The sequence below is a fragment of the Streptomyces sp. A1277 genome, assembly GCF_004795015.1.
Taxonomy (GTDB): domain Bacteria; phylum Actinomycetota; class Actinomycetes; order Streptomycetales; family Streptomycetaceae; genus Streptomyces.
Genome location: NZ_SSBI01000025.1, coordinates 56,278 through 108,272, shown reverse-complemented (window position 1 = coordinate 108,272; position 51,995 = coordinate 56,278). Strand labels below are relative to the sequence as shown.

Genomic DNA, 51,995 nt, shown 5'->3' with positions numbered 1-51,995 from the left:
TCGACTTCGTGACCGCGTCGTTCACGTTGATCGCCGGGAACAGCAGAGTGCCGTCGCGGTGCATCTCGTAGAGCCGGTGCACACCCGTCGTGGTCTCCTCCGTGACACCACGGATCTCGGAGGCCAGCTGGGTCCACTTCTGCGGGGACTCACCCAGCGTGCGGTTGAGCAGCGTGAGGATCTGCGCGTACTCCTCGCTGTCCGCCGTCGCCGGGTCCGGGGCCGCGCCGGCCTTTTCGAACTCGACGCCCTTGTGGACGAGGAGGGTGGCGTCACCGCCGTCGTCCAAGATCATGTTGGGGCCGCCGGTGGGCGTGTTCGGCCAGGTCAGGGCCTGCTCCGTGCACCACCAGTACTCCTCCAGCGTCTCGCCCTTCCAGGCGAAGACAGGGATGCCGGCAGGGGCCTCCGGGGTGCCGTCCGGGCCGACCGCGATGGCCGCGGCCGCGTGGTCCTGGGTGGAGAAGATGTTGCAGGAGGCCCAGCGGACCTCGGCGCCGAGGGCGACCAGGGTCTCGATCAGCACGGCGGTCTGCACGGTCATGTGCAGCGAGCCGGTGATGCGGGCGCCGGCCAGCGGCTGGGTGGCGGCGTACTCCTTGCGGATCGACATCAGGCCGGGCATCTCGTGCTCGGCGAGAGTGATCTCCTTACGGCCGAAAGCCGCGAGGGAGAGGTCGGCGACCTTGAAGTCCTGTCGATTGGCGACCGTCGTCATAACGGGCTGCTCCTCGTTGTGGAGTCGAGGGTGGGTAGGGCGGCTCTGCGGCGGCGGGCACAGGAATGCCCGGGCGCTCGCAGCGCAGTCCGTCGGAGGCCCTCTCTCCCTCGGCCGGTCCGGTGTACGGACCGATCGACCGCCATCAGCAGCGACGTCTGACACTGCCGTCGAATCTACACCGAACGGCGCAGCCGCTCCCAGTCCACCGGAGCGGTGCCGGGGCGGGAGCGGCTGTACGGGGTAGGCGATGGCGAGTCCTATGCGGTCAGCGGCCGGATTCCGTCGGGCTCGACGGGTCCGCCGGGCCTGGCGGGTCCGCCGGGCCTGACGGGTCCGCCGGGTCCGCCGGGTCCGACGGGTCCGCCGGGGTGTCGGTGGCTCCGGGTTCGGTGGCCTCGGGTTCGGGGGCTCCCGGTTCCGGGGCCTGTGGGCCGGGGGTGGTGGCGTCCCCGCCCGGGGTGGTGGCGTCCCCGCCCGGGGTTTTGGCCGGGTTGGTGCCGGCCGCGGCCGCCGCCTCGTTGTAGATGTCCGGCTCCAGGTAGATCACCCGGGCGATCGGGACGGCCTCGCGGATGCGGGACTCGGCGGCGTTGATGGCGTTGGCGACCTCGCCGGCCGTGTCGTCGTGCTGGACCGCGATCTTGGCGGCGACCAGCAGTTCCTCGGGGCCGAGGTGGAGGGTGCGCATGTGGATGATGCCGGTGACGGTGTCACCGTCCACGACCGCGGCCTTGATCTTGTCGACCTGCTCGGTGCCGGCGGCTTCGCCGAGGAGCAGGGACTTGGTCTCGGCGGCCAGGACGATGGCGATGGCGATCAGCAGGAGGCCGATGCACAGGGTGCCGATGCCGTCCCACACGCCGTTTCCGGTGCCGATGGCCAGGCCGACGCCGGCGAGGGCGAGGGCGAGACCGATGAGCGCGCCGAAGTCCTCCAGCAGCACGACGGGGAGTTCCGGGGCCTTCGCGCGGCGGATGAAGTCCGTCCAGCTGAGCGAGCCGCGGGTCTGGTTGGACTCCTTGATCGCCGTACGGAAGGAGAAGCCCTCGGCGATGATCGCGAAGACCAGCACGCCGACCGGCCAGTACCAGGACTCCAGCTCGTGGGGGTGCTTGATCTTCTCGTAGCCCTCGTAGACCGCGAACATGCCGCCGACGGAGAACAGGACGATGGAGACGAGGAAGGCGTAGATGTAGCGCTCGCGGCCGTACCCGAAGGGGTGCTGGGGGGTGGCCTCGCGCTGGGCCTTCTTGCCACCGAGAAGCAGCAGCCCCTGGTTGCCGGAGTCGGCGAGGGAGTGGACGCTCTCCGCGAGCATCGACGACGAGCCGCTGAACAGGAACGCGACGAATTTGGCCACTGCGATCGCGAGGTTGGCGCCGAGTGCCGCCACGATCGCCTTGGTTCCGCCTGACGCACTCATGGGTGGCTGGTGTCCCTTCTTCGGTGCTGCGGCTCCGGCGGCCGCGGTACGGCGGCACATTGTTGCAGCCGCCGTACCGCGGACGGTACGTCAGGCCACCACCGTGGCCCGGAACAGCATGCCCGTTCCGGACACCCGGACCGGTTCGCCCGCCGGTACGAAGACCGACTCGCCGGGGCCGAGAGCGAGTTCACCGGTGCGCGGAGTGCCCGCTGCGCAGAGCAGGATCTGGGGCGTGGGCGCGGTCAGGTCGATGGGGGCGGCGCCGGCCGACAGGTCGAAGCGCGAGAGGCGGAACTCGTCGACCGGCGTCTCGTACAGCTCTTCGCCCAAGGGGGACGCCTCGGGGCGCAGGATTCCCGGATCGGTCGCCTCGAAACGGACGATGCGCAGGAGTTCGGGGACATCGATGTGCTTGGGCGTCAGGCCGCAGCGCAGCACGTTGTCGGAGTTGGCCATGATCTCGACGCCGAGGCCGTCGAGGTACGCGTGCGGGACGCCGGCGCCGAGGAACAGGGCCTCGCCGGGCTGGAGCCGCACGTAGTTGAGCAGCATGGCCGCGATGACGCCGGCGTCGCCCGGGAAGTGGTGGGCGATGCGGGCGTACGGGGCGTAGGCGCCGCCGAGCCGTTCCGCGGCGGCCGCGGCTGCGGCCACCGTGTCGGCCATCTCCTCCGGGTCCGCGGTGAGGATCGCCGTCAGGACCTCGCGCAGAGCGTCCTCTTCGGGCTGGGCGCGCAGCAGATCGGCGTACGGCTTGAGGGAGTCGACGCCCAGGCCCTCCATCGCCTCGGCGGCCTCCAGGGGCCGGCGGAATCCGCACAGGCCGTCGAAGGGGGTGAGCGCGCAGACCAGTTCGGGCTTGTGGTTGGCGTCCTTGTACGTGCGGTGGGGGGCGTCGATCGGGACGGACCGGCGCTCCTCGTCCGCGTACCCCGCCCGTGCCTGGTCCAGGTTCGGGTGGACCTGGAGGGAGAGGGGGGCGCCTGCGGCGAGCAACTTGAGCAGGAAGGGGAGGCGGGGGCCGAACTTCTCCACGGTGGCCGCGCCGAGTTCGCCGACCGGGTCGGCGGCGATGACGTCGGTGAGGGCCTGCTCGGTGAGGGCCTGTTCTGCGGCAGCCTGTTCGGCGGTGGCCGATGCGGTGGAGGTGGCGCCGGTGCGGGCTATCCGGGAGGGGGCACCGGGGTGGGCGCCCATCCACATCTCCGCCTGCGGCTCGCCGGTGGGGGCGACGCCGAGCAGGGCGGGGATCGCGGTGGTCGAGCCCCAGGCGTACGGGCGCACGGTGTTGGAGAGCCGGTCCATGGAGTGTGTCCTTGTGCGTTGTGTTGCGTGGCGTTGCGTGGCGTGGCGTGGCGTTGCGTTGTCTCGATGGGGTGCGGGAGCTGTGCGGTGCGCGGGGCGCCGTTGTGCGCTCGGGTTGTTCGGGCGTTCGGTGCCTTCGGTGCGTCCGGTTGGTTCGGGCGTTCGGGCGTTCAGTGGCCGGCTGTCGAGGCGAGGGCCAGGTAGACGGCGGCGAAGTCGGTGACGGCGAGCAGTTCGGCGAGGGATTCGAGTGTGCTGCCCTCCTCGGGTTCGAGCTCGCTGATCGCAGTGTCGTGGCCCAGGGCCAGTTCGCGGGCCGCGGGGGCGGCGCTGAGGCCGCCGGTGGGGCGGTCCCTGAGCAGGACCACCCGGGCGTGCAGGCGTTCCGACTCCTCGACGCGGTCGCGGAAGAAGTCGTCCGGGTCCGCCGCGGCGGCGAACGCGCCCGCCAGCAAGCCCCCGTGCGCCGGGAGCGCCTCCGGAAGCACTGCGGCGAGGGCCGGGCGGCCCGAGAGCTCCGCCAGGACCGCGGCGAACCGGCGTCCGACCGGGCCGGCCGCGTCGCCCTCCGCCCAGATCAGCGGCAGGCTGTCCGCGAGTTCCGCGGCGAGGGTCTTGGCCGGGTTGCTGTACGTGGCGATGGCCGGGCCGCAGCGCTCCGCCGTGCGGTCCAGGCGGTCCGCGACGCTCTGCAGCGCGTCGGCGGGGGCGGTGACCAGGCCGACGCGGTCGAGCAGCGCGAGCAGCGGGGTGAACAGGGCCCAGAGCGTGCCGGGGCCGGCGGCCGACGTCTCGGCGTCGTACTCGCCGTGCGGGGCGGAGGCCATCGGTACGACGAGGCCGTGCACCCCGTGGACCGCCTCCCGCAGCGGGGACCGCAGGGGCGCGACGGCCACGACCGTGCAGCCCCTGCGGTACGCCTGCTCCGCGAGGAGGGCGAGGCCCGGTTCGGAGCCGTCCGCCGTGGCGATGAGCAGCAGGTCGACGGAACCGGCCCAGCCGGGCAGCGTCCAGCGCAGGGCGCCGGGGGCGGGGGCGACGCCGGTCGGGTGGATACGGGTGACCGGGGCGGAGGCGCCGGCGAGCGCGGCGATCAGGTCCGCGACGCCGGTCGCGGCGGTGCCGGAGCCGGCGACGAGGACGGCGCGGGGGCGGCCCTCCGGGTTCAGCTCGGTGATCCCGGCCTCCGTCGCGTGCCGGGCGGCGGTACGGACCCGGGCCCCCGCCTCGGCGGCGCCGCGGAGCAGACCGCGGCGGTCGGCTCGGGCCAGGGCTTCCGGGGCGTCGAGCAACGACTCGTCGAGCATGGGGACGGTCCTCCGATCACGTGCCGGTCGCCGGCTGGTGCGGGTGGCGCTGCCGGTTACGCGGGGCGGCGGGCCTCGTCGACGAGGAGTACGGGGATGCCGTCCCGTACCGGGTATGCCAGGCCGCAGTCCTTGCCCGTGCAGACCAGTTCCGGGCTGTCGGCGCCCGACCTGTCGTCGAGCGGGGAGTGGCAGGCGGGGCAGGCCAGGATCTCCAGGAGGCCGGCTTCGAGCGGCATGGGGTGGTCCCTTCGGGCGGGATGTGTCTTGGCGGGCGGGGCGCGGTGTTCTGTGTGCGTGTGGCGAGGTCAGCCTACCGCTGGGGGGGCTGGGGGGCGCCTGCGGCGGGCCTTCTCCCCTCCCCGCCCCTTCCCGAAACCGGAGGCTCCGCCCCCGGGCCCCCGCGCCTCAAACGCCGACGAGGCTGGGAGCGGGCGGCCAGCACCTCCAGCGGCCCTCCGGCCGGGGATTCGGGGCTCCGCCCCGGACCCCACGCCTCAAACGCCGGCGAGGCTGAGGGCTGAGGGCTTCCGCTCTCCGCCTCGGCGCCGGCGAGGCGGAGAGTTCGCGGCTGCGCGCCCTGCCCCGCGCCTTGCCTCAAGCGCCGCCGGGGCTGGGCGTCCGCGGAGGCTGGAAGTGGGCAGCCAGCATCTCCAGCGGCCCTACGGCCCGGGATTCGGGGCTCCGCCCCGGACCCCGCTCCTCAAACGCCGGAGGGGCTGGAGTAGGCGGCCAGTGCCTCAGTGGCCGAAGGGACTGGCAGCGGTGGAAAAGCAGCTGCGGGACGCCAGCGCCCTGAGTGGTCGGAAGGGCTGGAGTGGGACGGAGGGCCGGCAGTAGTCGGAAGGGCCGGCAGTGGCAGCAGGGGCGGAAGCGATCGGAAGGGCCGGAACGGCTGGACGTTGCCGCAGGGGTCGGACGGAAGCGGCCGCGAAGGCCGGAAGCGGAAGCAGCCGCAAGGGCCGCAAGCAACCCGGAACAGCCGGAAGCGAACGCGCGGACGCAGAGCTAGAAGCAGCCGCAAGGGCCGGAAGCGAACGCGCGGACGCAGGGTCGAAATCAGCCTGGACCGGCCGGAAGCGAACGCGCAGCCGCACGGCCGAAATCAGCCGCAAGGGCCGCAAGCAGCCCGGAGCGGCCGTAAGCGGCGAGCGGGAGGCGCCGTGGGGGCCGGAAGCGGGCACGAAGGCCGGAGATGGCACCGGCGCGTCCTAGCCCCGGATCAGCCCCAGCACCTCGTCCCGTACCGCCCGCATCGTCTCCTCGTTCTCCGCCTCCACGTTCAGGCGCAGCAGCGGCTCCGTGTTCGAGGGGCGGAGGTTGAACCACCAGTGGGGGGAGGTGATCGTGAGGCCGTCGAGGGTGTCCGTGGTGATGTGGTCGCGGTCGGCGAAGGCGGAGCGGACCTTGGCTGTGCGGGCGGGCTGGTCGTCGACCGTGGAGTTGATCTCGCCGGAGGCGGCGTAGCGGTCGTACTGGGCGACCAGGGTCGAGAGGGGGGCCTGCTGGCCGCCGAGCGCGGCGAGGACGTGGAGGGCGGCGAGCATGCCCGTGTCGGCGTTCCAGAAGTCGCGGAAGTAGTAGTGCGCCGAGTGCTCGCCGCCGAAGATCGCGCCGTGGGCGGCCATCTCGGCCTTGATGAAGGAGTGGCCGACCCGGGTGCGGACCGGGGTGCCGCCGTGTTCGCGTACGACCTCGGGGACGGAGAGGGAGGTGATCAGGTTGTGGATGACCGTGCCCCGGCCACCGTTGCGGGCGAGTTCTCGGGCGGCGACCAGGGCGGTGATCGCCGACGGGGAGACGCCCTCGCCCCGCTCGTCCACCACGAAGCAGCGGTCGGCGTCGCCGTCGAAGGCCAGGCCCAGGTCGGCGCCCTCGGCCACGACACGGGCCTGGAGGTCCGTGATGTTCTTGGGGTCCAGGGGGTTGGCCTCGTGGTTCGGGAACGTGCCGTCCAGCTCGAAGTACATCGGGACCAGGTCGACCGGCAGGTCCGCGAAGACGGTGGGGACCGTGTGGCCGCCCATGCCGTTGCCCGCGTCCACGACCACCTTCAGCGGGCGGATCGCCGTCAGGTCCACCAGGGAGAGGAGGTGGACGGCGTAGTCGGTGAGGGTGTCGCGTTCGGTGACCGTGCCCGGAGTGGTGCGCGGCTCGGGGGCGCCCGTCTCCGACCACTCCTCCACCAGCGTGCGGATGTCCGCCAGGCCCGTGTCCTGGCCCACCGGTGCCGCGCCCGCCCGGCACATCTTGATGCCGTTGTACTGCGCCGGGTTGTGCGAGGCGGTGAACATCGCGCCGGGCAGGTCCAGCGCCCCGGACGCGTAGTACAGCTGGTCCGTGGAGCAGAGGCCGATCATGGTGACGTCGGCTCCGCGGCCCGCCGCACCCCGGGCGAACGCCCCGGACAGGCCGGGAGAGGTGGGGCGCATGTCGTGGCCGACCACGATCGCGTCCGCGCCGGTCACCTCGGTGAACGCCGCCCCGAAGAGTTCGGCCAGCGGCTCGTCCCACTGGTCGGGCACGACTCCGCGCACGTCGTACGCCTTCACGAGTTGCGACAGGTCTGCGGTCACGGGCCGGTCCTCCTGGGGTTTCTGCGGACCGCCAAACTACCCGGCGGCCCGCGGCGCCTCAGGAGTCGGGGGAACGCAGGACGCGCAGGTGGCCCCTGCGGGCGACCTCCATGGGGTCCGCGGTGCGCGGGCCGCCGCCCCTCGTGCCGTCGCCGCGTTCCTGCGGGCGGGCGGCCTCCCGTACGGCGTTCGCCAGGGCTTCCAGGTCGTCGCCGCTGGGGCGGCTGGGCGCGGAGGGGTCGGAGAGCCGGACGACTTCCCAGCCCCGGGGCGCGGTCAGCCGCTCGCTGTGCTCGGCACAGAGGTCGTAGCAGTGGGGCTCGGCGTAGGTGGCGAGCGGGCCGAGGACCGCAGTCGAGTCGGCATAGACGTACGTCAGTGTCGCGACGGCAGGGCGGCCGCACGCGGTGCGCGAACAGCGACGTACAGGGCTCACGATGTTGGACGGTACCGCACTCTTGAGCGGGCTGCGACGACTCTCCCCCGGCTCACCCCTCCGTGTCGCCCTGTGACCTCCGGCACACGGCCCCCCGTGGCAACTCCCCTGACCTGCGCGGCGGAAGAGGACGAAGGCCCTGACGGCAAGGATTCCGGTCACCGCTGTGCCGTGAACCTTGCAGAAGACGGAGTCGCGGCGGTCGGGAGCGGGGCCGGAAACGGGCTGCCGTGTGGCCGGATTGTTCAAGAGCGGACAGGGAGCGGGCGGCGGGCGGGCCGGCCGCCGGGCTCGCGCTCGGTCACCGTCCGACCGCCCTTCGGAGCGTTAGGCTGCGTCGGTGATGGACAGTCCCGTACCGCCCCTCCCGTCCGAGCCGCGGCCGCGGCGCCGAGACCGACACGGCCGCGGTATGCGCGGGCCCGTCGCTCCGCCGCAGGTGCCGCTCTCCACGAGCCGCGCGGACAGCTTCCGCGATCTCGTCCAGGACTCCGTCGAACGGCTGGAGCGGCGCTGGCCGCAGCTGGCCGAGGTCGACTTCGTCGTCCTGGAGGTGCCGGAGACGGCGGAGGAGACGGTTCCGCTGGGCAGCGCGCTCTCCGCCGAGAAGGGCCGGCCGGCCCAGATCGCCGTCTACCGGCGCCCGGTCGAGCTCCGTACCAAGAGCCGCGACGAGCGCGCCCTCCTCGTGCACGAGATCGTCGTGGAGCAGGTCGCGGAGCTGCTCGGCCTCGCCCCGGAGTCCGTCGACCCCCGTTACGGCCAGGAGTAGCGGGGGCGGCCCTCTCAGTCGTCCAGGACCGACAGGTCCTGTTCGGCGGCCGGTACCTCCACCGTTCCCTTGTCGTCCGGCAGCGTCTGCACCGTGAACATCGGGATGCCGTCCTGCTGCACCGTGAGCGTCCGGGCGGCGTGGACCGGGCCGCCCGACTGGGTCTCGACCGTCAGGGCGTACGTGCCCTTGAGGCCCGCGGGGACGGGCGGGGTGACCGCCAGCGTCGTGCCCGCGGCGACCTTGTACGTCTTGCTGACCGGGGTACCGCCCTCGCTGCCGGCGGACGCCGTGACCTTGACGGTGCCGGCGGCGCCGGGGGCGGTGAGCGAGAGGACCGAGCCCTTGGAGCGGTTGTCGGCAACGGTGGCCCGCGCGCCGACCGGGCCGGTTGCCGGGATGTAACCGACCTCCTGCTTGTCGCCCTTGCCCCGGACCACCCGCAGCGCCGCCACCACCGGGGTGGCCCTGCCCTTCTCGGAGGGGATCAGCAGCAGCGAGCCGGCCTCTCCACGGGTGAGGTCCTTCAGGTCGAGCCCGGCGGTCATCTTCGACTTGACGTGCAGTTCCTCGTGGCCGGCCGGCGAGACCGCGCTGGTCTTGCCGAGCAGCTTCAGCTTGAGGTCGGCGTCGTCGTCGCCGGGGGCGAAGGCCACCAGCCGTACCGAGGTCGCGTCGGCCGGGATGCCGGGCAGCACCAGAGTGCCGGCCGGTTCGGCGGCGGGGGCGATCCAGTCGCTGCCGCTCTTGCTGTCCGACGCCCTGACGGCCGCGCCGACCCGGCCGGTACGGGTGGTGACGTGGACGGTCACGTCGTCGGCGGCCTTGCTCGTCAGCGTCGAGATCAGGACACGGACGCCGGAGCCGGCCGGGACCGTGATGCCCTCGCCCACGTCGGACTTGAGCGAGCCGTCGGGACCGTACAGCTCGATGTCGGCGACGGCGGCGGTGTCGTCCGGGTTGGTGAGGTGGACGTAGTCCTGGCGGGACTTCGCGGTGCTCGCCGCGGGGAACCAGAAGTCGGTGTCGGGCGTGGTGCAGCTGATGCCGAGCAGGCCGCGTCCGTCGCCCGCCTCGATGCCGGTGGTCTGCTGGGCGGTCCAGCCGGGCGCCAGCCGGCCGGTGGCGGTGCCGATGAGCGCGGGCGAGTCCGCGCCCGACGCCTCGCCGGTGGCGGGCTTGCCGGGCTCCTTCAGGGAGACCACGGGCTTGTCCGCCTTCTTGCCCTTCCCCTTGTCCTTCTTGGTGTCCTTGTCGTCGTCCTTGGCGGAGGACAGGAGTTCGGCCTTGCCGCCGTTGGCCGACCCGCCGCTCCCGCCGGCCGGTGTGAAGGCCGTGTACGCCGTCTCCGAGAGGTCGGAGAGCCCGGGCGCCGGGCAGAGCAGGCTGGTCCGCTCGACGGGCAGCCGTGCGGCCGTCCGCGCCTCGGCCGTGCCGCTGCCGTCCGGCACGTTGAGCGCGGCGAACCCGGTGACGGCGGCCAGGGCGACGACCCCGGCGATGAGGGACACGCTGGTGGACTTCACTCGGACTCGCCTCGGGTCGGCCACGGGTTCTGGCCCGGGGCGGGGTTCTCGGGGTTCTGCGGGTCGTACGGGCGCTGCTCGCCGTACTGCCCGGTCTCGGCGTCGTAGCGGCCCGGGTCGTACTGCGCCGGATCGTACGGAGCGCCCGCGGCGTACTGGCCGCTCGGGTCGTACGGGGCCTGCGGGCCGTCGTACGGGGCCTGCGGGTCGTAGGCGCCCTGGTACGGGTCCTGACCGGTCGCGCCGTACTCGCCCTGCTGCTGCGGATAGCCGTACGGGTCGTAGCCGCCGGCGTCCGGCTGCTGGTGCCCTTCGGCGTACTGGGCGTCCGGCTGCTGGTGCCCTTCGGCGTACTGGGCGTCCGGGTACTGGCCGTCCTGGTGCTGGCCGTCCGGGTACTGGCCGTCCTGGTGCTGGCCGTCCGGGTACTGGCCGTCCTGGTGCTGGGCGTCCGGGTACTGGCCGTCCTGGTGCTGGGCGTCCGGGTACTGGCCGTCCTGGTGCTGGGCGTCCGGGTACTGGCCGTCCTGGTACTGCGGATAGCCCGCGTCCTGGTACTGGCCCTGCGGGGCGTCCCACTCGCCGTACTGCTGCTGCGGTACGAAGACGCTGTCGTCGTCCTCCTGGGCGCCCTCGGGGGCCGGGGCCGGATCGCCGTCCTCCGGGCCCTGCTGGACGGGGACGTACACCGGCTGCTCGCCGGTCTCCTGGACGGCGTCCGCCTCCGGCTCCTCGGCTCCGCCCGCGGCCTCGTTCTCGGCCAGGGCGGCCGCGCGCAGCCTGCGGGCCCGGCGGCCTTCGCCCGCGACCGGTTCGGCGGCGACCGCCTCGGCCTCCTCGGGCAGGTCGTCGTCGATCTCCCGGCGGCGGCCCGGCAGGGCCATGACCACCAGGACGACGGCGAGCGCGATCTGCGCCCAGATCCACACGGTGTGCGTGAAGGGCGCCTCGTACGTGAGGTCCAGGGTGCCGCCCTCGGCGGGGAGTTCGAAGCCCTGGGCCCAGCCGTCGACGGTCTTGCGGGTCAGCGCCCGTCCGTCGAGCGTGGCCTGCCAGCCGGGGTCGGCGGCGTCGGCGATCCGCAGCACGCGGCCCGTGCCGCCCGCCGGGATCTTGGTGTGCGCCTCGACGGGCCGGGAGCCCACCGGAAGCGGCTCGCCATCGGCGGCGGACGGGACGATCATGATGCGGGCGACCTGGCGGTCCACCCGCCACAGCGCGCTGCCGTCCAGCTGGCTGAGCCGGCTCAGGCCCGGGGTCGCGTCGAGCACCCGGCTCATCTGCTTCGGGGCCCCGTCGCGTACGAGGACGTAGCGGATCGCGAAACCGCTGAGCTGGCTGCCCTGGTCGGCGCCGGAGCCGGCGACCAGGTTGGCGACGACCTTGTCGAGGTGGCTGTTGCCGCCCTGCGCCTCGGCCAGTTCCGCGTCGCCCAGCCGGGCGCCGGAGCCGCGTACCAGGGTGTACGTGACGGAGGCGGGCGAGGTGCCGCCGAGGACCAGGGTGCGCGGCTGGTCGCGGGTGCCGCTCTCCTCCGCGACGAAGGCGGGCACCTGGACCGGGTCGCGGCGCTCCAGCGGGCCGGCCGCGCCACCGATCATCCAGCCGGCGGCGGCCAGCACCGGGGCCAGCCCGGCCGCCAGGGCGATCAGGACCGCGACGGGCTGGCGCCAGCCGAAGCTGAGCTCGGCGACCCGGATGCGGGCGCCGTCCGCGCCGACCAGCGCGGCGGCGATGAGGGCGGCGCCGTAGACGAGGGTGGCGGGGCCCGCCCAGCCGGAACCGTTGGCGAGCCCGGCGAACGCGAGGGCCACCAGCGCGGCCACCCAGGCGGTCCGGACGGCGAACTGCCGCTCCCCGCGGAGCAGGGCGGCGAGCGCCGCGAGCACGATGCCGAGGAGCAGGACGCCGCCCGCCGCCTTCGGCCCGCCGGGGCTGATGCCGAGCAGGTCCAGCGCGGACGCGGAGCCCGTACCGGTCTCCATCCCCGCTTCCTTCAGGAACGCGGACGGGCTGCTCAGGAGCGAGAGCGACCAGGGCGCCAGGACGAGCAGCGGGGTGCCGACGGCGGCGAGGAAGCGGAGCCCGTAGGCCGTGATGTCGTCGCGCCGCAGCACCAGGACGCCGAGGCCGAGGACGACGGCGAGCGGCCACACGACGGGGGTGAACGCCATCGCGAGGGTCAGGAGCAGGGTGTACGCCCAGGTGGCGCGCCAGCTGCCGCGGCTGTCGCCGGTGGCCCGCATGCCGTGCGCGGAGACCGCCGTGCGGGCGATCAGCGGGAGCAGGACGGCCAGGACGGCGGTGCCGAGGCGGCCGGTGGCCAGGGCGCCGGTCGCGGCGGGCAGGAAGGCGTACGCGACGCTCGCCCAGGCCCGCAGCAGCCGGGAGGGCAGCAGCGGCCGGGAGACGAAGTACGCGGTGAGGCCGGCGAGCGGGACCGAGCAGACGAGCAGCACGGTGAGTGCGAAGCCGGTGGAGCCGAGGAACAGCGCGGACAGGGCCGAGATCACAGCCAGGTAGGGCGGTGCGGTCTGGGTGCCGCCGGTGCCGACGGCGTGCCAGCCGTCCGCGTATCTGCCCCACAGGTCGGCGACGTCGCCGGGGGCGGGCAGCAGGGCGCCGCCGGCCAGGGCGCCGCCGCCGATGAGGCCGCGGCAGGCGACGAGGGAGACCAGGAGGAGGACTGCGAAGAGCACCGGGCCCGGCTTGCGCCCGACCTTCTTGAGCCGGGCGAACTGGTCGATCTCCAGGTAGTCGGCGTCGTCGCCGCCCGGTCCGGACTCGACGGCGCCGTGCCGGGAGCCGCCGGAGTCGGCGTCGGAGTCGCCGCCGAAGTTCCCGGCGACCTGTTCGGCGGTCGCGCGGACGGTGGCGCCCGGTGCGGGGAAGAGGCCGCGCAGCTCGGCGGGGTCGATGACGCCCTTGCCGCGGTCGCGCCGGGCGGCCAGGATGCGGCCGGGGCGCAGCAGGGTGCTCAGGAGTCCGGTGACCTCGTCCAGGGCCTGGCCCGGGACCTTGCCGACGAGGTAGGCGAGGGTGCGCAGCAGGGTGCCGAGGACGAGCCGGAGCAGCACCCAGGGCAGCCGCTTGCCGCGGGCGTTGACGAGCATCGTGTAGACGGCGCCGGCCTTGTCCACGCGGTGCGGGCTGGCCACCGAGCGGCCGGCGCAGTCGATGGGGCGGCGTTCGCGGGCGGATGCCTCAGCGTGGCGCAGGACGGCGTCGGGGGCGACGAGCACCCGGTGTCCTGCCATGTGGGCGCGCCAGCACAGGTCGACGTCGTCGCGCATCAGGGGGAGTCTGCGGTCGAAGCCGCCGAGTTCCTCCCAGACGTCCCGGCGGATGAGCATGCCGGCGGTGGAGACGGACAGGACGGTGCGGACCTGGTCGTGCTGGCCCTGGTCCTGCTCGCGGCGGTCGAGTCCGGTCCAGCGCCGTCCGCTGTTGGCGATGGAGACGCCGACTTCGAGGAGCTGGCGGCGGTCGTACCAGCCGCGCAGCTTGGGGCCGACGATCGCGGCGTGCCGGTCGTTGTCCACGACGCGCAGCATCTCGGCGAGGGCGTCGGGCTCGGGCGCGCAGTCGTCGTGGAGCAGCCAGAGCCACTGCACCGGCTCGCCGTGCGGCAGCTCGGGCATCTCGTACGCCTCGTCGTGCCAGGTCCGGGTGACCGGGTCCCAGCCGCTGGGCCGCTTCAGGTAGGGCAGATCGTCCGGGGTGAGGACGCCGGCCGTGCGGCTCGCCTCGTCCACGGCGGTGCCGAAGCTCGTACGCCGCGCGAGGTGCAGGACCCGGTCGGCGCCGAGCGCCTCGGTGACCAGGCGCGCGGAGTCGTCGGCGCTGCCGGTGTCGGCGGCGACGACGTTCTGTACGGGGCGTTCCTGCCCGAGCAGTCCGGCGAGCGCGTCGGGCAGCCAGCGTGCGCCGTCGTGGGAGACGAGCACGGCGGTGACGACATGCCGGGGGAACTCTGGGGCGGCGGCGGCCGCGTACGGCGCCGTTGATTGGCTGTGCACGGACATCGAGGTACGGGCCCTCCGGCCGGGTCCGGGGGACGTCCCCCCGGGGGCTGCATCGGTGTACACGCGCGCCCTGTCGGGTCGTTGGCGCGTCTCGGACGGGGCCCCACACTAACGGTACGGATAACCGGGGTGGCGCGGAGAGGGCGACGGGGTGCCCGGCCGGCGGGAGGAAGTACGGAAGCCGGGCACGGCGACGGCCCGCCGCCTGCGGGGGGGTGCAGGCGGCGGGCCGTCGCGGGTGGGTCAGATCGCGGCCTTCTTCAGGCGGCGGCGCTCACGCTCCGAGAGACCGCCCCAGATGCCGAACCGCTCGTCGTTGGAGAGGGCGTATTCGAGACACTCGGACCGGACTTCACAAGCGAGGCAGACCTTTTTCGCCTCCCGGGTCGATCCGCCCTTCTCGGGGAAGAAGGACTCGGGGTCGGTCTGGGCGCACAGCGCGCGCTCCTGCCAGCCGAGCTCCTCGTCCGCGTCCTCGACCAGCAGTTGCTGGAACAGCTCGGTCATGTGCGCCCCTTGTCCCGTCTCTTGCGTCCCCGTGATGCGGCCGTTATCTGATCGGCCGAACGACACGAGTGAAATTACAAGTGTGTAGCTCTGGGGGGTCAAGCCCAGATCTGCTATTGGCCCCGCTATTCACTCTGCGGAACCAAGCGTATGCGTTAAGTGTTCAAATCACCAAAAACCTGACATATGCCATGGGCTCTCTCGCGCCCTCGCCCGCCATGGAGGGAAACTCCCGGGGGCTCGGACACGTTGCGATTCGATCACTGAAGCGACCAAGATCACATTCGGGTCACGGCGCCGCGCCCGTGTTTAGCGGCACGACTGCTGCGCCACCTGTCCCCACTCGGCGATGCACAAACCTTTCTCCGCGCCGAGTGACCGAATGAGGTGAAACATTGCCGCCAAACCGGGCATTGGGTTGACAGTGGGAGGTTCTCCGGGTCTTCTTGATGACATGCCAGTGACCTCAGCGATGCACGCCACCCACGCCCGTGGGTTCCGTAGCGCTGTCCAGGCTCGCTGTTGCTGTTCCAGCTGTCTCAGCTGCTGACGCCGCCCAAGCCGTCGTAGCCCTCGCGCTCCGGCTCGGCACCCTCGTCCCGGACCCCCGGACCCTTCGTACGCGCCCTCGCGGCTCCGCGGCCGCCGGTCCCAGGTCCTCGCGACACGCCTCACCGCACTGCACCGCACTTGCACCCCTGCCGAGGAACCACCGCACCCATGAACAGCGACAGCGACCTCCAGATCGCCGGCGACCTCCTTGAAGTCCAGCACCTGCTGCGCCCCGCCCGCGAACACCCCGTCACCGTGGCCGAATTCGTCGGCCTCGCCCGCGCCATCTCCGCCGACCGCTCCCAGTGGGCCCCGCTCGTCCAGTACGACGCCACCACCCGCTGGTACCACCGCCTGCGCACCGGGCCGGGCTACGAGGTCTGGCTCCTGAGCTGGGTCCCCGGCCAGGGCAGCGGCCTGCACGACCACGGTCCGTCCTCCGGCGCACTGACCGTCCTGGACGGCGAACTGACCGAGCGTACGGACCGGGGGAAGCGGACGCTGGGCGCCGGGGCCCAGCGCGTCTTCGCCCCCGGCTACCTCCACGAGGTCGTCAACGCCTCCCTCGAACCGGCCGTCAGCCTCCACGTCTACTACCCGGGCCTGACCGACATGCCGATGCACGCCGCCCAGTGCGCCCCGGCGGCCGCCACGGTCTGAGCGGCCCGCGTCCGCGAGCACCCGTGCTCCTGACAGTCCCACCCCGCCGCCCACCACCACCCCAACAAAGATCAGGCTTCGCCTGACAGCCCCACCCGCCGCCCACCACCACCCCGACAAAGACCAGGCTTCGCCTGACAGACTGTTTGCATGCGCATTGTGGTTCTGGCCGGCGGTATCGGTGGTGCTCGTTTCCTGCGTGGCCTCAAGGAGGCCGCGTCCGACGCGGACATCACGGTCATCGGCAACACCGGTGACGACATCCATCTGTTCGGGCTCAAGGTCTGCCCCGACCTCGACACCGTGATGTACACCCTCGGTGGTGGCATCAACGAGGAGCAGGGCTGGGGCCGGACCGACGAGACCTTCCACGTCAAGGAGGAGCTCGCCGCGTACGGCGTGGGCCCCGAGTGGTTCGGGCTCGGCGACCGCGACTTCGCCACCCATATCGTCCGTACGCAGATGCTCGGCGCGGGCTATCCGCTCAGCGCCGTCACCGAGGCGCTCTGCGCGCGCTGGAAGCCGGGGGTCCGGCTGCTGCCGATGTCCGACGACCGCGTCGAGACGCATGTGGCGGTCGACGTCGACGGCGAGAGCAGGGCCGTGCACTTCCAGGAGTACTGGGTGAAGCTGCGCGCCTCCGTGCCGGCGCAGGCGATCGTGCCCGTCGGCGCCGAGCAGGCGAAGCCGGCGCCGGGCGTCCTGGAGGCCATCGCCGGGGCCGACGTCATCCTCTTCCCGCCGTCCAACCCGGTCGTGTCCGTCGGGACCATCCTCGCCGTACCCGGCATCCGCGAGGCCATCGCCGAGGCCGGGGTGCCGGTCGTCGGCCTCTCCCCCATCGTCGGCGACGCCCCGGTGCGCGGGATGGCGGACAAGGTCCTCGCCGCGGTGGGCGTCGAGTCGACGGCGGCCGCCGTCGCCCAGCACTACGGGTCCGGGCTGCTCGACGGCTGGCTGGTCGACACCGTGGACGCGGGCGCGGTGGACGCGGTGGAGTCGGCGGGCATCCGCTGCCGCTCCGTGCCGCTGATGATGACCGACGTCGCCGCCACGGCCGAGATGGCCCGGCAGGCGCTGGCCCTCGCCGAGGAGGTACGCGCATGAGCGCCGCCGCGCCCTCCTACCGCGTGTGGGCCCTGCCGGGGATGCCCGAGGTGCGTGCCGGGGACGACCTCGCGAAGCTGATCGCGGCCACCGAGCCCGGTCTCGCCGACGGTGACGTGCTGCTCGTCACCTCGAAGATCGTCTCCAAGGCGGAGGGCCGGATCGTCGAGGCCACCGACCGGGAGGCCGCGATCGACGCCGAGACGGTACGGGTGGTGGCGCGGCGGGGAGCACTGCGCATCGTGGAGAACCGGCAGGGCCTGGTCATGGCCGCCGCCGGGGTCGACGCGTCGAACACCCCCGCCGGCACGGTCCTGCTGCTGCCCGAGGACCCCGACGCGTCCGCCCGCGCGATCCGGGAAGGGCTGCGCGCGGCGCTCGGCGTCGAGGTCGGCGTCGTCGTCACGGACACCTTCGGACGCCCCTGGCGCAACGGGCTGACCGATGTCGCGATCGGTGCGGCCGGGGTGCGGGTGCTGGACGACCTTCGGGGCGGCACCGACGCGTACGGCAATCCGCTGAGCGCGACCGTGGTGGCCACGGCCGACGAACTGGCCTCGGCCGGTGACCTGGTCAAGGGCAAGGCGGACGGGCTCCCGGTCGCGGTGGTGCGCGGGCTCGGCCACGTAGTGGACCCGGCGGACGCGCAGGGCGCCCGGGCGATGGTGCGGGTCGCCGCCGACGACATGTTCCGGCTGGGCACCTCCGAGGCGGTACGGGAGGCGGTGACCCAGCGGCGCACGGTGCGCGAGTTCACGGACGATCCGGTGGACCCGGGGGCGGTACGGCGTGCGGTCGCCGCGGCGGTCACCGCGCCGGCGCCGCACCACACGGCGCCGTGGCGGTTCGTCCTGCTGGAGTCCTCCGAGTCGCGGACCCGGCTGCTCGACGCGATGCGGGACGCGTGGATCGCGGATCTGCGGCGCGACGGCAAGAGCGAGGAGTCGATCGCCAAGCGGGTGCGGCGGGGCGATGTGCTGCGCCGGGCGCCGTATCTGGTCGTGCCGTGCATGGTGATGGACGGCTCCCACACGTACGGGGACGAGCGGCGGGACGGCGCGGAGCGCGAGATGTTCGTCGTCGCGGCGGGCGCGGGCATCCAGAACTTCCTGGTGGCGCTGGCCGGTGAGCGGCTGGGGTCGGCGTGGGTGTCCTCGACGATGTTCTGCCGGGATGTGGTGCGGGAGGTTCTGGCGTTGCCGGAGGCGTGGGAGCCGTTGGGGGCGGTTGCGGTGGGGCGGGCGGTTGCGGCCCCCGGGCCGCGGGTGGGGCGCGATGCGGAGGATTTCCTTGTGGTGAGGTAGGACGGCGCGAGGTTTTCGGGGCTCTGCCCCGGGCCCCGGTCCTCAATCGCCGGACGGGCTTGTTTTGCCCGGGCCCGGCACTCAACTGCGGGTTCGGCCCGGCCCTGGCCTTCGTCCTCAATCGCCGGACGGGCTTGAATACACCGCCGGACGGGCTCGAATGCACCGCCAGGCGGGCTCGAATACACCGCCAGGCGGGCTTGGTTTGCCCGGACCGGCTGGGGCTCACAGGCGTGCGATGTCCCGGGGCTGGAAGCGGGGGGCCCGGCGGGGTGGGGTTTCGCCCGAGAGCAGGATGAGGCGGGTGGCGCGGTGGCGTTGGCCCTCGTACGGGGTCAGGAGGGCGAGCATCTCCTCGTCGTCGGCGTGGCGGTTGCCCGCCAGGGCGTGGCCGACGATGCCGGGGAGGTGGAAGTCGCCGACCGTCACCGCGTCCGGCGCGCCGTTCGAGCGTTGCAGGGTCTCCGCCGCCGTCCAGGGGCCGATGCCCGGGATCGCCTGGAGGCGGGTGAGCGCGTCGGGCAGGTCCATGGCGGCCGCCTCCTCCATGCGGCGGGCCACGCGCACCGCGCGCAGGATCGTCGCCGAGCGCTTGGAGTCGACACCCGCGCGGTGCCACTCCCAGGACGGGATCAGCGACCAGGTGCGGGCGTCCGGCATGACGTAGAGGCCGTACTCCTGCGGGCCGGGCGCCGGCTCCCCGTACCTGCGCACCAGGAGGCGCCAGGCGCGGTACGCCTCGTCCGTCGTGACCTTCTGCTCCAGGATCGACGGGATCAGCGACTCCAGCACCAGGCCCGTGCGCAGCAGCCGCAGCCCCGGGCGGCGGTGCTGGACCACGGCGAGCAGGCGGTGGCGCGGGACGAAGGCCGCCGGGTCGTCGCCCTCGCCGAGCAGGGCGGGCAGCTGGTCCAGCAGCCAGGAGGCGCCGGGCCCCCAGGCGGCCGCCTCGATGCGGCCGTCGCGGGCGACGACGTGGAGCAGGCCGGGGCCGGCCGGTGTGCGGCTGGCCCGGCGCACGGAGCCGTCGGCGGACATCCGGAACGTGGGGTCGGCGGGGCCCCGGCGCAGCGGGCCGAGGACGAGCCGCAGGTCGAGCGGGCCCGGCGGGGTCCAGACGCGGGTCAGCGCCGCCGGAGCGGGCGTGGCCGCCGCCTGGTGCGGGACGGGCGCGCGCCGGGCGTTGCGGGGAGCGAATCGTCCTGCCACGGGTGAGGTCCTCGGTTGTCGGGGGTGCCTGTCGAGGGTACGGCTGTTTTCGGCCACTCGGTCCCATACGGGCGAGAGCGGCCATTCCGGTCACTCCCGCCCGTATGGGAAGGAGTGACCGCTCCGGTCACTCGTCCGAGGAGAACCGCACCGAGGCGTCCGGCAGGCGTGCCCCGCACCAGACGCGTACGCCCTCGCGCAGCTCGTTGTCGGCGCCCACTTCGGCGCCGTCCCCGACGACCGCGCCGGCCAGCACCGTACGGCTGCCGACCCGGGCGCCCGCGCCGACCAGGGAGTCCGTGATCAGGGCGCCGGGTTCGACGACCGCGCCCGCGAGCACGGTGGAGCCGTCGATCCGGGCGCCCGCGCCGATCACCGCGTCGGCGCCGATGACCGTACCGCCGGAGAGCTTGGCGTCGGGGGCGACGGAGGCGGTCGGCAGGACGAGGCGGTCGCCGCAGCGGCCGGGGACGGCCGGGGAGGGGGCGCGGCCGAGGACGAGGTCGGCGGAGCCCCGTATGAATGCCTGCGGGGTGCCCAGATCCAGCCAGTACGTGGAGTCGACCATGCCCTGGAGGTGGGCGCCGTCGGCGAGGAGGCCCGGGAAGGTCTCGCGTTCGACGGAGACCGGGCGGCCGGCCGGGATGGTGTCGATGACCGAGCGGCGGAAGATGTACGCGCCGGCGTTGATCTGGTCGGTGACGATCTCCTCGGGCGTCTGCGGCTTCTCCAGGAAGGCGGTGACGCGGCCGGTGTCGTCGGTGGGCACGAGGCCGAAGGCGCGCGGGTCCTCGACCCGGGTCAGGTGGAGGGAGACGTCGGCGCCGGAGTCGGCGTGCGAGGTGACCAGGGCCCGGATGTCGAGTCCGGTGAGGATGTCGCCGTTGAAGATGAGGACCGGTTCGTCCGGGCCGGACGCGAGGCGGTGGGCGACGTTGCGGATGGCGCCGCCGGTGCCGAGCGGTTCGCGCTCGGTGACGTACTCGATGTGCAGGCCGAGTGAGGAGCCGTCACCGAAGTACGGCTCGAAGACCTCGGCCAGGTACGAGGTGGCGAGGACGATGTGCTCGACCCCGGCGGCCCGGGCGCGCGCCAGCTGGTGCGTCAGGAAGGGGACGCCCGCGGCCGGAACCATGGGTTTGGGCGTGTGCACCGTGAGCGGGCGCAGCCGGGTCCCCTTGCCCCCGACCAGGAGGATCGCTTCTTTTGCCTCTGTCACAGCACTGTCTTCGCTTCCTGCTGGGGCCGGGCCTCGTTACGGTCGGCCAGTGTATGCAGACCGCAGGCGGCGCCTTCGGCCAGCAGCCCTCAGGCCCGGGCGCGCCGGGCGGCGGCCGCCCGGCGCCCGCGTGTCAACGGCCCTGCAGACCGGCCGATGTGGTCCGGGCCGTCCCGAGCTTCTTGTAAAGACGCGCTCCCGGGCATTCGGTTGCGAATCCGTCCCGGTGTCCGGAGATGACGTTGAGGCTGACCTTCGCACCCTTCTTGTACTTGTTGCTGCCGCCCGAGACCAGGGTCACCTTGCCCTTCGGGTTGGCGCCGAACAGGCCGAGCTTCCAGGCGGTGAGCTTGGAGACGGCGGTGACGGCGGCGGCGGGCGGTTCGGAGCTGCTGAAGGTGCCGAGGACGGCGATGCCCGTGGTGTCGGTGTTGAAGCCGAGGGTGTGGGCGCCCATGACCGCCTTGGTCACGCCGCCGGCCCGGCCCTCGTAGATGTTGCCGCACTTGTCGACCAGGAAGTTGTAGCCGATGTCGCGCCAGCCGTTGCTCTTGACGTGGTAGCGGTAGATGCCGCGGATCACCGAGGGCGCCTGGGAGCAGGTGTAGTTGTTGCCGGTGGCGCTGTGGTGGACGAAGGCGGCCTTGACGGTCGAGGTGTACGCGAACGCCTTCTCGCGCAGCTTCTCGTCGGCGCCCCAGCCCTTGCGGGTGACGATGCTCGGGCGCGGACCGATGTACGGCTTGGCGGCGGGTGCGAGCCCTGCGGCGGCCTCGGTCGCGGACCTGCTCAGGGCGGGCAGCACGGCGCCCTCCTGCCGGGCGGCCCGGTCCGCGCCGGCCGCCCCGGTGGCGGGGAGGTCCTGCGGGTCCTTGCCGGGGTCGACGAGTTCGAGGTGCAGCCCGGCGGGCAGCGGTACGGGGGCGGCGGACGTGGCGCGGGTGTCCGGGGCCTCGGGGCGGACGCGGACCTCGACGCCGTCGGAGTCGCCGACCCAGAGCGGGGCGGTGGAGCCCTTGACGGCGCCCGACGCGCGCTCGGGGGCGCCGGGGTCGGGGGCGTGCTCGGCGTTGTGCGTCTCCAGGTCCTGCCAGCCGGACCAGCGGTGGGTGCCGGCGGCGCGGGTGCGGACCTGGGCGGTGCCGTGGAGTTCGGCGTCCACGTCGTCCCAGACGACGCCGACCATGGAGAACGGGTGGACCGTGCGGCCGGTCAGGCCCTGCTCCCCCGCCGGTGCGCCGGTGGCGCGCGCGGAGGGTGCGGTCAGCGGGTCCAGGGGCAGGGACTGGGTGGAGCCGGGCAGGTCGGCGGGTTCGGAGCCCGCCGCTGTTTCGTGGGCGGGGGTGTCGGGGGCGGCGCCCGCGGGCGCGGCGAGCGGCAGGACGAGCGCTGCCGTGCAGGTGACACCAATGGCGGATGCAGTGAAGGCACGCATACATATGATCCTTGGCATAACCGGACAACTCCGGCTACCCGGATTGTGCCGGGTCGTTGACGGACCGTCTGCCGAACCGGTGTACGCGGCAGCCGCCGCACCAGGGGCCCTCTGCCACCGCCGCGTACCCTTCCGCACATGAACGCCAGCGACCGCACCCCTGCCGACCTGCTGCGTTCCGCGCTCGCCGCGGACCCGGCCCGTCCCATGGTCACCTTCTACGACGACGCCACCGGAGAACGCGTCGAACTGTCGGTGGCCACCTTCGCCAATTGGGTGGCCAAGACCGCCAATCTGCTCCAGGGCGACCTGGCGGCGGAGCCCGGTGACCGGCTCGCACTGCTGCTCCCCGCGCACTGGCAGTCCGCGGTCTGGCTGCTGGCCTGCGCCTCGGTCGGTGTCGTGGCCGATGTGCAGGGCGATCCGGCCGCCGCCGACCTCGTCGTCACCGGGCCGGACACGCTGGACGCGGCGCGGGCCTGCCGGGGCGAGCGGATCGCCCTGGCGCTGCGCCCGTTGGGCGGGAGGTTCCCGCAGGCACCCGAGGGCTTCGCGGACTACGCGGTGGAGGTGCCGGGCCAGGGCGACCGGTTCGCGCCGTTCGCCCCGGTGGACCCGGACGCGCCCGCGCTGACGGTGGGCGGCGCCGGGTTCACGGCGGCGGAGCTGGTGGCGCGGGCCCGCGCGGACGGGGCGGCGCTGGGCCTGGGCGAGGGGTCGCGGCTGCTGTCGGGGCGTACGTACGACAGCTGGGACGGCCTCAGCGCCGGGCTCTACGCCCCGCTGGCGACCGGGGGCTCCGTGGTCCTGTGCCGCCACCTCGACGAGCTGGGCGCGGACGCGCTGGCCCAGCGGGTGGAGAGCGAGCGGGTCACGCTGACGGTGTGACGGCGGGGTGCCCTTCGTAGCCGGTACGACAAGCGGCCCGAGGGGCACCCGTCCGGACCATCGTGGGCCGAGCCCTCCGCCCTGGCGCTCAACTCCGGTACATGATCTGCGGTACGGGCCGCCCGAGGGTCTGGCCCAGGGATGTCTCGCCAAGGCACAACCAAGCGTGAGGTTCAGCCGTCTACTTCTGCGACCGGCGGCCCAGCGCGCCGCCGAACGTGAAGGATGGACGCAGACGTGACCGAAAGCGCCGGCACTCCGGGCGACCCCGACGACTCGGCGGCGGGCGAGGACCGGACACCGGACGCGCCGCCGCCCGGAGACGAGCCCGCAGAGCAAGACGCGCCGCCGCCCGGAGACGAGCCCGCAGAGCAAGACGCGCCGCCGCCCGGAGACGAGCCCGCAGAGCAAGACGCGCCGCCGCCCGGAGACGAGCCCGCAGAGCAAGACGCGCCGCCGCCCGGAAGCGAGCCCGCAGAGCAAGACGCGCCGCAGGGTGCGCCGGGTGGTGAGACGCGCAGTGGGTCGGGCAGCGGGTCGGGCAGCGGCCCGGCGCCGGGGCCGGACCGGAAGGGCGGGGGCGCGGCCCTCGACATCACCGTCAGGCGCAAGCGGCACTGGCTGCGTTGGACCGCGCTCGGCGCCTCGTTCGTGGTGCTCGTGGCGGCGGGCGTGGGCTGGTGGCTGTACAAGAAGCTCGACGGCAACATCCGGACGGACACCTCGGCGGCGGCCGAGCTGAAGGCGTACGAGAAGGAGCGGCCCGTCTCCGTCGTCCACGACGCGGAGAACATCCTGCTCATCGGCTCGGACAGCCGGGCCGGCGACAACCGCGAGTACGGCCGCGACGACGGCGGCAGCCAGCGCTCGGACACCACGATCCTGCTGCATCTGGCGGCGAACCGTAAGAGCGCCACCGCCATGTCGATCCCGCGCGACCTGATGGTGGACATCCCGGCCTGCCACAAGGCGGACAAGACGGCGAGCAGGCCGCAGTTCGCCCAGTTCAACTGGGCGTTCGAGATGGGCGGGACCGCCTGCACCATCCGGACCGTCGAGAAGATGACGGGCGTCCGCGTCGACCACTACATGGTGGTCGACTTCAACGGCTTCAAGGACATGGTCAACGCGGTGAACGGGGTCGAGATCTGCCTCAAGGAGCCGATCGACGACAGCGACGCCCACCTCAAGCTCGCGGCCGGCCGGCGGAAGCTGAACGGCGAGCAGGCGCTCGGCTACGTACGGGCCCGCAAGTCGCTCGGCAACGGCAGCGACACCGACCGCATGGACCGCCAGCAGCAGTTCCTGGGCGCGCTCGTCAACAAGGTGCAGAGCAACGGCGTCCTCCTCAACCCGACGCGGCTCTACCCGGTGCTGGACGCGGCCACCAAGGCGCTGACCACCGACCCGGGCCTGGCCAGCCTGAAGGACCTCTACGACCTGGTGCGGGGCATGCGTGACGTCCCGACCGACAAGGTGCAGTTCCTGACCGTGCCCCGGCAGCCGTACCACCTCAACGCGAACCGGGACGAATTGGTACAGCCCGACGCGGACAAGCTCTTCAAGCAACTGCGCGAGGACAAGCCGGTCGCGGTGGTGCCCTCCGACGAGCTGAAGAAGGACGACGGCAAGAAGGACGACGGCAGGGGCGACGACGGCAGGGGCGACGACGGCAAGGGCGCGGACTCCGCCGACGCCTCGGGGCCGTCCCCCACACCCACCTATTCGGGGAACAATGCGGCAACCGACCTGTGCAAGCAGTAAAGCAATGGCCAAGCAGACACCAACGTTCGGCGTGCAATGGGAAGAATGCCCGGTTGTAAGGGCCGTGGAATGTGTCACGCGCGTCGCTGGACGCCGAATGGGACGGATAGTGTGACGCGATCCGGTGCTTCCGGCCATCCGGCCGCGCACTTCTGGAGCGAAAGACTGAGCGCCTTTTCGGGGGAGGCGCCTCGCGTGGCACCGACGGAGGACTCAAGCAACCGTGGATGCGCAAAGCCGTGGGCGGGCGGAAGACATGGATGATCCCGCAGACCAGTGGGTTCTCAACCCGGACACCGGCGATTACGAACTGCGACTGAACCATTCCGGAGGGAATCCCCCCCGCTCCACGACGCCTCCGGCCCAGCGCGGCCCCGGGCGCACGGGCGCTCCCCGTGACGGGAGCGAGCGCCGGGACCCCTCGGGCGACTCCCCGCGCCGCAGCACCGAGGTGCCGCGCCAGGGCGGGCGCCGGTCGGCGGGTGGCGCGCGCGCCCAGGAGCGTACGGCCCCCAAGGACGCCGCCCCCGGCCGCCGCAAGCGCAAAGCCCCCAAGTCGCGCGGCAAGAAGGCGCTGGTGTGGACGGGCGGCGTGATGGCCTTCCTGCTCGTCGGCGTCTCGGCCGGTGGCTACTGGCTGTACCAGCACTTCAACGGCAACCTGAACACGGTGGACATCGGTGACCGCGGCAACAAGGACGTCGTCACCGCCAACGCCCCCCTCAACATATTGATCATCGGTACGGACAAGCGCACCGGTAAGGGCAACGAGGGCTACGGCGACAAGGGCAGCCCCGGCCACGCCGACACCAACATCCTGTTCCACGTCTCCGAGGACCGCACCAACGCCACGGCGCTGAGCATCCCGCGCGACCTCATCACCGACATCCCGGAGTGCAGGACCAAGCAGGACGACGGCTCGGAGAAGACCATCCCGGGCACGACGCACGTCCGGTTCAACACCAGTCTCGGCCAGTCGGACCGCGATCCCGGCTGCACGATGGACACCGTCAAGGCGCTGACCGGCCTGACCGTCGACCACTTCATGATGGTCGACTTCAACGCCGTCAAGGAGCTGACCACCGCGGTCGGCGGCGTCAAGATCTGCCTCGCGAACGCGGTCAAGGACAAGGACTCCAAGCTCGACCTGCCGGCGGGCGAGAGCACCGTCCAGGGCGAGCAGGCGCTCGCCTTCGTACGGACCCGGCACGCCTACGCCAACGGGAGCGACCTGGACCGGATCAAGGGCCAGCAGCAGTTCATCGGCTCGATGATCCGGCAGATGAAGTCCGACGACACCCTGACCAGCCCGACGAAGCTCTACAAGCTCGCCGACGCGGCGACCAAGGCGCTGACGGTCGACTCGGCCATCGGCTCGGTGAAGAAGCTCAGTTCGCTCGCCAAGGAACTCAGCAAGATCGACACGAAGAACATCACGTTCGTCACGATGCCGGTGATAGACAATCCCGAGGAGCCCAAACCCATCACCGTGGTCGCGCACCCCACCAAGGCGGAGCAGCTGTTCTCGATGATGCGCGACGACACCTCGCTGACCGAGGTGGCCGCGCAGAAGAAGAAGGCCAAGAGCAAGCAGGACGCGCTCCTCAAGGGAACCAAGGCGGCGGCGGCCGACGTCCGGGTCGATGTGTACAACGGAGGCGAGATCGCCGGCGCCGCCCAGCAGACGGTCACCTGGCTGCAGAACACCAAGGGCGTCCTGAAGTCCACGAACAAGGCCAACGCACCGAAGAAGATCGGCAAGACGACGCTGGAGTACGCCCCGAACCAGGCGGACCAGGCTCGCGCCCTCGCCGAGATGATGGGGCTGCCCGGCTCCGCGATGAAGCCGGGCACGGCCGACGCCGAGGGGCTTCAGGCGATGGTGCTGACCCTGGGCGCGGACTTCAAGGCGGCCGGTACCCCGATCACCGGGCCGACGAAGATCGACATCCCGAAGGCCAGCGCCGACAAGGCAGAGTGCGCCAAGTGACACCGGGTCACCGCGCGATACCGCGAGTCTGAACAGCAGGGGGGTCCTGGTGGTACGGAGCAGCACGCCTGGGGAGGGGACGCGGCCGCGGCCCCCGCACGCCCGCGGAGCCGGGGAGCGCCACGAGGACGCGGACGGCGCCGGTGCGGCCACCGTCGTCGCCGGCAAGGGCGAGGGCCGCGGCTCCGGGGGCGGGCGTCGCGCCGGGAACCGGGGCGGGCGCCGAAAACCGAAGAAGAAGCACCGCGTGCTTCGGTGGATAGCCTTCTCCGTCGCCTTCCTCATACTCGGGACCGGCGCGGCCGGTTACCTCTGGTATCAGCACCTGAACAGCAACCTCCGCAAGGGGGAGCGGAGTGCGGGCAACAGCGGGGCGAAGAAGGCCACCCCGAACTCCGAGGGCCAGACCCCGCTGAACATCCTGCTGATCGGCTCCGACAGCCGTAACAGCGAGGAGAACCTCAAGCTCGGCGGAGCACGGGACAGCGTCGGCGCGACCCCGCTCGCCGATGTGCAGATGCTGCTGCACGTGTCGGCCGACCGGAAGAACGCCTCGGTCGTCAGCATCCCCCGGGACACCCGCGTGGACATACCCGCCTGCGAGAACGCGGACACCCACAAGAAGTACCCCGCCAGCAACGGCATCATCAACGAGTCGCTGCGCGGCGGCCCCGGCTGCACCCTGGACACCTGGGAACAGCTCACCAAGGTCTACATCGACCACTGGATGATGGTCGACTTCGCCGGTGTGGTGGACATGGCCGACGCCGTGGGCGGCGCCTGGGTGTGTGTGAATCAGGACGTCTACGACGTGCCCAAGCCCAAGGTGCCCGGCGGCTCGTACCTGAAGATGAAGGCGGGCCGGCACAAGATCAAGGGCGAGCAGGCGCTGAAGTGGCTGCGCACCCGGCACGCCTTCGAGAGCGACATCGGCCGCTCCAAGGCCCAGCACATGTACCTGAACTCCGTGCTGCGCGAGCTGAAGAGCCAGAACGCCTTCACCGACACGGGCAGGCTGATGAACCTCGCCGAGACCGCGACCAAGTCGCTCCAGGTCTCGAAGGAGATCGGCACGGTGAAGAAGCTGTTCGACCTCGGCATGCAGCTGAAGGACGTGCCGCTGGACAAGATGAACATGCTGACGATGCCCCGCATCCCCGACCCCGAGGACCCCGACGCCCACGTGCTGCCGAAGCCCGGCGCGGCCGACAAGCTGTGGGCGATGCTGCGCGAGGACCAGTCGCTCGACCCCAAGGACCGCGCCAAGGCGAAGAAGAAGGCGTCGACGCCCGGACCGAAGGCCGGCGCCCCGGCGTCGATCGGGATCACCGTGGTCAACGGGACCGGAGCGGACGGCCGGGCGCCCGCCGAAGGCCGTGCGGCCGCGGTCCGGGACCTGCTGAAGTCCAAGGGCTTCACCGAGGCGGACACCACGTCCGACCCGGGGTCCGCGCCGACGACCGAGGTGACGTACCCGCACAGCGCCGGTGCCCAGGGCAAGTCGGACGCCCTGTCCGTGGCCAAGGCGCTGTCGCTGCCGACGAGCGCGGTCAAGGAGACCCCGAGCGGGGCCGGGCTGACGCTCACGGTCGGCTCCGACTGGCGTACGGGCGACGCGGCGCCGAAGGTCGAAGAGGACGACAGCGACCCGCTGGAGGGCACCGAGTCCGTCAACGGCGCCAAGACGGACGACTGCATGGACGTGTACTGGCCCTACCGCACGCCGTAGGCGTCTTGGGTACGCGAGAGGGGGCGCCCGGTCCGGCCGGGCGCCCCCTCTTCGTCGTATCCGGGTCAGGCCACCGGCGTACCGGGCTCGGTGACCGCCGGGCGGCGGCTCGCGATGACCTTCCTGGCCAGCGAGCGCGGGCTCGTCAGGAAGCCCCAGCCCCACGACATGTGCATGGTCGCCAGCGCCACCGGGATCTGCGCCCGGGCCTTCAGCGACAGGCCCTTGCCCGCCGGGAGGGAACCGGCGACGATCGCCGCGGCATAGCCGCCCGGGACGATCAGGGCCCACGGGGTGACCGCCGCGCCCACCACGAGTCCGGCCGCGATGGCGACGACGGCGGTCGGGGGCGCGAGGTAGCGCAGGTTGATGGAGCCGGCGTGGTAGCGGGCGACGACGTGGCGCCAGCGGCCGTAGTCCTTGTACTGCTTGGCGAGCGCCCGCACGGAGGGGCGGGGGCGGTACTGGACGCGCAGCTCGGGCGAGAACCAGATCAGGCCGCCGGCCTCGCGGATGCGGAAGTTCAGCTCCCAGTCCTGGGCGCGGATGAACTCCACGTTGTACCCGTCGGCCCGCTCCAGCGCCTCCCGGCGGAAGACGCCCAGGTACACGGTCTCGGCGGGGCCCGCCTGGCCGCCGGTGTGGAAGGCCGCGTTGCCGACACCGATCTTCGACGTCATGGCCGCGGCGACGGCGTCCTCCCAGGCGTTCTCGCCCTCGGCGTGCATGATGCCGCCGACGTTCTGCGCGCCCGTCTCCTCCAGGAGCCGGACGGCGGTCGCGATGTAGTTCGGCGAGAGCATGCCGTGGCCGTCGACGCGGACGACTATGGGGTGGCGGGACGCCTTGATCGCCGCGTTCAGGGCGGCGGGGGTGCGGCCGGTGGGGTTCGGGACGGTGTGGACCCGGGGGTCCTCCGCGACCAGCTCGGCGGCGATCTCGTCCGTGCGGTCCGTGGACGGGCCGAGCGCGATCACCACCTCCATCTCCCCCGCGTACTCCTGCTCCAGGATGTGGCGGACGGAGTTGCGGAGATGGCGCTCCTCGTTGAGCACCGGCATGATCACGGAGACGGCGGGAGGCTGCGCGGCAGACATGTGGTCCTCGGGGGGTCCTCGGGGGCGCCGGGGGCTCGCACCCCACCAGGCGGCGGTATTCGGCCGCCACGTTACCGCGAATGGGGGACAGCGGTGCGCGCCGCCGGGTGGCCTCCCGGGATGCAGATCATATGGGCCTACCGTGCGAACGGTCCCCCTCGCACCGCGGAGGTGTCCCCCGTGCCCACGCCGCACCGCTCCCCCCGTCCGCCCAGGCCCCGCACCGCTTCCCCGCAGCGCAGGCGGCCGAGAAGGCCGGACGAGCGGCCGCGCTGGGGCATGCGGGTGGCGACCGGGCTCTCCGTGCTGGTGCTCGGGGCCGGCGGGATCGGGCACGCGGTCGTGACGAACCTGGAGAGCGGGATCGACCGCATCGACCCGTTCAAGGACATGAAGAACCGGCCCGCGGGCGGGCACGGCATGAATCTGCTGCTGGTCGGCACCGACGGGCGCGACAAGATCACCAAGGACGAGAAGCAGAAGTACCGGCTGGGCGGCGAGCCCTGCCACTGCACGGACACGATCATGCTGGTGCACCTGTCGGCGGACAGGGAGCGCGCCAGCGTCGTCAGCCTGCCGCGCGACAGCTACGCGGAGGTCCCCGCGCACCGGGACCGGACGACCGGCGAGGAGCACGCGGCGCACCCGGTGAAGCTGAACGCGGCGTACGCGGAGGGCGGGCCGAGCCTCACCGTACGCACGATCGAGCACATGACCGGCGTCAAGATCGACCACTACCTGGAGGTCGACTTCACCAGCTTCATGACGACGGTCGACACCCTCGGCGGTGTGAAGATCTGCACCGCCAAGCCGCTGAGGGACTCCTACACCGGCCTGGACCTGGCCGCGGGCCCCCACACGTTGAACGGCGGCCAGGCGCTCCAGTACGTACGCTCCCGGCACATCGACGGGGCCGCCGACCTGGGCCGTATGCAGCGCCAGCAGAAGTTCATGGCCTCGCTGATCAAGCAGGCGACGAGTAGCGGGGTCCTCCTGAACCCGGTGAAGTTCCGCGAGGTGGCCGCGACGATGCTGAAGTCGGTCCGGGCCGACAGCGGCTTCGACACGGAGCGGATGCTCTCCATCGGCCAGGCGATGCGCGGCTTCTCCCCCGCCTCGTCGGAGTTCACCTCGGTGCCGATGGGCGATGTCGCCTACCAGGTCAAGGGCATCGGCTCCACGGTCAAGTGGGACCCGGTCAAGTCGAAGCAGCTGTTCACCGCCCTGCGCGAGGACAAACCCCTCACGACCGCCCGGCCCGCCGCACAGGCCGACGCGAAGAAGGTGGACGTGCCGCCGCGGCAGATCCGGGTCCAGGTCTACAACGGGACCGAGAAGGACGGCCTCGGCTCCACCGTCGACGCCGCGCTGCACGCGACCGGCTTCGACACCACCCGCGCCCCGCTCACCTCACCGCAGCGCGACCTCAAGCACACCCTGGTCACGTACGACCCGCGCTGGGACCGCTCCGCGAAGACCCTGGCGGCGGCGCTGCCGGGCGCGGAGCTGCGGCCGGTGCCGGGGCAGGGGGCGACGATGAAGGTGACGGCGGGCGAGGACTACCACAAGGTGCGGCCGGTCCACGCGGAGGAGCCGGACTCCGGGAAGTTCGGCGCGGTCAAGGGGGACGAGGTGGTGTGCCCGTGAGCGGGGGCCGGGCCGGGCGGGCAATCCCAGCCCGTCCGGCGATTGAGGACGGAACCGGTCGGGGGTGAGCCCGGCGCCCCTGCGGTGCGGGCCACCCAAAAGGCGCCGCCCCCCGGCAGACCGGTTCCGCCCTCAAACGCCGGGCAGGCTGCAACGCGCCCTCAGTCCTCGATGCCGTCGGCCAGCCGCTTCTCCCGCAGCTCACGGATCGCGCGGCGGCGGGCCAGCCGGTGGGTGCGGCGGATCTGGGCCTCCTGGTAGCGCCGCTTGTCGCGCTCCGTCTCCGGGACGACCTGCGGTACGGGGCGGGGCCGCCCGTCCGCGTCGACCGCGGCGAACACCAGGTACGCGCTGCCGACCTGCGTCGCCGGCGTCGACTCGTTCCAGCGCTCGGCCATGACCCGGACGCCGACCTCCATGGAGGAGCGGCCGGTCCAGTTGACCTGGGCCCGCACGTGCACGAGGTCGCCGACGCGGACCGGCTCCAGGAAGACCATCTCGTCCATCGAGGCGGTGACGGCGGGCCCGCCGGAGTGCCGGCCGGCCACGGCGCCCGCCGCGTCGTCGACCAGCTTCATGATCACGCCGCCGTGCACCGTACCCAGGAGATTGGTGTCGCTGCCGGTCATGATGTGGCTGAGGGTGGTCCGGGAGGCCGCGGTGGGCTTGGCCGGAATGTCGCTCTCCGGGCGCGGAGCCTGATCTGTCATACCGTCCACCTTATGCGTGGGCCTGGAGAGCATCGCAATGCATCAGCTTCGCAACAGCCCTGGTCCGATTTTCCTCACAACCTGTAAGAGGAGCGGCCCCGACCTGCACACTGGTCCCTATGAACGATTGGCCCGACGGCTGGACCGACGACGACCGCAGCGGTAACCGCTACGGGCAGGGCAGCGCGAACGAGCGGCCCGAGAGCGCCCGCTCGATGCCGCACGTCCAGCGCCGCCCGGCCCCGCCGCAGCAGCGCCCCGCGCCGCCGAGGCAGCGCCCGGTGCCGCAGCAGCCGGCCGGCTACGACGACGGTCAGCCGCAGTACGACAGCGGCTACAACACGGGCCAGGTCTACGGCGGCGGAAACGGCGGCCGTGACGCGGGTCACGGCGGGGGCCCCGGTGGCGGCGGCGGTGACCGGGGTTACGTCCAGGGCCGACCGGGGGCCGCGCCCGACTGGGCCCGCCGGATCAAGATCGGTGCGCTGGTCCTGGTCGTCGCGGTGCTCGGCGTCTCCGTGGGCACGTACTTCTGGGCCGACTCCAAGCTGAACCGCGATGTGGACCTGTCCAAGGTCATCGAGCGGCCGAAGGGCGGCGACGGGACGAACTACCTGATCGTCGGCTCCGACAGCCGCGAGGGCATGACGGCCGAGGACAAGAAGCGGCTCCACACGGGCTCGGCCGAGGGCAAGCGGACCGACTCGATGATGATCCTGCACGACGGCGGCAACGGCCCGACGCTGGTCTCGCTGCCCCGCGACTCCAACGTCGAGATCCCGTCCTTCGTCGGTTCCGAGTCCGGCAAGAAGTACGCGGCCACGGGCCGCACGACCAAGCTGAACGCGGCGTACGCGACGGACGGGCCGGAGCTGCTGGTGCGTACGGTCGAGTTCAACACCGGCCTGCACATCGATCACTACGTCGAGATCGGCTTCGGCGGCTTCGCCAAGATCGTGGACTCGATCGGCGGGGTGGAGCTGGACATCCCGAAGGCGTTCAAGGACAAGTACTCCGGCGCCGACTTCCAGGCCGGCAAGCAGACCCTCAACGGCCAGGAGGCCCTGGCCTTCGTCCGCACCCGCCACGCCTTCACCTCGGACCTGGACCGTACGAAGAACCAGCAGAAGTTCCTCGCGGCCCTGGCGAGCCAGACGGCGACCTTCTCCACGATCATCAACCCGTTCAAGCTGTACCCGACGCTGGGTTCCGGCCTGGACACGCTGATCGTGGACAAGGACATGTCGCTGTGGTCCCTGGGCAAGATGTTCTTCGCCCTGAAGGACGTCACGGGCGGCGACGGCACCTCGCTGAACATGCCGATCTCCGGTTCCGTGGGCGGCAACCTGGTCTGGGACAAGGCCAAGGTCAAGCAGCTGGTGGACCAGCTCAACAACGACGAGAAGGTCACGGTCACGGGGAACTGAGGCGCATGCGACGGGGCCCGGACGGTTCGCCGTACGGGCCCCGCCGCATGCGCCGGGCGGTACTGGCCGCCGCATGCGCCGGGCGGTACGGGGCGCCGCATGCGCCGGGCGGTACGGGGGCGCCCGGGCGGTATACCGAGGCGCGCGGCCGGGCGGTTCCTATGCGGCCCCTCGCGCCAGCACCGCTGTGTGCGGCAGCGACAGCAGCCCGTCGTCCGCGAGGAATTCCCGGCACAGCACGTCGTACTCCCGCTTGGCCGCCGCCACGCCCTCCGGCCCCCGGCTGGTGACCAGCCGGCCGATCGCGGCGACCCCGGCGGCGGGCCCTTCCCACCAGTCCTCCGGGGCGGCCCGGTGGTCCCAGGCGTGCGTGGCACCTTGTACGTCCCCCAGCCCGGCGGCCGTGAACAGGGCGGCCAGCCCGTCCGGGGTGCGCGGGAAGTCGTGCTCCTCGTCCACGGTGGCCAGCCAGTCGGGCCGGGTCAGCCCGGCGGCCTCGGCGGCGCGCCCGACCAGCGCCTGCCCCGGGGCGCCGGGCGCCTGCCAGACGGTGACGGCGACCCGGCCGCCGGGGCGGGTGATCCGGCGCAGCTCGACCAGGGCGTCCAGCGGGCGGCCGACGTGGTTGAGCACGAAGTTGGCCACGACCGCGTCGAACTCCCCGTCGGCGTACGGCAGCTGGGGCAGCGAGCCGATCCGCACCGGCACCCCGGGGGCCGCCCGCCGAGTCTCCTCGACCATGCCGGGCTCGGCGTCCACCGCCCGGACGACCGCGCCCCGTGCGAGGGCCGCGACGGTCACGCTGCCGCTGCCGCACCCCACGTCGAGCAGACGCGTCCCGTCCCGTACCTCGGCGGCGTCCAGCAGGGCGGGCACGGTGTGGACGCAGAGCCGGGCGAAGGTGCGGGCGTAGCTCTCGGCCCGCCCGTCCCAGATCCGCCGCTCACTGACGTCGAACGCGGTCATACGGTGTCGCCTCCGGTGCTGCTGCTGGTAGGGGACTGCGGTTCCGTTTCGTTCAGGTCCTCGTGCAGCGCGCCGAGGACGCGCCCGGTGGGCTCGCCGCGCTCGGACAGCTCCCCCAGGAACCACCCGGGCAACCGCCCCTCCGTCTCACCCGGCACCTCGCCCCGCTCCGGATCGTCCATCCCCTGGAGCAGCGCGAACGCGGTCTCCCGGGCGACCTCACGGGCGATCTCGCCCAGCTCGACGGCCGTCAGCCCGAGCCGAACGGCCCGCTCCACGGCCCCGCCGGCCACCCCTTCCTCACGGTAGGCGGCCACCCAGTGGGGCGCAGTGGTGCTCCAGGCGTCGATGTCCTGCCAGACCATGCGCAGGAACCGGTACCGGGCGAGCTGCGGCAGCCCCTCCTCGCCCTCCGACTCGGCCCACCCCTCGGCATCCTCGGCCCCCAGCGCTTCGAAGAGCCGCGTCAGCTTCCCGATGTCCTCCCCCACCGGTCCCCCTCAGCGGCTGCGGAGGTTACGGGAGAGCCAGGGGCTGAGGATGGCGCGCGGCACGAGCTCCTTGTACGTCTCGTCCCCGGGCAACGGCACGACGAGCCAATACCCCCGCGTGAAGAGCCGGCCCTTCACGTAGGCCAGCCCGCCGTACACGGACCGCAGGAACGCGGGCACGGAGTCACGGGGCACGTCGTCGATCGCCACCCCGTCCACGGTGATCCGCGCGTCGTCCTCCGGAAAGACCTGCACGGTGACGGCGGGCGCCCCGCCCAGCTCGATGAACGCCTCGTGCGGCAGCGACCCGTCCGCGTCGACCACGGCAAAGGCCCCCGCCGACGTGCGCCGGGACGTCTGGTCGGTCCCGATGTCGTCGGTGACGGTCATCTCCAGGTTGTACGCCCGCGCGACCTCCCGCACGGCGGTGACGGCGGCCTCGGTGGAGGGCAGATGAGGACGCGCCACGCGGGCCCCTCAGCCCTGTGCCGCGTACGCGACGAAGGCCGCCCAGGCGCGCGGGGCGTGTGTGAGGCGGGGGCCCTGGGCGTCCTTGGAGTCGCGCACGAGGACCGCGCTGGGGACGGTGGCGACCTCGACGCAGTTATTGCCGCTGCTGCTGTCGCTGTAGCTGCTCTTGAACCAGTTCATCGCAGAAGCGTCCCCGGCGGAGGGATTGTCAGTCATGTCTCTCCCAGCACTTGCTTGATGAAGGCCAGTGACTCCGCTGGCGTCAGGGCCTGGGCCCGGATCATGCCATACCGCAGTTCCAGGATTCGGAGCTGCTTCGGGTCGGTGACGGGGCGCCCGCTGAACGCACCCCACGAACGACCCACAGCCGTACCGTCCCCGAACTTCAACACCTCGATCCCACCGTCCAGCCCAGGATGAGTCTCGCAGTTGAGGGGCATGATCTGAAGCGACACGTTTCTCAACTGTGCAATGGCAAGCAGGCGTTCCAGCTGCCTTCGCCACTCCATTCTGCCGCCGATGGGCCGACGCAGTGCAGCCTCTTCCAGGACGAAGCTGAGCGCCGGGGCCGGTGTGCGGTCGAAGATCGAGCGTCGAGCCAATCGGGCCGCCACCCCCCGCTCCACCTCGTCGCGCGAATAGGACGGTTGTCGCGTCTCCAGCAGCGCACGGGCATGCCCCTCCGTCTGCAAAAGACCGTGGATGCCGTGCTCGGCGTACACCGCCATCTCAACGGCGAGCGCCTCCATCTTCGCCAGATCCCGCACCTTCTTCGGGTACCGGACCACCGCCAAGTCCTGCTTCATCACGGCGATCTTGCCGTTCGCACCCAAGACGTCGTCCGACCTGTCCAGGTACTCGGGCCGGGGAATGCGCCTGCCGCCCTCGACCTTGTAGATCAGGTCCTCTCCGTACCCGATCAGCGCCCCGAACTCCGCCGCGCGCAGCCCCGCCGCCTCGCGCCACGCCTTGAGCTGGCGGCCCACGGCGGCGACCACCGCCGCGCCCGACTCGTCCTCGGGATCGACGTCCCAACCGTGCTCGTCCGACTCACCGTTGGCGCTCCGGTCCTTGCCGACCGCGTCCACACTCATCCGTGCCCCACTTCCGACGTGCGTGCCGTTCTTCCTCAACCGCCCCCCGTCCCCACATGTCACTCCGGACAGCCCGGACAACGCCGGACAAGCGCCGGACAGTCACCGTACGCAAGGGCTCGGTCACTGTGCACGGTACGCAGACGCGGCCACGCTGAGTGATGTGAACCAACAAATTGCCGGCCTCCAACGGCCCACCACTGAGCGCGCGTTCACCGTGCTGCTCTCCCCCACCCGCCGGGGCGCCCGGCTCGCCCGGCTGCTCGCCGTGGCGCATCTGGACCTCTGGGGCCTGCCTTCGGCGGCGGCGGCGCACATCGTCGCCGAGCTGGCCGCGAACGCGGCGGTGCACGGGAGGGTGCCGGGCCGGGACTTCCAACTGGCCGTAGCCGTCCGCGAGGACACCGTGCTCCGGATCGAGCTGACGGACACGAAGGGCGACTGCCTGCCCGTGGCATCCGTACCCGGCGAACACGCGGAGAGCGGGCGGGGCCTGTTGATCGTCGAGGCCCTGTCCGACCGCTGGGGCGTGACCTCGGGGCCGGTTCCGCGCAAGACGGTGTGGGCCGAACTCGACCTCGTACCGTGACGCGATCGGCCCACCGGGTCGCGGAAATCCACGACCTCGTCCATGGGGTCGCGGAAACCCGCGACCCGGTGCGCCACGACATCAAATGCTTTGAAAGAAACCGGGGAAAGGACCCAACCCCACCCCACCCGACCTCCGTACGGACCCTCATCACTCGCGCGGGTGACAAATGGCAACTGGGCTGGTTTTGAGGCGGCTTGTCGGGCATATGCTCGCCGCAACAACCCAGACACGAGTCGGCCCCGACCAGGACTGAGAACCCCGGCCGGGGCCTGACCACCGAGGAAGAAGAGACCTTCCCGATGACTGCCCAGCAGGTTATCGCGCCCCCGTGCGCCCCGCCCGTTCCTCCCGGCGACGTCACACCGACCTCCGGTGTCATTCACGTCAACACCCGCCACGCGTCCGGCTTCACGGTCATCGGCAACCACCTGGCCCAGCACGACGCGCTCTCCCTCCTGGCGATCGGGCTCGCCGTCCACATCCAGTCGCTGCCCGAAGGCGCGAAGGTCGGCGTCAAGACGCTCGCGGCCCGCTTCCCGGAGAGCGAGATGCGCATCGCGGCGGCCCTGCGCGAGCTGGAGGCGGCGGGTTACCTGCGCCGCACCCGCGTACGCCTCAGGGACGGCCGCGTGGTGACGCGCACGGAGTCGTACAACCGCCCGGGCACCACCCCAACGCGCCCCGCACCGCAACCGCCGCGCCCCCGGCCCGAGCCGAAGCCCACCGCCGCGCCGACGACCCCGCCCGCCCCCGCAGCCAGGACGACGCTCCCGGGGCCGCTCCCCCACCCCCGCACCCCCACCGACGCCCTCCACCGGACCGCCGCCCTGCTCCTCGCGGACCTCCGCCGCCACGCCCCCGAACTGACGCTCTCCGAGGCGGACATCGCCACCCTCGCCCCGGGGGTCGCCGCCTGGCTGGAACGCGAAGCACACCCCGACACCGTCCGTCGTGCCCTCAGCACGTCCCTCCCCACACCGGTCACGCACCCGGCGAGGCTCCTCCGCCACCGGATCACCACCCTCCTGCCGCCCCCGCTCCCGGCCCCGGCGGACCTCGTCCCGCAACGCCCGGCGCCGCCGCCCGTGATCCCCCTCCAGAACTGCGACGACTGCAACCGCGCCTTCCGCGCCCCGGCCCCGGGGCCCTGCCGCGACTGCCGGACCGGCGGTTTCCAGTAACGGAAACTCCACCCTCTTGATCCCGGGCGACGGGACAGCAAGCATCGGATCACCGCACTCGTCCATAAGGAGACTCCGTGAAGCTGACACGACTGGTCGGCCAGTGCGACGAGGGCGAGTGCCCTGCGATCTACGCCACGGACCGGGGAACACTTGCCGTCCAGGGCAGCCGTTTAGCCGACCACGGGCTGAATGTCCCCGCTCACGAGACGCTGGTGGAAATTCCGGTCGAGCTCATCCGAAAGGCCATGCGTGACAACCTCGTCTAAGTCCCTCGGAGACTGGCTCGAAGACTTCGAACGAGAAGCGTTCCGCCTTGAGACGCTGGACGATTACAGCAAATCGGGCGGGGTCGATGCCTACCGGGCGTTTCTGGCGGGAGAACCGCAGCCGGAGAGTTACAGAACAGCCGGCTGGCTCACAACTGTGGGGAACGCGGTCCGGGCAGGGAAGCGGATCTACCGCGTACACGTCCTCGCTCGCCCGCTGACGGAATATCTACGCTTCGAACTTTCCTGGGGATACCGCCGCAATATGACCGCCGGTGAGGAGTTCTACATCCTGGACACGACTGGTCGGGACAACCCGATCACGGACGCACCGGATTTCTGGATGTTCGACGAGCGAGCTGTCGGGACGATGAGCTACACGCAGGACGGCAGGTATACCGGCACTGTATTCCCCGGAGAGGAACGGCTGCCCGAGTTTCTGGCGTTCAGGGACAAGGCGATGGAACACGCCGTCCCCTTCACTGAATGGTGGTCGAAGTACGGCGAGTGAACAAACACAGCCTTGGACCGGCGCTACGGGCACTTCGGGAGTCCTCCGGACTCGAAGCAAAAGCGGTTGCCCGTGGCGCCGCCATGTCCCGGTCCAAGCTGTCGAAGATCGAGGACGGGAACACGGCCCCGAGCGTCACCGACGTCGACTGCATCCTCACCGCCATAGGCGTATCGGATGAGGCAAAGGCCGAGTACATGGCAGCCGCCAGGCAGGCGGCCACGGAAGCCACGGCGTGGCGGCTGATCCGCCGTCTGGGCTACAGCCGCAAACAACAGCAGGTGCAGGCCCTCGAATCACAGACCACACTGCTGCGCCTGTTCCAGCCCTCCCTCGTCCCCGGCCTGCTCCAGACCCCCGAATACGTCAGGGCGGTCTTCGCCCGCGGGAACTTGAGCGAAGCCCAGCTGGAGCGCACGATCGGCGCACGACTGGCACGGCAGAGCGTCCTTTACTCGGAAGGCAAGACTTTCCGTTTCATCATCACGGAATCGGTCCTCCGGTGGCGGATCGTTCCGCCCCTGGTACTGGTGGGACAGCTCGATCGGGTCATCTCGACGTCCCGACTGCCCAATGTGGACATCCGAGTGGTCGAGTTGTCGGCCCCGCAGCATGATTTTCCGGGCCATTCGTTCTCAATCAAGGATGACCGCACGGTAGCCATCGAGACGGTCCACGCCGAGACATCTCGTAACTCCCGAGCTTTTCGATAAGGTGTCCGAATTCTGCGCCGTGGAGTACGGGCACGAAATGTGCACGGCCCGAAATATCGTGGACCAAGCCCTTGCCTTCCTCAAGGTCATGGGCGACGCCCGCGCGTTCGACATGACGCCGTCCCGGATTGTCGATCCGGGCTGGCATTCGTTCGCGCTCCACACCCGCGCCTACGCCGCCTGGTGTCAGGAGCAGTTCGGCTACTTCCTGGACCACGAACCAGGGGCCACCATCCGCACGCGCCCGCTGATCGGCTCCGTGGTGGAGCGAGTCAAGGCAGCCGGCTTCTACGTCGACGAGCGGATGTGGGACGTGGCGAAGGACTGCAATCCTCCGGCCTGTTGCGGCGACGGCGACGGTTGCTGAGCGCAGGTGCCGCCCGTGGTATCCGGAGCCGGTCTGACCGGCAGCAGCAGAGTCACCGTATTCGTGATGTTCGGCGTGGTCTTCGGGTACGCCACCCACCACCTCGACGCACGTCGGATCGGGGACGTCGCCGTCGTCGGCCCGCTGACTCCCGGCGTCGATTGGGGGCGCCTGTGGCAGATGGCCCGCCACTGCGGACGGCCCACGGCAGGCGAGACCGAACTGGCCCGATGGGTGCTGACCCAAGCCACTCGGGCGTTCGTGTGCGGTAGTGAGCGCATCGCGCAGTTCCACGAGCGGGGATGGACGTTGGCCCCCGGCGGCACGTGCGTGCGGTTCGATTCGACGTACGCCAACCGTGACCAACTCTGGACGGGAAACATGACCATCGACGGGCTCGCCCCCGACCAGATCTCGGAACGGCACACGCTCTACCCCGCCTGACCGCGCCTTCCGCTGCCCGGCCCCGGGCCTGCTCTCCCGGGTTTCCGAGGTGCTCGGCGTCGATGTCCCGCCTCCCGTCCCGGCCACCGTCCTCACCAGGAACGGCCACTGAGTGGCCTCCGGCAGCAACTGGTCCGTCCGCAGCGGTTCTCCTGGTCTGTAGAGCTGTTCACGCATGGCCAGCGCCCCTGCTGCGTCAAGCGGCCCGATCCGCGTCTCACCACCTGTCGAGCGCACTGCGCGCAGCTGGGAAAGCTCGAGGTCGTGGCGGTCCAGCAGGTCGGGGCTGTGACTCGTCACGATCACCTGGCGTCGCTCGCTCGCGTCGCGCAGCGCATCCAGCACAACCCCCGGCGCTGCCGGGTGCGGGCGGTGCCGTTACGGTCAGGCCGCTGTGGCGCCCGCCACCCGGCCTGCGGGGCACCAGCGGCCCCCTTGACGCTCCTGCCGTGTAGGGATGACGCTTGTGCAAGCTGGCGCAAGCCACTCAACACCGGAGGCAGCCATGGCACTACGGTTCATCGGGATTGATCCAGACACCGGGCAGCAGGGCTCCCCCACCGTATGGGTGGACGAGGAAAAGGGGGAGCTGGTGCTTCAAGGCTGGAAGCCGGACGAGAGGCTAGAGGCGGAGTGCGCGGCGTTCGAGGTCTCCGGGCACGCTCCGGGCATCCCGCCGCACGAAGCCGTAATTCGGATTCCGGCCCGTATGGTGCCGATGCTCAGGAAGGCGTGCGATGTCGCAGAACGAGCCGGGCTTTAACGAGTTGCTGGCCGCAGCCAAGCACTCGGCTGTGCACCTGGAGCTGCGCGACTCGTACGGCGTGGGTGATGAGGCGGAGGACTTCGAGACCTGGAAGCGTACGGGCATGCGGGACATCGACCCGGCGTCCACCTACTGGACGCCGTGGGTTGATTTGATTCGCAGCACCGTGGCCCGAGGCGTGACCGTCCGCCGCGCCCGCGTCGTATCGGAACCGGTAACGGATTACATCCGGTACGAGCACGCCGGCACTGTGGTCAACCTCCACGCCGGGGAGCAGGTGCGCTGGCTGCCCAGGCGGCAGGCTTCCGACATCGCGCTTCCCGGAAACGACTGCTGGGTGTTCGACGGAGGGATCGCGCTCTTCAACCATTTCTCCGGTAATGGGAACTGGTCCGAGCCCGGCTGGGAGGTTCGTTCCGAACCCGCCGTAACACGTCTGGCCTCAGCTGCGTTCGAGGCAGTCTGGGAGCGAGGCATCCCGCACGAGAAGTACACGGTCTGACCTGACGGAAAACGAAGAGCCCACTCATGTCCGCGTCCCCCTCGTCCAGCGCCCAGGCCGCCCGTGAAGCCATCGCCGCCCGTCTCGGATGCCTACGCAAAGACGCGGAGCTGACCGGGCATGAGTTGGCTCTTCGGTGTGGCTGGAGTCCCGCGAAGTCTTCCCGCATTGAGCGGGCCAAGACCCCTGCGTCGGCCGCCGACATCCGCGCCTGGTGCAAAGCGTGCGGAGCAGACGACCAAACAGACGATCTGATCGCGGCGAACCGCCAAGCCGACCAAATGTACGTCCACTGGCAAAAGCTGCACCGGCACGGCATGCGCCGGGCACAGGAGGAGATCGTCCCTCTCTACGAGCAGACCCACCACTTCCGCGTGTACTGCTCGAACGTAGTACCGGGCATGCTCCAGACCGAGGCGTACGCGGCAGCTCTGCTCTCGACCATTGCCACCTTCCAAGGAACCCCTGACGACTCGCAGACGGCGGCAGCATCCCGCATCGAGCGTTCACACGTGCTCCATGACGGCAACCACCGCTTCGCTCTCCTGTTGGAAGAAACGGTGCTCCGCTATCGCATTGGCGACGCGCCCGCCATGGCTGGACAGCTCGGCTACCTGCTGGCCGTGATGGCGCTTCCAAACGTGAGCCTCGGGGTAATCCCTTTCACGGCCCAGCGGCTTGTCTGGCCCTTGGAAGCCTTCTATCTCTTCGACGGACGCCAAGCGAGCGTGGAGCTGCTCACAGCCGCAGTGAACGTCACGGCGCCCAGCGAGGTTGCCACATACGCCAAGGCGTTCTCCGAGCTGTCCAAGCTCGCTGTCTACGGTGCGCCCGCCCGTGCTCTGATCTCGGATGCGATCACATCTCTCGGTTAGTTCGCGTGCAAGCTCGTGCAAGACCGTGGCCCGCTCCGTTCCCCGCTTTCTAGGGTCATTCCATCGGCTTCGGAAGCGATCGGAAGGGCGCGGCGTAATGACGACGGAACCGAATCGGTGGCACGAACCAACGGTGACGCTGCCTACGCGGACGGCCCCCTCGCCCCGGCCGGCGGCCGGTTGCCCCGAGTGCGCGCGGCCGGGCCGGCTCCGGAAGGCCGCTGCGGTGGAGCAGACCACCGAGGCCATAGGGGCCACGGAGACTTCCGCCCGCTGGGGGCGGGAGGCGGCCTCACTAGGCCGTCAAGCAGATCAGGAGGTGCAGGCATGACTGCCCGCGACAAGCCCGAGGACGGCGGAGAGAAGTGCCCGCCTCCGCCCGCCGCGTAGCCAGCCCCCAACCGTCGAGAGAGGGAATCTCACTGTGACAACCATGCTGGAACCCCCCGTCGCCTTACGGCACGGGCGGGACCTTGTCAGTGCCGAGCTGTTCGAGAAGGTGTCGGACTTCTGCGCGGAGGAGTACGGACACGAGCTGTCCACTGCCCGCCGGATCGTGGACCAGGCCCTTGCCTTCCTCAAGGTCATGGGCGACACGCGCGCCTTCGACATGACCCCGTCCGACACCGTGGACCCCGGATGGCACTCGTTTGTGCTCCACACCCAGGCGTACGCCACGTGGTGCGAGGAACAGTTCGGGTTCTTCCTCGGACATGAGCCCAAGGCCACCGTCCGCACCCGCCCGCTGATCGGTGCTGTGGTGGACCGCGTCAGGGCGGCCGGGTTCCACGTCGATGACCGTCTGTGGGGCGCGGCGAAGGACTGCAACCCGCCCGCGTGTTGCGGCGACGGCGACGGCTGCTGACCCACTCTCACTGAACGGAAGCGGTCCGGGCGTGGCTAAGGCGCCCGGACCGCCACAGCCAAGGGTTCCAAAGATGAGCAGCAATGACGAGAGCCTGACCGGACGAAGTCGGGTCACGGTGTTCGCGATGTTCGGCACGGTCTTCGGCTCCGCCACACACCATCTTGACGAACGACGGATCGGGGACGTGGCCGTAATCGGCCCCCTGACCCCTGCTGTCGAGTGGCCACGGCTGTGGCAGATGGCCCGTTCCTGTGGCAGGCCCGCGGCCAAGGACACCGAACTCGCACAGTGGATTCTGATCCAGGCAACGCGGGCGTTCGTCTGCGGAAGCGACCGTATCGCGCAGTTCCATGACCGGGGCTGGAAGCTGAAGGCCGGTGGGAAGCGCGTCAGATTCGAAACCACCTACGCCAACCGAGACCACCTGTGGACCGGCAACCTGGCCGTGGACGACCTCAGCCCTGACCAGGTAGCCGAGCGCCCTTCACGCTACCGAGCGTAGCTCGGTAGCGCTGATGCCTCGAAGCGACCCGGGGCCCGAACGTCCATCAGGAACTCAACGGCCGCCCACGCAAGACGCTCGGCTGGGATACCCCGGCCGAGCGTCTACGCGATCTGCTCACCACCTAAAACCAAGTGGTGTTGCGACGCCCCCTTGAACCTGGGCATCGCGCCGGGGGCCTTCTCGTTCATACAGGTCAGCACCCGTTCCGCGCCCAGTATTCCCCCAGCATGACGCCCAGGATCAGTCCGGAACGGCCCCGAACGGACCGCAAGCCGGCAGCCGCTCCGCGATCACCCGAGGAGCCAGCTGACCTGCGAAAACCCTGCTACGGCAGGTTCCGCGCCATCACGATGCGCTGGACCTGGTTCGTGCCCTCGTAGATCTGGGTGATCTTGGCGTCGCGCATCATCCGCTCCACCGGGTAGTCCCGGGTGTAGCCGTAGCCGCCGAGGAGCTGGACCGCGTCCGTGGTGACCTCCATCGCGACGTCGGAGGCGAAGCACTTGGCGGCGGCGCCGAAGAACGTGAGGTCGGCGTCGACGCGCTCGGACTTGGCGGCGGCCGAGTACGTGAGCTGGCGGGCCGCCTCCAGCTTCATCGCCATGTCGGCCAGCATGAACTGCACGCCCTGGAAGTCGGCGATCGGCTTGCCGAACTGCTTGCGCTCCTGGACGTAGCCCTTGGCGTAGTCCAGCGCGCCCTGGGCGACGCCGAGGGCCTGGGCGGCGATGGTGATGCGGGTGTGGTCCAGGGTCTTCATCGCGGTGGCGAAGCCGGTGCCCTCCTCGCCGATCATGCGGTCGGCGGGGATGCGGACGTTGTCGAAGTAGACCTCGCGCGTCGGGGAGCCCTTGATGCCGAGCTTCTTCTCCGGGGCGCCGAAGGAGACGCCCTCGTCGGACTTCTCCACGACGAAGGCCGAGATGCCCTTGGAGCGCTTGGCCGGGTCGGTGACGGCCATGACCGTGTAGTACTCGGAGACGCCCGCGTTGGTGATCCAGCGCTTCACACCGTTGAGGACCCAGGAGTCGCCGTCGCGCACGGCGCGGGTCTTCATGCCGGCGGCGTCGGAGCCCGCGTCCGGCTCGGAGAGGCAGTACGAGAACATGCCGTCGCCCTTGGCCAGCGGGCCCAGGTACTTCTTCTTCAGGGCCTCGGAGCCGGACAGGATCACCGGGAGGGAACCGAGCTTGTTCACGGCCGGGATCAGGGAGGAGGAGACGCAGGCGCGGGCCACCTCCTCGATCACGATGACCGTGGCGAGCGCGTCGGCGCCTGCCCCGCCGTACTCCTCCGGTACGTGGACCGCGTGCAGATCGGCGGCGGTGAGGGCGTCCAGCGCCTCCTGCGGGAAGCGGGCCTCCTCATCGACCGCGGCCGCGAACGGGGCGATCTTCGCCTCGGCGAGCGCACGCACCGTCTCACGGAGCATCTCGTGCTCCTCGGCCGGACGGTACAGGTCGAAATCGGTCGAACCCGCCAAGACGCTCACTCCCCAGGGTGCTAACTACCGTTAAGTAACCCAATTTTAGGCGCCCGCCCCGTCTCCGGCATACGCGCTCGGGCCGTGAGCTTCGCGACAGCCGGAGCGACAGCCGGAGCGACAGCCGGAGCGACAGCCGGAGCGACAGCCGGAGCGACAGCCGGAGCGACAGCCGGAAATGGGGTTTCAGGGGCAGGACTATGCTCATTCACCGCATGTCTGTCCGCATCTCACAGGAGCACTACATGGCCCTCAGGATCACTGTGATCGGTACCGGCTATCTCGGCGCCACGCACGCCGCGGCCATGGCGGAACTGGGATTCGAGGTCCTTGGACTCGACGTGGTGCCCGAGAAGATCGAGATGCTGTCGGCCGGCCGGGTGCCGATGTACGAGCCCGGGCTGGAAGAGCTCCTGAAGAAGCACGTCGCCGGCATCGAGGGCGCCACCGGACGGCTGCGGTTCACCACCTCCTGGGAGGAGGTGGCGGAGTTCGGCGATGTGCACTTCGTCTGCACCAACACCCCGCAGAAGCACGGCGAGTACGCCTGCGACATGTCCTACGTCGAGAGCGCCTTCGACTCGCTCGCCCCGCTGCTGACCCGGCCCGCCCTCGTCGTCGGCAAGTCCACCGTGCCGGTCGGCTCCGCGGCCCGGCTCGCCGAGCGCCTCGCCGAGCTGGCCCCCGTGGGCGCCGACGCGGAGCTGGCGTGGAACCCGGAGTTCCTGCGCGAGGGCTTCGCCGTGAACGACACGCTGCACCCGGACCGGATCGTCGTCGGTGCGAGGAGCGAGCGGGCCGAGAAGCTGCTGCGCGAGGTGTACGCCGTACCGGTCGCCGAGGGCTCCCCGTTCGTCGTGACGGACTTCCCGACCGCCGAGCTGGTGAAGACCGCAGCCAACTCCTTCCTCGCCACCAAGATCTCCTTCATCAACGCCATGGCCGAGGTCTGCGAGGCCGCCGACGGCGACGTGGCCAAGCTCGCCGAGGCGATCGGGCACGACGAGCGCATCGGGAAGAAGTTCCTGCGGGCCGGCATCGGCTTCGGCGGCGGCTGCCTGCCCAAGGACATCCGCGCGTTCATGGCCCGCGCCGGTGAGCTGGGCGCCGACCAGGCGCTGACGTTCCTGCGCGAGGTCGACTCGATCAACATGCGCCGCCGCGGCCACATGGTGGAGCTGGCCCGCGAGGCCGTGGGCGGCGGCTCCTTCCTCGGCAAGCGGGTCGCCGTGCTGGGCGCCACGTTCAAGCCGGACTCTGACGACGTACGCGACTCGCCGGCGCTCAACGTCGCGGGGCAGGTGCACCTCCAGGGCGGCCAGGTCACCGTCTTCGACCCGAAGGGCATGGAGAACGCCCGCCGCCTCTTCCCCACCCTCGGTTACGCGGACAGCGCCCTGGACGCGGTGCGCGGCGCCGACGTGGTGCTGCACCTGACGGAGTGGCGCGAATTCCGCGAGCTGGACGCCGAGGCGCTCGGCGCGGTGGCGGGCCACCGGATCATCCTCGACGGGCGCAACGCGCTGGACCCCGTCGTGTGGCGCGAGGCCGGCTGGACCTATCGGGCCATGGGCCGCCCGAAAGCCTGACCGGCTCCGCCGTCCTCAGCCGCGCTTCGCGCGGTACGTACGCATCTTCGCGCGGGCGCCGCACACCGACATCGAGCACCACCGGCGGCGCCCCGCCGGGCTGCGGTCGTAGTACGCCCACCGGCAGTCCGCCGCCTCGCACGCCTTGAGCCTGGTCCAGGTGCCGCCGGCCGACGCGGCGGCGATGGCGGCCGCGATCCGTGCCGTGAGACCGGGCGGCTCCTCCACCGGGCGCAGCGCGGCCCCTCCCGCCGCGTCCACGGTGACGCGCAGGGGCGCATCGGCCAGCAGCCGGTCCAGTACGAGGTCGCAGTCGCCCTCCTCGCGGTGTCCCGCGTGGGCCAGGCACGCCGCGCGCAGGGCCTCGCGCAGGGTGCGGGCCGCCGGCACGTCCGGTTCCGCGAGGGCGAACGCGGCGCGCCCGTCCGCCGTGTCGAGGGTGTCCGCACCGGTCTCGACGTCCAGGGTGTTGACCAGCGCTTCCACCAGCGCGAGCCCGCCGGGTGCGGATTGCCTCTCATTCATGGTTGCGACGGTACCTCCGGTGCGGCAGCATGCAGTCATGGTTACCGGTTTAGCGGCTTTAGCGGTAACCACCTGTCCGTCATCTGCCCGCGAATCTGCCCGAGGAGAAGCAACATGGCTGTGGCCGCACTGGGTGCCGTCGTCCTGGACTGCCCCGACCCCGTCGCCCTGGCGAACTTCTACGCCGCGCTGCTCGGCGGCGAGGTCGAGCAGCAGGAGGACTGGGTGGACCTCACGGGGATCACCGGCACCTCGCTCGCCTTCCAGGCGGCGCCCGGCTTCGTACCGCCGAAGTGGCCGCGCCCCGACGCCTCGCAGCAGGTCCACCTGGACCTGACCGTGACGGACCTGGACGCGGCGGAGCGCGAGGTGCTGGCGCTGGGCGCGACGGTGCTGGAGGCGGACGACCGGGAGCGGTCCTTCCGGGTGTACGCCGACCCGGCGGGGCACCCGTTCTGCCTCTGCGCCTGTCAGGGAGCGTGAGGACGCCCCCGTGGCTCAGGCCGCCGGGGCGTCCAGCTGTTCGATCGTGGCGTGCGACGGGCCGCGGCGCGTGCGCAGGTCCCGTGCCACGTCCTCGGCGGCGCGCAGCACCCGTACCGCGTTCTGCCAGGTGAGCTTGGCCAGGTCGGCGGCGGACCAGTTGCGGCGCAGCAGCTCCGCGATCAGGTTCGGGTAGCCGGCGACGCTCTCCAGGCCCTGGGGCAGGAACGCGGTGCCGTCGTAGTCGCCGCCGATGCCGATGTGGTCGATGCCGGCGACCTCGCGCATGTGGTCGAGGTGGTCGGCGATGGTGGCCACGGTCGCCTTCGGGCGGGGGTTGGCCGCCTCGAACGCGGCGTGCGCCTTCATCGCGCGCTCGGTGGTGTCCAGGTGGTGCAGCCCGTTCGCGCGCAGGTTCTCGTCGGCGGCGTGCGTCCAGGCGACGGCCTCCGGCAGGACGAACTTCGGTACGAAGGTGGCCATGGCGATGCCGCCGTTGGCCGGGAGCTGCGCGAGGACGTCGTCGGGGATGTTGCGCGGGTGGTCGCAGACGGCCCGGGACGAGGAGTGCGAGAACATCACCGGGGCGGTGGAGGTGGCGAGCGCGTCGCGCATGGTCGTCGCAGCGACGTGGCTGAGGTCGACCAGCATGCCGGTGCGGTTCATCTCCCGTACGACCTCGTGGCCGAACGGCGAGAGGCCGCCGACGCCGGGCTCGTCGGTGGCCGAGTCCGCCCAGGCGATGTTGTCGTTGTGGGTGAGCGTCATGTAGCGGACGCCCAGCGCGTACAGGCCGCGCAGGGTGCCCAGCGAGTTGTCGATGGAGTGGCCGCCCTCGGCGCCCATCAGGGAGGCGATGCGGCCCTCGGCGCGGGCCGCCTCCATGTCGTCGGCGGTCAGGGCGCGGCGCAGGTCGGCGGGGTAGCGGTCGAGGAGTTCGGCGACGGCGTCGATCTGTTCCAGGGTGGCGCTGACGGCGGCGTCGCCCGCCAGGTCGGACCGTACGTAGACGGACCAGAACTGGGCGCCGACGCCCCCTGCGCGCAGCCGGGGGATGTCGGTGTGCAGGTGGGCCGACTGGTCGGTGGCGATGTCCCGCGCGGCCAGGTCGTAATCGACCTGCTCGCGCAGCGCCCACGGCAGGTCGTTGTGGCCGTCGGCCACGGGGTACTCGGCGAGGAGTTCCCGGGCCCGGTCCAGTCGGTCCGTCATCGTCCCTACTTCCCGAAGCCGAAGGACTCCGCGCCCGCGGCCTTCTGGCGCAGCCGCTTGCCCTTCTCGGTCGCCTGGTCGTTCAGGTCGCCCAGGAAGTCCGTCATCCGGCGCTGCAGCTCGCCGTCGTGCGCGGCGAGGATGCGGACGGCCAGCAGGCCCGCGTTGCGGGCGCCCGCGATGGAGACGGTGGCGACGGGGATGCCGGCGGGCATCTGGACGATGGACATGAGGCTGTCCATGCCGTCCAGGTACTTCAGCGGGACGGGGACGCCGATGACGGGCAGCGGGGTGACCGAGGCGAGCATGCCGGGCAGGTGGGCGGCGCCGCCCGCGCCCGCGATGATCGCTTTGAGGCCGCGGCCCGCCGCGTTCTCGCCGTACGCGATCATCTCGCGCGGCATGCGGTGGGCGGAGACGACGTCGACCTCGTACGGGATCTCGAACTCGTCGAGGGCCTTGGCCGCCGCTTCCATGACGGGCCAGTCGGAGTCCGAGCCCATGACGATGCCGACGAGCGGTGCGGCGGAGGCGGGGGAGGTCATTCGGTGATCGTTCCTCGCAGGTAGTCGGCCGCGTGCCGGGCGCGCTCCCGCACGTCCGCCAGATCGTCGCCGTAGGTGTTGACGTGGCCGACCTTGCGGCCGGGCTTCACGTCCTTGCCGTACATGTGGATCTTGAGCTGCGGGTCGCGGGCCATGCAGTGCAGGTAGCCCTGGTACATGTCCGGGTAGTCGCCGCCCAGGACGTTGCACATGACCGTCCAGGGGGCGCGGGGGCGCGGGTCGCCGAGCGGGAGGTCGAGGACCGCCCGGACGTGGTTGGCGAACTGCGAGGTGATCGCGCCGTCCATGGTCCAGTGCCCGGAGTTGTGCGGGCGCATCGCCAGCTCGTTGACGAGAATGCCGGGGGTCCCGTCGTCGCGACGGGTCTCGAACAGCTCGACCGCGAGGTGGCCGACCACGCCCAGCTCGGACGCGATGCGCAGCGCGAGCTGCTGGGCCTCGCCCGCCAGCGCCTCGTCCAGCTCGGGGGCGGGGGCGATGACCGTGTCGCAGACGCCGTCGACCTGGACGGACTCGACGACCGGGTAGGCGACGGCCTGGCCGTGCGGCGAGCGGACGATGTTGGCCGCCAGCTCCCGTACGAAGTCGACCTTCTCCTCCGCGAGGACCGGGACACCGGCCCGGAAGGGCTCGGCCGCGTCCGCCTCGGAGCGGACCACCCAGACGCCCTTGCCGTCGTAGCCGCCGCGCACGGTCTTGAGGATGACCGGGAAGCCTCCCGCCTCCTCGGCGAAGGCCGCGGCGTCGGCCGGGTCCTCCACGATGCGGTGGCGGGGGCAGGGCGCGCCGATCTCGGTGAGCTTCGCGCGCATCACCCCCTTGTCCTGGGCGTGCACCAGAGCGTCGGGGCCGGGGCGTACGGGGATGCCGTCCGCCTCCAGGGCCCTCAGGTGCTCGGTCGGCACGTGCTCGTGATCGAAGGTGATCACGTCACAGCCGCGCGCGAAGGCCCTCAGCGTCTCCAGGTCGCGATAGTCGCCGACGACGACCTCGCCCACCACCTGGGCCGCGGAGTCCTGAGCGGTGTCGCTGAGGAGCTTGAACTTGATGCCGAGGGGGATGCCCGCCTCGTGGGTCATACGGGCGAGCTGACCGCCACCGACCATGCCGACTACCGGGAACGTCACGCCTCCAGGGTATCCGCACGGCCGGGGCGCGGCCCGGGGCGGGGGCCCGGGCCGTCACGGACCCGCCACACCCGCACCGGAACGCACAGGCGTCCGCCGGGTGTCCTGGTTAGCATGGCCGGGTTGACGGAACACGGAGCGGAACCTACGGACGGGCTGAGCGATCACATGAGCGAACGAGGCGCACTGCGGGCCCGGCTGGAGCTGCTGGCCCGGGAGGTCGCCAAGTTCGGCGTGGTCGGCGCGGTCGGCCTGGTGGTCAACATCGCCGTGTCCAACCTGCTGTGGCGCTACACGGACATCCCCACGGTGCGCGCGGGCCTGCTCGCCACGTTCGTCGCGATCCTGTTCAACTACGTGGGCTTCCGCCACTGGACCTACCGCGACCGCGACAAGTCCGGCCGCACCCGGGAGCTGACGCTGTTCCTGCTGTTCAGCGCGGCGGGCGCGGTCATCGAGACCGGGGTGCTGTACGTGGCGACGTACGGGTTCGGCTGGGACACCCCGGTCCAGAGCAACGTCTTCAAGATCGTCGGGATCGGTGTCGCGACGCTGTTCCGCTTCTGGTCCTACCGGACGTGGGTCTTCAAGGCGCTTCCCGCGCCTTCGGAGGCCGCGTCCGACAAAGAGGCCATCGTGAGCGTGCCCGCTCCCGCGGTGCGGGTGGAGGTGGATCCGGCTCGTCGGTAGGACCGGGGCGTCCGGGTGGGCGCTTTTGTCCCCAATCGCCGGACGGGCTTGATACGGGCTTGGTTTCGCCGTCCCGGTCTACCGCACCGGGCGTTCCGGTTCCTCCCTCGGCTGGGCCATCCGGCTGAGGAACAGGGCGAAGACCGGGGGCTGCTGCTGGAGCAGTTCCAGCCGGCCGCCGTCCGCCTCCGCGAGGTCGCGGGCGACCGCGAGGCCGATGCCCGTGGAGTTGCGGCCGCTGATGGTCCGCTCGAAGATCCGGGCGCCCAGGTCGGCGGGGACCCCGTGGCCCTCGTCCGTCACCTCGATCACCGCCTGGTTGCCGGTGACCCTCGTACGCAGGGCGACCGTGCCGCCGCCGTGCAT

51 protein-coding genes (1 of these 51 running past the window's edge) are annotated in these 51,995 nt (G+C 71.5%); 25 read left to right on the top strand and 26 right to left on the bottom strand.

The features are described 5' to 3' along the window. The 7 genes from E6R18_RS18720 to E6R18_RS18690 form a co-directional block, all read right to left on the bottom strand. A partial coding sequence (locus E6R18_RS18720; RefSeq protein WP_136318034.1) for an adenosylhomocysteinase occupies positions 1 to 718 on the bottom strand: 718 nt, incomplete at its 3' end. 268 nt (positions 719 to 986) lie between these two features. After that, on the bottom strand, positions 987 to 2,144 hold the full coding sequence (locus tag E6R18_RS18715; protein ID WP_240799783.1) for a cation diffusion facilitator family transporter: 1,158 nt from the start codon (positions 2,142 to 2,144) through the stop codon (positions 987 to 989). Between the two features lie 90 nt (positions 2,145 to 2,234). Then, complete coding sequence (gene manA / locus E6R18_RS18710) at positions 2,235 to 3,452, bottom strand: mannose-6-phosphate isomerase, class I (RefSeq protein WP_136318033.1); 1,218 nt, start codon at positions 3,450 to 3,452, stop codon at positions 2,235 to 2,237. Positions 3,453 to 3,622: 170 nt separating this feature from the next. Next, a complete protein-coding gene (locus E6R18_RS18705; protein ID WP_136318045.1) occupies positions 3,623 to 4,759 on the bottom strand; it encodes an SIS domain-containing protein in 1,137 nt (378 codons plus the stop codon). Between the two features lie 56 nt (positions 4,760 to 4,815). Continuing rightward, a complete protein-coding gene (locus E6R18_RS18700; protein WP_136318044.1) occupies positions 4,816 to 4,998 on the bottom strand; it encodes a Trm112 family protein in 183 nt (60 codons plus the stop codon). A 972-nt stretch (positions 4,999 to 5,970) separates the two neighbouring features. Continuing rightward, positions 5,971 to 7,335, bottom strand: coding sequence for a phosphomannomutase/phosphoglucomutase (locus tag E6R18_RS18695; protein WP_136318032.1), 1,365 nt, complete (start codon positions 7,333 to 7,335; stop codon positions 5,971 to 5,973). A 58-nt stretch (positions 7,336 to 7,393) separates the two neighbouring features. After that, positions 7,394 to 7,771, bottom strand: a complete 378-nt coding sequence (locus E6R18_RS18690) for a DUF3499 domain-containing protein (RefSeq protein ID WP_018524691.1) — start codon at positions 7,769 to 7,771, stop codon at positions 7,394 to 7,396. A gap of 343 nt (positions 7,772 to 8,114) precedes the next feature. On the opposite strand from E6R18_RS18690, the gene E6R18_RS18685 reads away from it, so the two are divergent. Continuing rightward, positions 8,115 to 8,543 carry a metallopeptidase family protein gene (locus E6R18_RS18685; RefSeq protein ID WP_136318031.1) on the top strand — a complete coding sequence of 143 codons (429 nt, stop codon included), beginning with the start codon at positions 8,115 to 8,117 and terminating at the stop codon, positions 8,541 to 8,543. A 14-nt stretch (positions 8,544 to 8,557) separates the two neighbouring features. On the opposite strand, the gene E6R18_RS18680 is transcribed toward E6R18_RS18685, so the two are convergent. The 3 genes from E6R18_RS18680 to E6R18_RS18670 form a co-directional block, all read right to left on the bottom strand. Continuing rightward, entirely contained in the window at positions 8,558 to 10,069 is a 1,512-nt protein-coding gene (locus E6R18_RS18680; RefSeq protein ID WP_136318030.1) for a DUF5719 family protein, read from the bottom strand. Further along, positions 10,066 to 14,094, bottom strand: a complete 4,029-nt coding sequence (locus E6R18_RS18675; RefSeq protein ID WP_136318029.1) for a glycosyltransferase — start codon at positions 14,092 to 14,094, stop codon at positions 10,066 to 10,068. The genes E6R18_RS18680 and E6R18_RS18675 overlap by 4 nt, the downstream gene beginning before the upstream one ends. 243 nt (positions 14,095 to 14,337) lie before the next feature. Continuing rightward, positions 14,338 to 14,601 carry a WhiB family transcriptional regulator gene (locus tag E6R18_RS18670; protein WP_003968728.1) on the bottom strand — a complete coding sequence of 88 codons (264 nt, stop codon included), beginning with the start codon at positions 14,599 to 14,601 and terminating at the stop codon, positions 14,338 to 14,340. A gap of 720 nt (positions 14,602 to 15,321) precedes the next feature. Between E6R18_RS18670 and E6R18_RS18665 the strand changes: the two genes are divergently transcribed. The 3 genes from E6R18_RS18665 (at position 15,322) to E6R18_RS18655 (ending at position 18,224) form a co-directional block, all read left to right on the top strand. Further along, positions 15,322 to 15,813: a cysteine dioxygenase family protein gene (locus tag E6R18_RS18665; protein WP_136318028.1), complete on the top strand. Its 492-nt coding sequence runs from the start codon at positions 15,322 to 15,324 to the stop codon at positions 15,811 to 15,813. Between the two features lie 150 nt (positions 15,814 to 15,963). Then, positions 15,964 to 16,920: a 2-phospho-L-lactate transferase gene (cofD, locus tag E6R18_RS18660; RefSeq protein ID WP_136318027.1), complete on the top strand. Its 957-nt coding sequence runs from the start codon at positions 15,964 to 15,966 to the stop codon at positions 16,918 to 16,920. Further along, positions 16,917 to 18,224, top strand: a complete 1,308-nt coding sequence (locus tag E6R18_RS18655; protein ID WP_136318026.1) for a coenzyme F420-0:L-glutamate ligase — start codon at positions 16,917 to 16,919, stop codon at positions 18,222 to 18,224. The genes cofD and E6R18_RS18655 overlap by 4 nt, the downstream gene beginning before the upstream one ends. Before the next feature lie 225 nt (positions 18,225 to 18,449). On the opposite strand, the gene E6R18_RS18650 is transcribed toward E6R18_RS18655, so the two are convergent. The 3 genes from E6R18_RS18650 to E6R18_RS18640 form a co-directional block, all read right to left on the bottom strand. After that, positions 18,450 to 19,433 carry a DNA-3-methyladenine glycosylase gene (locus E6R18_RS18650; protein WP_136318025.1) on the bottom strand — a complete coding sequence of 328 codons (984 nt, stop codon included), beginning with the start codon at positions 19,431 to 19,433 and terminating at the stop codon, positions 18,450 to 18,452. Between the two features lie 127 nt (positions 19,434 to 19,560). Further along, positions 19,561 to 20,652: an NDP-sugar synthase gene (locus E6R18_RS18645; protein WP_136318024.1), complete on the bottom strand. Its 1,092-nt coding sequence runs from the start codon at positions 20,650 to 20,652 to the stop codon at positions 19,561 to 19,563. Positions 20,653 to 20,785: 133 nt separating this feature from the next. Further along, on the bottom strand, positions 20,786 to 22,087 hold the full coding sequence (locus E6R18_RS18640) for a peptidoglycan recognition protein (protein WP_136318023.1): 1,302 nt from the start codon (positions 22,085 to 22,087) through the stop codon (positions 20,786 to 20,788). Between the two features lie 138 nt (positions 22,088 to 22,225). Here E6R18_RS18640 and E6R18_RS18635 point away from each other — a divergent pair, with 138 nt between their 5' ends. The 4 genes from E6R18_RS18635 to E6R18_RS18620 all read left to right on the top strand — a co-directional run bounded on the left by E6R18_RS18635 (position 22,226) and on the right by E6R18_RS18620 (position 28,458). Continuing rightward, positions 22,226 to 22,975, top strand: coding sequence for a TIGR03089 family protein (locus E6R18_RS18635; RefSeq protein WP_136318022.1), 750 nt, complete (start codon positions 22,226 to 22,228; stop codon positions 22,973 to 22,975). A gap of 237 nt (positions 22,976 to 23,212) precedes the next feature. Then, on the top strand, positions 23,213 to 24,739 hold the full coding sequence (locus tag E6R18_RS18630; protein ID WP_136318021.1) for an LCP family protein: 1,527 nt from the start codon (positions 23,213 to 23,215) through the stop codon (positions 24,737 to 24,739). Positions 24,740 to 24,995: 256 nt separating this feature from the next. Then, positions 24,996 to 26,729 carry an LCP family protein gene (locus E6R18_RS18625; RefSeq protein ID WP_136318020.1) on the top strand — a complete coding sequence of 578 codons (1,734 nt, stop codon included), beginning with the start codon at positions 24,996 to 24,998 and terminating at the stop codon, positions 26,727 to 26,729. Between the two features lie 247 nt (positions 26,730 to 26,976). Further along, entirely contained in the window at positions 26,977 to 28,458 is a 1,482-nt protein-coding gene (locus E6R18_RS18620) for an LCP family protein (protein ID WP_136318019.1), read from the top strand. A gap of 65 nt (positions 28,459 to 28,523) precedes the next feature. On the opposite strand, the gene E6R18_RS18615 is transcribed toward E6R18_RS18620, so the two are convergent. Further along, complete coding sequence (locus E6R18_RS18615; protein WP_136318018.1) at positions 28,524 to 29,555, bottom strand: glycosyltransferase family 2 protein; 1,032 nt, start codon at positions 29,553 to 29,555, stop codon at positions 28,524 to 28,526. Positions 29,556 to 29,834: 279 nt separating this feature from the next. Between E6R18_RS18615 and E6R18_RS18610 the strand changes: the two genes are divergently transcribed. Then, positions 29,835 to 31,202, top strand: a complete 1,368-nt coding sequence (locus E6R18_RS18610) for an LCP family protein (RefSeq protein WP_136318043.1) — start codon at positions 29,835 to 29,837, stop codon at positions 31,200 to 31,202. A 161-nt stretch (positions 31,203 to 31,363) separates the two neighbouring features. Here E6R18_RS18610 and E6R18_RS18605 read toward each other — a convergent pair whose 3' ends face one another. After that, complete coding sequence (locus tag E6R18_RS18605) at positions 31,364 to 31,912, bottom strand: acyl-CoA thioesterase (RefSeq protein ID WP_136318017.1); 549 nt, start codon at positions 31,910 to 31,912, stop codon at positions 31,364 to 31,366. Positions 31,913 to 32,031: 119 nt separating this feature from the next. Here E6R18_RS18605 and E6R18_RS18600 point away from each other — a divergent pair, with 119 nt between their 5' ends. After that, positions 32,032 to 33,339, top strand: coding sequence for an LCP family protein (locus tag E6R18_RS18600; RefSeq protein WP_136318016.1), 1,308 nt, complete (start codon positions 32,032 to 32,034; stop codon positions 33,337 to 33,339). Between the two features lie 159 nt (positions 33,340 to 33,498). Here E6R18_RS18600 and E6R18_RS18595 read toward each other — a convergent pair whose 3' ends face one another. The 5 genes from E6R18_RS18595 to E6R18_RS18575 are packed head-to-tail and all read right to left on the bottom strand — an operon-like array spanning position 33,499 to position 36,361. Next, on the bottom strand, positions 33,499 to 34,305 hold the full coding sequence (locus E6R18_RS18595; protein WP_136318015.1) for a class I SAM-dependent methyltransferase: 807 nt from the start codon (positions 34,303 to 34,305) through the stop codon (positions 33,499 to 33,501). Next, the gene (locus tag E6R18_RS18590; RefSeq protein WP_136318014.1) at positions 34,302 to 34,796 is read right to left on the bottom strand and encodes a hypothetical protein; all 495 of its coding nucleotides are present in this window, start codon (positions 34,794 to 34,796) and stop codon (positions 34,302 to 34,304) included. The genes E6R18_RS18595 and E6R18_RS18590 overlap by 4 nt, the downstream gene beginning before the upstream one ends. Positions 34,797 to 34,805: 9 nt before the next feature. Then, positions 34,806 to 35,264 (bottom strand): hypothetical protein, encoded by a 459-nt coding sequence (locus tag E6R18_RS18585; RefSeq protein WP_136318013.1) that lies wholly within the window; start codon positions 35,262 to 35,264, stop codon positions 34,806 to 34,808. A 9-nt stretch (positions 35,265 to 35,273) separates the two neighbouring features. After that, the gene (locus E6R18_RS18580; RefSeq protein WP_136318012.1) at positions 35,274 to 35,483 is read right to left on the bottom strand and encodes a DUF397 domain-containing protein; all 210 of its coding nucleotides are present in this window, start codon (positions 35,481 to 35,483) and stop codon (positions 35,274 to 35,276) included. After that, the gene (locus E6R18_RS18575) at positions 35,480 to 36,361 is read right to left on the bottom strand and encodes a helix-turn-helix transcriptional regulator (protein ID WP_136318011.1); all 882 of its coding nucleotides are present in this window, start codon (positions 36,359 to 36,361) and stop codon (positions 35,480 to 35,482) included. Before E6R18_RS18575 ends, E6R18_RS18580 begins: the two co-directional genes overlap by 4 nt. A gap of 163 nt (positions 36,362 to 36,524) precedes the next feature. Here E6R18_RS18575 and E6R18_RS18570 point away from each other — a divergent pair, with 163 nt between their 5' ends. The 12 genes from E6R18_RS18570 (at position 36,525) to E6R18_RS18510 (ending at position 43,951) form a co-directional block, all read left to right on the top strand. Next, complete coding sequence (locus tag E6R18_RS18570) at positions 36,525 to 36,950, top strand: ATP-binding protein (protein WP_136318010.1); 426 nt, start codon at positions 36,525 to 36,527, stop codon at positions 36,948 to 36,950. 302 nt (positions 36,951 to 37,252) lie between these two features. Then, on the top strand, positions 37,253 to 38,134 hold the full coding sequence (locus tag E6R18_RS18565) for a helix-turn-helix domain-containing protein (protein ID WP_136318009.1): 882 nt from the start codon (positions 37,253 to 37,255) through the stop codon (positions 38,132 to 38,134). Between the two features lie 77 nt (positions 38,135 to 38,211). Further along, complete coding sequence (locus E6R18_RS18560) at positions 38,212 to 38,403, top strand: hypothetical protein (protein ID WP_136204498.1); 192 nt, start codon at positions 38,212 to 38,214, stop codon at positions 38,401 to 38,403. After that, positions 38,387 to 38,914, top strand: coding sequence for a DUF6879 family protein (locus E6R18_RS18555; RefSeq protein WP_136318008.1), 528 nt, complete (start codon positions 38,387 to 38,389; stop codon positions 38,912 to 38,914). The genes E6R18_RS18560 and E6R18_RS18555 overlap by 17 nt, the downstream gene beginning before the upstream one ends. After that, a complete protein-coding gene (locus E6R18_RS18550) occupies positions 38,911 to 39,627 on the top strand; it encodes a helix-turn-helix transcriptional regulator (protein ID WP_240799785.1) in 717 nt (238 codons plus the stop codon). The genes E6R18_RS18555 and E6R18_RS18550 overlap by 4 nt, the downstream gene beginning before the upstream one ends. Before the next feature lies 1 nt (position 39,628). Continuing rightward, positions 39,629 to 39,994: a hypothetical protein gene (locus tag E6R18_RS18545; RefSeq protein ID WP_240799782.1), complete on the top strand. Its 366-nt coding sequence runs from the start codon at positions 39,629 to 39,631 to the stop codon at positions 39,992 to 39,994. 15 nt (positions 39,995 to 40,009) lie between these two features. Continuing rightward, positions 40,010 to 40,438 (top strand): hypothetical protein, encoded by a 429-nt coding sequence (locus E6R18_RS18540; protein ID WP_136318007.1) that lies wholly within the window; start codon positions 40,010 to 40,012, stop codon positions 40,436 to 40,438. A gap of 505 nt (positions 40,439 to 40,943) precedes the next feature. Next, positions 40,944 to 41,201, top strand: coding sequence for a hypothetical protein (locus E6R18_RS34925; protein WP_136318006.1), 258 nt, complete (start codon positions 40,944 to 40,946; stop codon positions 41,199 to 41,201). Beyond that, positions 41,176 to 41,706 (top strand): DUF6879 family protein, encoded by a 531-nt coding sequence (locus tag E6R18_RS18525; protein ID WP_136318005.1) that lies wholly within the window; start codon positions 41,176 to 41,178, stop codon positions 41,704 to 41,706. Before E6R18_RS34925 ends, E6R18_RS18525 begins: the two co-directional genes overlap by 26 nt. Positions 41,707 to 41,732: 26 nt before the next feature. Then, on the top strand, positions 41,733 to 42,581 hold the full coding sequence (locus tag E6R18_RS18520; protein ID WP_136318004.1) for a helix-turn-helix transcriptional regulator: 849 nt from the start codon (positions 41,733 to 41,735) through the stop codon (positions 42,579 to 42,581). 433 nt (positions 42,582 to 43,014) lie between these two features. Further along, complete coding sequence (locus E6R18_RS18515; protein WP_240799781.1) at positions 43,015 to 43,446, top strand: hypothetical protein; 432 nt, start codon at positions 43,015 to 43,017, stop codon at positions 43,444 to 43,446. A gap of 73 nt (positions 43,447 to 43,519) precedes the next feature. Then, positions 43,520 to 43,951, top strand: coding sequence for a hypothetical protein (locus E6R18_RS18510; RefSeq protein WP_136318003.1), 432 nt, complete (start codon positions 43,520 to 43,522; stop codon positions 43,949 to 43,951). A 328-nt stretch (positions 43,952 to 44,279) separates the two neighbouring features. Here the strand turns inward: E6R18_RS18510 and E6R18_RS18505 are convergent, their stop codons facing one another. Then, positions 44,280 to 45,437, bottom strand: a complete 1,158-nt coding sequence (locus tag E6R18_RS18505) for an acyl-CoA dehydrogenase family protein (RefSeq protein WP_136318002.1) — start codon at positions 45,435 to 45,437, stop codon at positions 44,280 to 44,282. A gap of 245 nt (positions 45,438 to 45,682) precedes the next feature. On the opposite strand from E6R18_RS18505, the gene E6R18_RS18495 reads away from it, so the two are divergent. Next, entirely contained in the window at positions 45,683 to 47,026 is a 1,344-nt protein-coding gene (locus E6R18_RS18495) for a UDP-glucose/GDP-mannose dehydrogenase family protein (protein ID WP_136318042.1), read from the top strand. Positions 47,027 to 47,041: 15 nt separating this feature from the next. Here the strand turns inward: E6R18_RS18495 and E6R18_RS18490 are convergent, their stop codons facing one another. Further along, complete coding sequence (locus tag E6R18_RS18490) at positions 47,042 to 47,551, bottom strand: CGNR zinc finger domain-containing protein (protein ID WP_136318000.1); 510 nt, start codon at positions 47,549 to 47,551, stop codon at positions 47,042 to 47,044. Between the two features lie 114 nt (positions 47,552 to 47,665). On the opposite strand from E6R18_RS18490, the gene E6R18_RS18485 reads away from it, so the two are divergent. Beyond that, positions 47,666 to 48,034 carry a VOC family protein gene (locus E6R18_RS18485; protein ID WP_136317999.1) on the top strand — a complete coding sequence of 123 codons (369 nt, stop codon included), beginning with the start codon at positions 47,666 to 47,668 and terminating at the stop codon, positions 48,032 to 48,034. A 15-nt stretch (positions 48,035 to 48,049) separates the two neighbouring features. Here the strand turns inward: E6R18_RS18485 and E6R18_RS18480 are convergent, their stop codons facing one another. From E6R18_RS18480 to E6R18_RS18470, 3 genes are read right to left on the bottom strand one after another with little or no spacing between them, the layout of a single operon-like run. Continuing rightward, entirely contained in the window at positions 48,050 to 49,246 is a 1,197-nt protein-coding gene (locus E6R18_RS18480) for a dipeptidase (RefSeq protein WP_136317998.1), read from the bottom strand. Positions 49,247 to 49,251: 5 nt separating this feature from the next. After that, positions 49,252 to 49,791: a 5-(carboxyamino)imidazole ribonucleotide mutase gene (gene purE, locus E6R18_RS18475; RefSeq protein ID WP_136317997.1), complete on the bottom strand. Its 540-nt coding sequence runs from the start codon at positions 49,789 to 49,791 to the stop codon at positions 49,252 to 49,254. Further along, positions 49,788 to 50,939, bottom strand: a complete 1,152-nt coding sequence (locus E6R18_RS18470; RefSeq protein WP_240799780.1) for a 5-(carboxyamino)imidazole ribonucleotide synthase — start codon at positions 50,937 to 50,939, stop codon at positions 49,788 to 49,790. The genes purE and E6R18_RS18470 overlap by 4 nt, the downstream gene beginning before the upstream one ends. Positions 50,940 to 51,107: 168 nt before the next feature. On the opposite strand from E6R18_RS18470, the gene E6R18_RS18465 reads away from it, so the two are divergent. After that, positions 51,108 to 51,629: a GtrA family protein gene (locus E6R18_RS18465; RefSeq protein ID WP_136317996.1), complete on the top strand. Its 522-nt coding sequence runs from the start codon at positions 51,108 to 51,110 to the stop codon at positions 51,627 to 51,629. Positions 51,630 to 51,707: 78 nt separating this feature from the next. Here E6R18_RS18465 and E6R18_RS18460 read toward each other — a convergent pair whose 3' ends face one another. Beyond that, on the bottom strand, positions 51,708 to 51,995 hold the 3' end of the coding sequence (locus E6R18_RS18460) for an ATP-binding protein (RefSeq protein ID WP_136317995.1). The gene runs 978 nt beyond the window's last position; 288 of the gene's 1,266 nt are visible here — the last part of the coding sequence; its start codon lies beyond the right edge, outside the window — the gene reads right to left on this strand; it ends in the stop codon at positions 51,708 to 51,710.

What these genes read in the sequence shown, in the direction of transcription:
- E6R18_RS18520 (WP_136318004.1), top strand. Translation starts at nt 41,733, where the DNA reads ATGTCCGCGTCCCCCTCGTCCAGCGCCCAGGCCGCCCGTGAAGCCATC.
- E6R18_RS18705 (WP_136318045.1), bottom strand. Translation starts at nt 4,759, where the DNA reads ATGCTCGACGAGTCGTTGCTCGACGCCCCGGAAGCCCTGGCCCGAGCC.
- purE (WP_136317997.1), bottom strand. Translation starts at nt 49,791, where the DNA reads ATGACCTCCCCCGCCTCCGCCGCACCGCTCGTCGGCATCGTCATGGGC.
- E6R18_RS18675 (WP_136318029.1), bottom strand. Translation starts at nt 14,094, where the DNA reads ATGTCCGTGCACAGCCAATCAACGGCGCCGTACGCGGCCGCCGCCGCC.
- E6R18_RS18575 (WP_136318011.1), bottom strand. Translation starts at nt 36,361, where the DNA reads ATGAGTGTGGACGCGGTCGGCAAGGACCGGAGCGCCAACGGTGAGTCG.
- E6R18_RS18580 (WP_136318012.1), bottom strand. Translation starts at nt 35,483, where the DNA reads ATGACTGACAATCCCTCCGCCGGGGACGCTTCTGCGATGAACTGGTTC.
- E6R18_RS18700 (WP_136318044.1), bottom strand. Translation starts at nt 4,998, where the DNA reads ATGCCGCTCGAAGCCGGCCTCCTGGAGATCCTGGCCTGCCCCGCCTGC.
- E6R18_RS18625 (WP_136318020.1), top strand. Translation starts at nt 24,996, where the DNA reads ATGGATGATCCCGCAGACCAGTGGGTTCTCAACCCGGACACCGGCGAT.
- E6R18_RS18685 (WP_136318031.1), top strand. Translation starts at nt 8,115, where the DNA reads ATGGACAGTCCCGTACCGCCCCTCCCGTCCGAGCCGCGGCCGCGGCGC.
- cofD (WP_136318027.1), top strand. Translation starts at nt 15,964, where the DNA reads ATGCGCATTGTGGTTCTGGCCGGCGGTATCGGTGGTGCTCGTTTCCTG.
- E6R18_RS18515 (WP_240799781.1), top strand. Translation starts at nt 43,015, where the DNA reads ATGCTGGAACCCCCCGTCGCCTTACGGCACGGGCGGGACCTTGTCAGT.
- E6R18_RS18635 (WP_136318022.1), top strand. Translation starts at nt 22,226, where the DNA reads ATGAACGCCAGCGACCGCACCCCTGCCGACCTGCTGCGTTCCGCGCTC.
- E6R18_RS18465 (WP_136317996.1), top strand. Translation starts at nt 51,108, where the DNA reads ATGAGCGAACGAGGCGCACTGCGGGCCCGGCTGGAGCTGCTGGCCCGG.
- E6R18_RS18485 (WP_136317999.1), top strand. Translation starts at nt 47,666, where the DNA reads ATGGCTGTGGCCGCACTGGGTGCCGTCGTCCTGGACTGCCCCGACCCC.
- E6R18_RS18605 (WP_136318017.1), bottom strand. Translation starts at nt 31,912, where the DNA reads ATGACAGATCAGGCTCCGCGCCCGGAGAGCGACATTCCGGCCAAGCCC.
- E6R18_RS18495 (WP_136318042.1), top strand. Translation starts at nt 45,683, where the DNA reads ATGGCCCTCAGGATCACTGTGATCGGTACCGGCTATCTCGGCGCCACG.
- E6R18_RS18715 (WP_240799783.1), bottom strand. Translation starts at nt 2,144, where the DNA reads ATGAGTGCGTCAGGCGGAACCAAGGCGATCGTGGCGGCACTCGGCGCC.
- E6R18_RS18655 (WP_136318026.1), top strand. Translation starts at nt 16,917, where the DNA reads ATGAGCGCCGCCGCGCCCTCCTACCGCGTGTGGGCCCTGCCGGGGATG.
- E6R18_RS18595 (WP_136318015.1), bottom strand. Translation starts at nt 34,305, where the DNA reads ATGACCGCGTTCGACGTCAGTGAGCGGCGGATCTGGGACGGGCGGGCC.
- E6R18_RS18510 (WP_136318003.1), top strand. Translation starts at nt 43,520, where the DNA reads ATGAGCAGCAATGACGAGAGCCTGACCGGACGAAGTCGGGTCACGGTG.
- E6R18_RS18490 (WP_136318000.1), bottom strand. Translation starts at nt 47,551, where the DNA reads ATGAATGAGAGGCAATCCGCACCCGGCGGGCTCGCGCTGGTGGAAGCG.
- E6R18_RS34925 (WP_136318006.1), top strand. Translation starts at nt 40,944, where the DNA reads ATGGCACTACGGTTCATCGGGATTGATCCAGACACCGGGCAGCAGGGC.
- E6R18_RS18615 (WP_136318018.1), bottom strand. Translation starts at nt 29,555, where the DNA reads ATGTCTGCCGCGCAGCCTCCCGCCGTCTCCGTGATCATGCCGGTGCTC.
- E6R18_RS18610 (WP_136318043.1), top strand. Translation starts at nt 29,835, where the DNA reads ATGCGGGTGGCGACCGGGCTCTCCGTGCTGGTGCTCGGGGCCGGCGGG.
- E6R18_RS18640 (WP_136318023.1), bottom strand. Translation starts at nt 22,087, where the DNA reads ATGCGTGCCTTCACTGCATCCGCCATTGGTGTCACCTGCACGGCAGCG.
- E6R18_RS18665 (WP_136318028.1), top strand. Translation starts at nt 15,322, where the DNA reads ATGAACAGCGACAGCGACCTCCAGATCGCCGGCGACCTCCTTGAAGTC.
- E6R18_RS18600 (WP_136318016.1), top strand. Translation starts at nt 32,032, where the DNA reads ATGAACGATTGGCCCGACGGCTGGACCGACGACGACCGCAGCGGTAAC.
- E6R18_RS18480 (WP_136317998.1), bottom strand. Translation starts at nt 49,246, where the DNA reads ATGACGGACCGACTGGACCGGGCCCGGGAACTCCTCGCCGAGTACCCC.
- E6R18_RS18670 (WP_003968728.1), bottom strand. Translation starts at nt 14,601, where the DNA reads ATGACCGAGCTGTTCCAGCAACTGCTGGTCGAGGACGCGGACGAGGAG.
- manA (WP_136318033.1), bottom strand. Translation starts at nt 3,452, where the DNA reads ATGGACCGGCTCTCCAACACCGTGCGCCCGTACGCCTGGGGCTCGACC.
- E6R18_RS18565 (WP_136318009.1), top strand. Translation starts at nt 37,253, where the DNA reads ATGACTGCCCAGCAGGTTATCGCGCCCCCGTGCGCCCCGCCCGTTCCT.
- E6R18_RS18525 (WP_136318005.1), top strand. Translation starts at nt 41,176, where the DNA reads ATGTCGCAGAACGAGCCGGGCTTTAACGAGTTGCTGGCCGCAGCCAAG.